Annotated in this window: 30 protein-coding genes and 1 riboswitch; of the genes, 4 read left to right on the top strand and 26 right to left on the bottom strand. The window is 72.8% G+C overall.

What is annotated here, in order from left to right; translation table 11 throughout:
• From AB0D32_RS28605 to gcvT, 15 genes are all read right to left on the bottom strand, one after another.
• The coding region (locus AB0D32_RS28605; RefSeq protein ID WP_357096873.1) for a condensation domain-containing protein at nucleotides 1-305 on the bottom strand (305 nt) is incomplete at its 3' end.
• A gap of 23 nt (nucleotides 306-328) precedes the next feature.
• Nucleotides 329-1,132, bottom strand: coding sequence for a ferritin-like domain-containing protein (locus AB0D32_RS28600; RefSeq protein WP_357096871.1), 804 nt, complete (start codon nucleotides 1,130-1,132; stop codon nucleotides 329-331).
• 8 nt (nucleotides 1,133-1,140) lie between these two features.
• The gene (locus AB0D32_RS28595) at nucleotides 1,141-1,362 is read right to left on the bottom strand and encodes an MbtH family protein (RefSeq protein WP_357096869.1); all 222 of its coding nucleotides are present in this window, start codon (nucleotides 1,360-1,362) and stop codon (nucleotides 1,141-1,143) included.
• Nucleotides 1,359-2,192 carry an alpha/beta fold hydrolase gene (locus tag AB0D32_RS28590; protein ID WP_357096867.1) on the bottom strand — a complete coding sequence of 278 codons (834 nt, stop codon included), beginning with the start codon at nucleotides 2,190-2,192 and terminating at the stop codon, nucleotides 1,359-1,361. Before AB0D32_RS28590 ends, AB0D32_RS28595 begins: the two co-directional genes overlap by 4 nt.
• Complete coding sequence (locus AB0D32_RS28585) at nucleotides 2,189-3,166, bottom strand: ornithine cyclodeaminase family protein (RefSeq protein ID WP_357096865.1); 978 nt, start codon at nucleotides 3,164-3,166, stop codon at nucleotides 2,189-2,191. The genes AB0D32_RS28590 and AB0D32_RS28585 overlap by 4 nt, the downstream gene beginning before the upstream one ends.
• The gene (locus AB0D32_RS28580) at nucleotides 3,153-8,261 is read right to left on the bottom strand and encodes an amino acid adenylation domain-containing protein (protein WP_357096863.1); all 5,109 of its coding nucleotides are present in this window, start codon (nucleotides 8,259-8,261) and stop codon (nucleotides 3,153-3,155) included. The genes AB0D32_RS28585 and AB0D32_RS28580 overlap by 14 nt, the downstream gene beginning before the upstream one ends.
• Nucleotides 8,258-9,418 (bottom strand): FAD-dependent oxidoreductase, encoded by a 1,161-nt coding sequence (locus AB0D32_RS28575; RefSeq protein ID WP_357096861.1) that lies wholly within the window; start codon nucleotides 9,416-9,418, stop codon nucleotides 8,258-8,260. The genes AB0D32_RS28580 and AB0D32_RS28575 overlap by 4 nt, the downstream gene beginning before the upstream one ends.
• Before the next feature lie 19 nt (nucleotides 9,419-9,437).
• Complete coding sequence (locus tag AB0D32_RS28570) at nucleotides 9,438-10,661, bottom strand: DegT/DnrJ/EryC1/StrS family aminotransferase (RefSeq protein ID WP_357096859.1); 1,224 nt, start codon at nucleotides 10,659-10,661, stop codon at nucleotides 9,438-9,440.
• A 587-nt stretch (nucleotides 10,662-11,248) separates the two neighbouring features.
• Complete coding sequence (locus tag AB0D32_RS28565; protein WP_357096857.1) at nucleotides 11,249-12,526, bottom strand: MFS transporter; 1,278 nt, start codon at nucleotides 12,524-12,526, stop codon at nucleotides 11,249-11,251.
• A gap of 121 nt (nucleotides 12,527-12,647) precedes the next feature.
• Entirely contained in the window at nucleotides 12,648-14,024 is a 1,377-nt protein-coding gene (locus tag AB0D32_RS28560; protein WP_357096855.1) for an FAD-dependent oxidoreductase, read from the bottom strand.
• A 163-nt stretch (nucleotides 14,025-14,187) separates the two neighbouring features.
• Nucleotides 14,188-15,558: an L-serine ammonia-lyase gene (locus tag AB0D32_RS28555; protein WP_357096853.1), complete on the bottom strand. Its 1,371-nt coding sequence runs from the start codon at nucleotides 15,556-15,558 to the stop codon at nucleotides 14,188-14,190.
• Nucleotides 15,559-15,590: 32 nt separating this feature from the next.
• Nucleotides 15,591-16,526, bottom strand: coding sequence for a proline dehydrogenase family protein (locus tag AB0D32_RS28550; protein WP_357096851.1), 936 nt, complete (start codon nucleotides 16,524-16,526; stop codon nucleotides 15,591-15,593).
• A gap of 70 nt (nucleotides 16,527-16,596) precedes the next feature.
• Nucleotides 16,597-17,865 (bottom strand): serine hydroxymethyltransferase, encoded by a 1,269-nt coding sequence (glyA, locus tag AB0D32_RS28545; RefSeq protein ID WP_357096849.1) that lies wholly within the window; start codon nucleotides 17,863-17,865, stop codon nucleotides 16,597-16,599.
• Nucleotides 17,862-18,254 (bottom strand): glycine cleavage system protein GcvH, encoded by a 393-nt coding sequence (gene gcvH / locus AB0D32_RS28540; RefSeq protein ID WP_357096847.1) that lies wholly within the window; start codon nucleotides 18,252-18,254, stop codon nucleotides 17,862-17,864. The genes glyA and gcvH overlap by 4 nt, the downstream gene beginning before the upstream one ends.
• 31 nt (nucleotides 18,255-18,285) lie before the next feature.
• Nucleotides 18,286-19,413 (bottom strand): glycine cleavage system aminomethyltransferase GcvT, encoded by a 1,128-nt coding sequence (gcvT, locus tag AB0D32_RS28535; protein WP_357096845.1) that lies wholly within the window; start codon nucleotides 19,411-19,413, stop codon nucleotides 18,286-18,288.
• Between the two features lie 138 nt (nucleotides 19,414-19,551).
• Nucleotides 19,552-19,641: riboswitch (glycine riboswitch) on the bottom strand.
• 391 nt (nucleotides 19,642-20,032) lie between these two features.
• Between gcvT and AB0D32_RS28530 the strand changes: the two genes are divergently transcribed.
• The gene (locus AB0D32_RS28530) at nucleotides 20,033-22,540 is read left to right on the top strand and encodes a collagenase (protein ID WP_357096843.1); all 2,508 of its coding nucleotides are present in this window, start codon (nucleotides 20,033-20,035) and stop codon (nucleotides 22,538-22,540) included.
• A gap of 80 nt (nucleotides 22,541-22,620) precedes the next feature.
• Here the strand turns inward: AB0D32_RS28530 and AB0D32_RS28525 are convergent, their stop codons facing one another.
• The 10 genes from AB0D32_RS28525 to AB0D32_RS28480 form a co-directional block, all read right to left on the bottom strand.
• On the bottom strand, nucleotides 22,621-24,012 hold the full coding sequence (locus AB0D32_RS28525; RefSeq protein WP_357096841.1) for an FAD/NAD(P)-binding oxidoreductase: 1,392 nt from the start codon (nucleotides 24,010-24,012) through the stop codon (nucleotides 22,621-22,623).
• Nucleotides 24,009-24,263, bottom strand: coding sequence for a (2Fe-2S)-binding protein (locus tag AB0D32_RS28520; protein ID WP_357096839.1), 255 nt, complete (start codon nucleotides 24,261-24,263; stop codon nucleotides 24,009-24,011). The genes AB0D32_RS28525 and AB0D32_RS28520 overlap by 4 nt, the downstream gene beginning before the upstream one ends.
• Complete coding sequence (locus AB0D32_RS28515; protein ID WP_357096836.1) at nucleotides 24,250-25,398, bottom strand: FAD-binding oxidoreductase; 1,149 nt, start codon at nucleotides 25,396-25,398, stop codon at nucleotides 24,250-24,252. Before AB0D32_RS28515 ends, AB0D32_RS28520 begins: the two co-directional genes overlap by 14 nt.
• Nucleotides 25,395-26,810 (bottom strand): aminopeptidase P family protein, encoded by a 1,416-nt coding sequence (locus tag AB0D32_RS28510; protein WP_357096833.1) that lies wholly within the window; start codon nucleotides 26,808-26,810, stop codon nucleotides 25,395-25,397. The genes AB0D32_RS28515 and AB0D32_RS28510 overlap by 4 nt, the downstream gene beginning before the upstream one ends.
• Nucleotides 26,807-28,249: an aldehyde dehydrogenase family protein gene (locus tag AB0D32_RS28505; RefSeq protein WP_357096830.1), complete on the bottom strand. Its 1,443-nt coding sequence runs from the start codon at nucleotides 28,247-28,249 to the stop codon at nucleotides 26,807-26,809. Before AB0D32_RS28505 ends, AB0D32_RS28510 begins: the two co-directional genes overlap by 4 nt.
• On the bottom strand, nucleotides 28,246-29,247 hold the full coding sequence (locus AB0D32_RS28500) for a proline racemase family protein (protein WP_357096827.1): 1,002 nt from the start codon (nucleotides 29,245-29,247) through the stop codon (nucleotides 28,246-28,248). The genes AB0D32_RS28505 and AB0D32_RS28500 overlap by 4 nt, the downstream gene beginning before the upstream one ends.
• On the bottom strand, nucleotides 29,247-30,140 hold the full coding sequence (locus tag AB0D32_RS28495) for a dihydrodipicolinate synthase family protein (RefSeq protein WP_357096824.1): 894 nt from the start codon (nucleotides 30,138-30,140) through the stop codon (nucleotides 29,247-29,249). The genes AB0D32_RS28500 and AB0D32_RS28495 overlap by 1 nt, the downstream gene beginning before the upstream one ends.
• 185 nt (nucleotides 30,141-30,325) lie before the next feature.
• Nucleotides 30,326-31,033, bottom strand: a complete 708-nt coding sequence (locus tag AB0D32_RS28490) for a GntR family transcriptional regulator (protein ID WP_357096821.1) — start codon at nucleotides 31,031-31,033, stop codon at nucleotides 30,326-30,328.
• 173 nt (nucleotides 31,034-31,206) lie between these two features.
• Nucleotides 31,207-32,535 (bottom strand): FAD-dependent oxidoreductase, encoded by a 1,329-nt coding sequence (locus AB0D32_RS28485; protein WP_357096818.1) that lies wholly within the window; start codon nucleotides 32,533-32,535, stop codon nucleotides 31,207-31,209.
• Between the two features lie 65 nt (nucleotides 32,536-32,600).
• Nucleotides 32,601-34,007 (bottom strand): PLP-dependent aminotransferase family protein, encoded by a 1,407-nt coding sequence (locus AB0D32_RS28480; protein ID WP_357096815.1) that lies wholly within the window; start codon nucleotides 34,005-34,007, stop codon nucleotides 32,601-32,603.
• Here AB0D32_RS28480 and AB0D32_RS28475 point away from each other — a divergent pair.
• Nucleotides 34,006-34,944: a DMT family transporter gene (locus AB0D32_RS28475; RefSeq protein ID WP_357096812.1), complete on the top strand. Its 939-nt coding sequence runs from the start codon at nucleotides 34,006-34,008 to the stop codon at nucleotides 34,942-34,944. The genes AB0D32_RS28480 and AB0D32_RS28475 overlap by 2 nt on opposite strands.
• Nucleotides 34,945-35,091: 147 nt before the next feature.
• Nucleotides 35,092-35,622, top strand: a complete 531-nt coding sequence (locus AB0D32_RS28470) for an SRPBCC family protein (protein ID WP_357096809.1) — start codon at nucleotides 35,092-35,094, stop codon at nucleotides 35,620-35,622.
• Nucleotides 35,623-35,774: 152 nt separating this feature from the next.
• On the opposite strand, the gene AB0D32_RS28465 is transcribed toward AB0D32_RS28470, so the two are convergent.
• Nucleotides 35,775-36,998 (bottom strand): multidrug effflux MFS transporter, encoded by a 1,224-nt coding sequence (locus AB0D32_RS28465; protein ID WP_357096875.1) that lies wholly within the window; start codon nucleotides 36,996-36,998, stop codon nucleotides 35,775-35,777.
• 472 nt (nucleotides 36,999-37,470) lie between these two features.
• On the opposite strand from AB0D32_RS28465, the gene AB0D32_RS28460 reads away from it, so the two are divergent.
• The gene (locus tag AB0D32_RS28460; RefSeq protein ID WP_357096806.1) at nucleotides 37,471-42,930 is read left to right on the top strand and encodes a carboxyl transferase domain-containing protein; all 5,460 of its coding nucleotides are present in this window, start codon (nucleotides 37,471-37,473) and stop codon (nucleotides 42,928-42,930) included.
• The last annotated feature ends 96 nt before the right edge of the window (nucleotides 42,931-43,026 follow it).

Here is a 43,026-nt window from a genome sequence, read left to right as displayed (position 1 = left end):
TCAAAACAACACCGCAACACCTCATGCCGCTGCACCACCACACCCAACGCCCGCCCCAACACCCCCACCGCCAACCGACCACGAATCCGGTAGGCGACGTCCGGCATGTTGTAGGCGAGGTTCCCGGGCTGCAACTGGTCCATGAACCACAACCTGCGCTGCCCGAACGACGGCACCCACCGATCCCCCCGCACCACCGGCTCCAGCCGGACGTCGTCGGCGTTTGCCGTGGTCGCCATCCCGCCGAGTCGGCGGCGCAGCAACTCGGCGCGGTCGGTGGACAGGTTTCCTGCATTGCGGATCATGGGATCTCCCGAGGTCTCCACCGTCACTGAACGGACCACACCGGGTGGTTGCGGCGGTACTCCTGCAGTTCCGGCCCGTCCGGGCGGACCGCGAAAATGATCGACATTCGCTTCTGGTGGCGGCGTCGCATCCAGTTGGCGACGCGCCCGGGGCGCACGCCCGCGTTGAGCTGACGGACCAGGGCCTCGATCGAGTTGAGGTCGCTGTAGCGCACGACGAACTCCTCGCTGCGCAACAGATCCTCGGCGGACGTCGCGCACAGTAGTCGCGCGCCCGCCCCCCGCGTCAGGTAGTTCATCCCGAGACCGACGTGGCGCGACTCGTCCCGGCGTACGAGCCGGTAGACGTCCGCGAGCCCGGTCGACCGCAGACCACGGACGAACCACAGGAACTCGTCGGCGGCGAAGCCCTCGAGGAGCATGTGTGCCAACGCGCGGTCGGCGGGATCCGCCATGGCCATCAGGCCACGCGACAGGTCGTCGATGGGTTCGGGCGGAGGTGCCACCGCTCCACCGATCTGCTCGGCGTAGTAGGCGAAGACGGCGCTGTGTCGTCCCTCGTCGGCCACGGCCGTGGCACCGATGAGCTTGGCGGTGGCGTCCGGGCTCTCCGTCACGATGACGCTCGCCGCCTCCAGGCCCAACTGCTCGGCGTAGACGCTCCCGCTGGCCAGGTTCCAGGTCAGCTCCAGCAGCGGGTCGGTGGGACGGATCTTCTCCAGGGCAGCCCGAGCGGTGGTCTTGGGGTCCCACGTCGAACGGCGGGCGTCCGCCAGGAACTTCTCGGTCACCTCGTCGATCTGCCGGTCGTACCTCACCAGTGCCATGTCCGTCCTCAGGTCGTCTCGTCGCTGCCCAGCGCGTTGCGTACGCTCAGCGGCGTGATGTCGGTCCAGACCTCGCGGATGTGGGCCAGGCAGTCCTCCTTGGCGCCGGCGAACCCCGCGTCGTCCCAGCCGAGCGGGTTCTCCCGCTCCTCCGGCCAGATGGAGTACTGCTCCTCGTGGTTGACCACGACCCGGTACCGGATCGTCGACGTCTGGTCGGTCTGGCTCACTGGGTACCTCCCAAGATGGCCCCGTCGGGGGTGGACAGGTGGCGTAGCAGGCGCCGGGTGAGATCGACGGCGATCGCCTCCGGGTGCTGCTGGAAGTAGAAGTGGTCCCCGGGGAACATCCGGGACTCGAACGCGCCTTCGGTGAGGTCGGCCCAGCCCGCGATCGCGGGCGCGGTCGCGTCCGGGTCGTCGACCGAGCCGTACGCGACAAGGGGGCACCGGACGGTCGCCCCCGGCGTGAACCGGTGGTTCTCGACCATGCGGAGGTCCGCGCGCAGGATCGGCAGCATCAGCTCCAGCAGTTCGGCAGAGTCGAACACCTCGGGCGGCGTGCCGCCCATCGCCTTCATCGCCACGGTCAGCCGTGCGTCGTCGAGCAGATGCAGGCGGTTGTCACGCGGCCACCCGGGGGCGGGTTGACCCGACACGACCAGGCACGACAACGGCGCCCCCCGGGCCTGCAGGCGCAGCGCCAGTTCCAGCGCGAGGGTGGCGCCCATGCTGTGGCCGAACAGCACGACCTGGTCGGCCAGCATGGGCTCGATCTCGTCGAGGAGTTGGCCGGTGAGCTCGCCGACGTCACCGGCCGGGGGCAGGTGGAACCGGGTGCCCCGGCCGGGAAGTTCGGCGGCCCAGACGTCCAGCGTGCGGGAGAGCAGCGGCAGCCACCCGTCGTAGCCGTTCGCCGACCCGCCGGCGTACGGGAGGCAGAACAGCTGCGGCCGGTCGCCGGTGACCCGACCGACCGGCCGGAACGCCCGCTCCTCCCGCGGGTGCCGGTCACCGGGCTGACCGTCCGGCGGCGGGTCGGGTCGGATCGCGGCGGTCAACTCGCACCCACCACGACACCGGCGTCGCGTTCGGCCGCCCGTTCGTAGACCAGGCGGGCGGCCACGAGATCCTCGACGGCCAGACCAAGCGACTTGAACAGGGTGGTGGCGCCGGCGTCGGTGCGGCCCGGATGCCGGCCTGCGATCACCTCGCCGAGCTCGGCCCTGATGTGGCTGGCGTCGAGGGCGCCCTCGGTGATCGGCACCAGCAGATCACCGGCTTCGCGGAGGGCGGCCTCGCGGCTGTCCACGAAGAGCTCGGCGCGGCGCACCAGGGCGGTCGGCAGTTCCCGGCAGGTCGCCCCGAACGCCCCCACGCCGTTGATGTGCACACCCTCGGGGGCGATGCTGCCGTCGGCGACGACCGGGCTGGCCGAGGAGGTCGTCGTGCAGATCACGTCGGCGTCCTTGACGGACGCGTCCGGATCGGCGCTCAGCTCCGCCGGCAGGTCCTGTTCCCGCGCCCAACCGACGAGTTGTTCGGCGCGTTCGGCCGTCCGGCTGAACACGGTGATCCGCGACCAGTCGCGCAGGCCGGCGAGGGCGACCAGATGCGCCCGGCCCTGCACACCGGCGCCGATGACGGCCAGCCGCGTCGCGTCGGGCCGAGCCAGCAGCGCCGTGGCCCGGGCGGTCACCGCGGCTGTCCGGATCTCGGTGAGTGCGACGCCGTCGATGACGGCCAGCGGCTCCCCGTACGTCGGGTCGAGGAGGATCAGCACGCCCTGCACGTGCGGGAGACCGCGTTCGGCGCTGCGGTCGAACATGGACAGCACCTTCAGGCCCAGTCCCGCGTCGGCACTGGCCGACGGCATGATGAGCACCCGTCCCGGACTGGTCGTCGACTCCACGGTGACCCGTGGGTGTTGCTGGACGCGACCGGTGCTGAAGTCGGCCAGCGCCTGGCCCATCGCCTGCACCAGGTCCTGAGGCGACAGCAAGGATCGCACCGTCGCACCGTCAATTACCCGCATCTCCCGGCTCCCTCCTATGTTCCACCGGCACGTTCCCCGCACCATCGGGCGGGGCGTCGCGAACGGCGGCGACGACGTCGTCGTCTGTCATGGCTTCGATCTGTGCCGTCACGGCCGCCGCCACCGTCGCGGCCAACTCCCGGACGGTCCGGTTCTCGAAGATCGCCCGTAGCGGCAGCGCGATGTCGAAGGCGGTCCGGATCTCGTGGACGAGGCTGGTGGCCATGAGCGAGTGACCGCCGAGATCGAAGAAGTCCGCGTCGATGCCGACCCGTCCCGGCAGGTGCCTCGCCCAGATGTCCGCGATGATCCGTTCGTGTGGTTGCAGGATCGCCGAATCCGGCGCGGCGTCTCCTCGCTGGTCGTCGAGGGCGGCCAGTCCGGCCCGGTCGAGCTTGCCGGCGGCGGTCAGCGGCAGCGCCGGCACGGTGACGAACGCCGAGGGGATCATGTAGCTCGGCAGCCGGGCGAGCAGGAACCCGCGTAGGGACTCCAGGTCGGGCGCGCTGTCTCGGCGGGGCACCAGGTACGCCACCAGCCTCCGGTCCGCCCCGTGGCCCACCGCCAGCACCGCGGCCTCCGCGACATCCGGATGGCCGATCAGGCTCATCTCGATCTCACCCGGCTCGATGCGGTATCCGCGTACCTTGACCTGGTGGTCGGCCCGGCCGAGGAACTCGATCCGGCCGTCGAGGGTCCACCGGGCGAGGTCGCCGGTGCGGTAGAGGCGCGCCCCTGGTTCGGTGCCGAACGGGTCCGGCAGGAAGCCGTGGGCGGTGAGGTCCGGACGGCCGATGTAGCCACGGGCGAGGCAGGTGCCGCCGACGTACACCTCCCCCGCGGCCCGTGGCGGCACCGGCCGCATCCGCTCGTCCAGCAGGTAGACGCGGGTGTTCGCGATCGCGCTGCCCACCGGCGGAAACCCCGGCCAGCCCTCGGGGTCGCCCGAGAGCATCTCGGCGGTGACGACGTGCGCCTCCGTCGGCCCGTACTGGTTGTCGAGGACGACGCCGGGCAGACGGCGCAGCAGGTCGCGCACCTCGGCGGTCAGGTGCAGCTGCTCACCGGCGGTGGCGATCTGCGCCAGCGGCGGCAGGTCGGTGCCGTCCGCGGCCGCCCGCGCGATCTGTTCCAGCACCAGCGGGGTGCAGAACAGCCGCCGTACGCCGTTCGCCGTCATCACCGCGAGAAGCTGCTCCGGATCGCGCCGCTGGTCCCGGTCGAGCAGGACGACCTGGTTGCCGCAGAGCCAGCTCGAGAACATCTCCTGGAACGAGATGTCGAAGTGCAGGGCGGAGAACTGGAGCGTCGGTCCGGCCGGCTCGGCCCGGCGCAGCTGCCAGTCGAGCAGGTTGAGCAGGGGCCGGTGGGTCATCACCACCCCCTTGGGCCGCCCGGTGGAACCGGAGGTGTAGATGACGTACAGCAGGTCGTCCGGCCCGGCCGTCCGGGTCGGGTCGGTGGCGGCGCAACCGGCGATCGCCGCCGAGTCGGCGTCCACGCACACCACGTCGAGGTCGGGTAGCGGCAGGTCGGCCGCCAGGGCGGTGAGGGAGAGCACGACGCTCGCGCCCGCATCGGTGAGCATGAAGGCGGCCCGCTCGCCCGGGCTGTCCACGTCGACGGGCAGGTACCCGGCGCCCGCCTTGACGACCGCCAGCAGGCTGACGACGGCGTCCAGCCCCGGCGGCAGGAACAACCCGACGACCTGACCGCGCCGGACGCCGCGCCGGCCCAGGTGGTGGGCCAGGCGGTTGGCGCGGCGGTTCAACTCGGCGAACGACAACCGGACGCCGTCGAAGACCACCGCCACCTCGTCGGGCGTACGGGCGACCTGCTCCTCGAAGAGCGCCGGGATCGTACGGTCGGCCCGGTAAGGTGCCGCCGTGTCGGTCCAGCGGCGCACGATCAGGTCCCGCTCCTCGTCGCGCAGCAGGTCGACCGTGGACAGCGGGGCGTCCGGCCGCGCCGCGACCCGGCCGGCGAGGCTTTCGAAGTGTCGCGCGTACTGCTCGACGGTCGCTCGCTCGAACAGGTCGGTGGCGTAGACCAGTTCTCCGGTCAGCTCCCCCGACGGGCTCTCGGACAGGTGCAACTCCAGGTCGAACCTGGTCGCGCCGGTCGCCGGTGGCTGCCACCAGGTCGTCGCCCCGGGCAGGTCCAACGAGTCCGGCGCGGTGAACAGGTCGAACCAGATCTGCACCACCGGGTTCCGGTTCAGGTCGCGGGCCGGTGCGAGATGCTCGGCCAGGCGCTCGAACGGCAGGTCCTGGTGGGCGTAGGCGCTCGTCGCGGTCTCCCGCACCCGCTCCACGAGGTCGGCGAACGAGGGGTCGCCGGACAGGTCGGCCCGCAACGGCAACGTGTTGACGAAGAAGCCGACCACGTCCTCGAAGTCGGACCCGACCCGGCCGACCGACGGGCAGCCGACGACGAACCCGTCGCGCCCGGTGTAGCGCCCGATGAGCATCTGGTAGACGGCGAAGGTCACCATGAACAGCGTCGCCCGCCGTCGGTCCGCCAGGCGGCGCAGGTCCGCCGCGACGGACGCCGGGAGTCGCACCGGGACGGCTGCGGCGCGGTACGAGGGCACGGCCGGGTGGGGGCGGTCTCCCGGCATCTCCAGAACGAGGTCGAGCCCCGACAGCCCGCGGGACCAGTAGCCGACGACGTCGCTGATGCGTTCCTCCGACAGGTGCCGCCGCTGCCACGCCACGAAGTGCCGGTACTGCCGGTCCCCGGCGGGCGGGTGGGGCCGCCCGACCAGGGCGTCACGGTAGGCGGCGGACAGGTGCCGCTCGAACGGGCCCAGCGACCAGCCGTCGAAGACCAGGTGGTGCACGACCACCAGCAGCACGTGTTCGGTCGGGCCGATCCGCAGCACACTGGCCCGCATCAGCGGTCCGACCGCGAGGTCGAACGGTTCGGCCGCCGCTGCCCGGGCGACCGCCTCGGCCTCCGCCGGCGACCCGACGGGCCGGACCGCGAGCTGGTCGGTGACCTGTTCCGGCGACAGCAGCCGGACCCGCGGCTGGCCGTCCTGCGCCACGATCGTGCTTCGCAGGCACTCGTGCCGGACGGTGACCGCGCGCAGCGCCGCGGTGAGGGCGGTGACGTCCAGTTCCCCGTGGACGTGGTAGCCCACGCAGACGTTGTACGCGATGTTGCCGGGGTTCAGCTGGTCGAGGAACCACAGCCGCCGCTGGGCCAGGGAGAGCTCGTCCGGGGCGCCGTCCGCCTCGTCGGCCGGCAGTTCCCGGGCCGGTGGCGCACTCGCCGCGGCCACCGCCAGGGCGGCCACGGTGCGGTGGGTGAACACGTCGTGCACGTCCAGGTGCACACCGAGCGCAGCGCCGGCCTGCATGGCGATCCGGAAGGCAGCCAGCGAGTCGGCCCCGAGGGTGAACAGGTCGTCGTCGGCGCCCACGGCGGACAGGTCCAGCACGGCCCAGGCCACCTCGGCGATCATCCGCTCGGTGTCGGTGCGGGGCCGTCGCGTGCCCCCCGGCCGGGCCGGGGCGGGCAGCCGCGCACGGTCGAGCTTGCCGGTGGCGGTCACGGGGAGTCGGTCCACCACCGACACGTGGCGGGGCATCATGAACGACGGCAACCGCTCGGCCAGCCAGCGGCGCAGCGTGTTCTCGTCCACCTCGTCCCCGGTCGCCACCGCGTACGCGGCCAGGCACGGCGCGCCCGGCCCGTCGTGGACGGGCACCACGGCGACGTCGGTGACCGCCGGGAAGCGGCGCAGCGTCGCGGCCACCTCACCGGGCTCGATCCGATGGCCACCGACGGACACCTGATCATCCAGCCGGCCGAGGAAGACCAGGTTGCCGTCGTCGCGGACCCGGACCAGGTCGCCGGTGCGGTACATCCGTGCCCCGGCCCCGCCGTGGAACGGGTCGGGCAGGAAGCGCTCCGCGGTCCGGTCGGCGGCACCGAGGTAGCCGCGGGCCACGCCCCGACCGCCGAGGACCAGTTCGCCCGGCATCCCCGGGGAGGCGGGTCGCAGCTCCTCGTCCAGCACGTACGCCCGTACCCCGGCGATCGGAGCGCCGATCGGTGTCCTCCCGTCGTCGTCCTGGTCGGTGCACGACCAGGACGTGGCCGCCACGGTGGCCTCGCTCGGGCCGTACTGGTTGTACAGCCGGATCCACGGGGCCACCGAGCGCAGGCGTCGTGCCGTGGACGCCGGCAACTCCTCACCGCCGCAGGTCAGCAGTCGTACCGGGGCCAGCCGGGTGCCCGCCTGCGGCTCGTCGAGCAGCCGATGCAGCAGGGTCGGCACGATGTCGAGCAGGGTGACGCCCTCGGCCGAGACGACGTCCAGCAGCCGTCCCGGCTCGAATCGCTCGTCGCCGTCGCCGAGCACCAGGCTGGCTCCGGTCATCAGCGGTAGCAGCAGTTCCCGCACGGACGCGTCGAATCCGGGCGCGTGGGTGGGCAGCATCCGGTCGTCCGGACGCATCTCGTACTCCGCCGCCGTCCACCGGATGAGGTTCAGCAGGGCGTCCTGACTGATCCCGACCGGTTTCGGCGCGCCTGTCGATCCGGAGGTGAAGACGACGTACCCGAGGTTGTCCGGCCGGATCGGCTGCGCCGGCCCTGCCGGCAGGTCGGGTGCCGGCGGAAGGTGGGCGGGGACGACCGGCACCGAGTCACCGATGGGCGTGTCGGCCAGCTCTTGCGGTACGAACACGCAGCGCGCGCCGGCCGCCCGCACCAGGTGGGCCAGGCGCATCCGGGGGTGGGCCGGGTCCATCAGCAGGAAGGCGGCGCCGCGCCTGGCCACGGCGAGGATGGCCGCGACCAGGTCCACGCCGGGGCGCAGGCACACGCCCACCACCGATTCCACTCCGACGTGCGCGGGCAGCCCGGCGGCCAGCACGTCGGCCCGGCGGTCCAGCTCGCGGTAGGAGAACCTCCTGCCGGCGCTGACCACCGCCGTCGTGTCCGGACCGGACACGACCACTCGGGCGAACGCCTGGGCGATGCCGTCGGCGGCCAGGTGCGCCGTGGTCGCGGCCCGGAAGGTCTCCGGGGCGACGAGCGACGGTACGGGCTCCGGCTCGCGGTCCCGCGTGGAGAGCGTCATGAGCCCGGCAGGAGGTCGGCTACGTCACGGGCCACCGCGCCACGGAGAGCGAGATCGACGCAGACCTGGCCCAGCAACGGGACGAACTTGAAGATCCATCCCGAGGTGCAGTAGACGACTCGTTCGGCACCCGGCACCCGGCCCACGCGAAACGCCTGATGGTGCTCCTCGGGCAGGGTGACCAGGCAGGTCGACGCCTGAAGGGGCGTCGGGTCGAGGTTCGGCAGGTGCCGGGCCACCCACGCGGAGAGCCTGCGCAGTTCGTCGTCCCTGGGCACGCCGGTCGCCTGCGCGGCGTCGGGCAGCGGGTGGGCCTCCGAGTCGGGCGCGACCCGGACCACGTCCCGGCGCCCCCACGGGTTACGGCCGAACCCGTAGTAGAGCGCGCCATCGGTCTCGGTCTCCGGTTCGAAGGCGAACCACGTCGGAGAGTCGAGCGACGCGTCCCGCAGCCGGAAGTAGGCCGACGGCATCTCGAAGGTCCGCATCCCGAGCCGGAGGCCCAGCGCTTCCAGCAGGGGTGTGGTGCCCGCGCCGGCGGCGACGACCGCGGCACGGGCGCGGACGCTGCCGCCACCGGTGGCCACCTTCACGCCGTCGGCAGTGGGTTCGACACCCAGGACGGCCACCTGCGGTCGGATCTCGGCCCCGTGGAAGACCGCCAGCGTGTACAGCGCCCAGAGTGTGCCCCGCACATCGATGACGCCGCCGTCGGGCTGGTAGAAGCCCTGGTAGTGCTCCGGCAGGTCGGCGAACCCGTACCGCTTCTCGATGTCGCGGGCACCGAGCCACTCGTAGCCGAGCGACAGTCGTTCCAGTACGGCCGCCGCCGCCCGGATCTGTCCCTCGTTGCTGTCCTGGTCGATGTCGCCGAACCACAGGCTGCCGGTGCGATGGACCAGCGGACGGTCGATGGCGTGTTCCAGTCGATCCCACGCGGGGATCGACGCGAGCACCAGGCGGGCCGACTGTTCCTCGCTGTACTGGACGCGCCACTGCCGTTCGGCGCCGCCGGAGCTTCCGTTGTCGTGGAAGAGCGGCCCCCGTTCGAGGAGCACCACCGAGAATCCCGCGGCGCTCGCCTGCCACGCCGCCGCAAGCCCCACGGCACCACCGCCGATCACGGCGATGTCGAACGTCCTGTCCGCGTTGGCCATCAGATGCTCCCCTCAGCCGTCACTCGGAACGGGTTCCGTAGTCCAGCGCGTCGCCGAGCGCGGCGACCATCGTCTTCACGTCGACATCGCCGAAGGCCGGGTGGCACGGCAGGTTGATCTGCTCCTCGAACCAGCACCGCTCGGCGACCGGGCAGTCCCCGAGCCCGTTGCCTCGGCTGCGCCACTCCGGCAGCAGATGCACCGGGAAGTACCGCAGCCACACGTCCACGCCGAGCTGCACCAGGCGCTCGACGACCCGGTCCCGCACGATCCCCTGTTCCGGCCGGACGAAGAGCGTGTACAGGTGGTACGAGTGTCGGACGCCGTCGGGAACCACCTGGAGTCGCACGCCCGGGTGGGCCGCGAACGCGTCGTCGAGCTGGGCCGCGACGCGCCGTCTCGCCTTGGTGAGCGCGGCCAGCTTTCGCAGTTGCACCAACCCGACGGCGGCGGCCGGCTCGCTCAGCGTCGCGTTGGTCCCGGCGGCGCGTACTCCGACGCACTCGCTGCTGTGGGCCAGCCCGTCGAACATGGCGCGCGGCACCTTCGGCAGGTCCGGTGCGGCCGGGCGGTACACCGCGTCGCATTCGTTGTTGCGCAGCCGCGTGACGCGCTCGGCCCAGTCGTCGCGGTTCAGCGTCAGCATGCCGCCCTCGCCGAGGGTGGTGATGTTCTTCGTCGAGTGGAAGCTGAAGCAACCGATGTCTCCGAGCACCCCCGGCCGTTCACCGAAGTACTCGGCGCCGAGCGCGTGGGCGCAGTCCTCGATGATGACGAAACCGTGGCGCCGCGACAGTTCCCGAATGGCGGCCATGTCGGCCGGCAGGCCGCCGTAGTGGACGAGGATCACCGCCTTCGTGCGGTGGTTGACCAGTTCCGCGAGCCTGTTCACGTCCACGTTCAGCGAGTTCGGATCGATGTCGCAGAAGCGCACCGTCGCCTGGTGGTCGAGAAGCGGCTGCGCCGTCGCCTGGTAGGTCTGCGGCGTCACCACGACCTCGTCGCCCGGTTGCAGCTCCAGAAGTTGGATCGCCAGTCGGAGAGCGACAGTTCCACTGGTCACCGTGATCGCGTGCGCGGCACCCGTGTGGTCCTTGAACGCTTCCTCGAACTTTCGCCTCCATGAGCCCTGCGACAACCGCTCGCGTGACAGCAGCACGTCGGTGACGGCCCTTACTTCCTCGTCACCGAGAATGCTGCCCAGCGTGGGATACGGAACTCCGGGCCGCGTCGGACTTGTCAAGATCAGGCCCTCTCGAATCGGGCCGTACGTGAGACCTGCGATCAGTTCCGGCGCGGTCTCGACATCGGCTGCCGTACGGCGTGCCCATGATTCTGTTCGGCGGTCCTGTCAGCTCACTTTCGTCGGCCCGTTGCCGGATCGCCCGGACCGGTTTCGGGCCATCGGGAAACGCCGCCGTGTCCCGCCAGCGGGACACGGTCCGAGCCGCCCACCTGCCTGGGTCGCGTCGGTCCTGGCGGCGTGGGGGCGCCACCGGGCGTGGGAGCGGGAACGAGCCAGTTGTGCGGAGGTCCGGTAAGGACGAGCTGGCGTCGCCCACGTCGGCCACCGAGACCGTGCGACGCGGTTGGTCGGACGCGGGCAAGCGGACGTGGGCGAGCGGACGTGGGCGAGCGGACGTGGGCGAGCGGACGTGGGCGAGCGGACGTGGGCAAGCGGACACGGGCAAGCGGGCGTGGCCGAGCGATGCAGGGGGCGCGGGCGGGCGATGGGGGCGAGCGGCGCGAGGGAGCGACGCGGGCGGGCGGCGCGAAGAGTAGGTGTCCGGTCGGGGCCGAGGTCAGCGAGGCGGTGTCACCCCGGGCCGATCAGCCGATCTCGCGGGCCTCCACCGGGCTGGGGACCTCGGTCTCCGCCCCGTCCGGCGTCGCGCTCCCGGCCGGCACCGCGCCTTCGCTGTCGGCCCTGGTGAAGGACGCACGGCCGGTCAGCAGCAGGCCGCCGATCACGGTCACGATCGCCACCGCGACGAGGGTCAGGCGGTAGTCCGCGACGGCGATGAGCCAGGCACCCAGCGGAATGCCGATCGCCATCGGTCCGAACACGAGGGTGTTGGCGGTGCCGGCGACGCGGCCGAGGAGGTCCTGCGGCGTCTGTCGTTGCACCGCCGTCATCGCCGCGACCACCGCCCAGGGCAGACCCACGCCGACGACGACGCTGCTGGCCACCACGCCGGGCGTCCAGGGCAGCAGGCGCGCCGCCGTGCCGACGGCGAACAGGAGGGCGCCCAGCGTACCGACCAGTGCCTCCCCCCGGTTGGCCATGAGTCGTCCGGTGAGGAGGCCCCCGGCCAGGGCACCGGCGCCCTGCGCGGAGGACAGCACGCCCATGAACGCCACCGACAGGCCCAGGCCCTCGTCGACCACGGCGAACGTGGCGGCCGTCGTGAGCCCGGACATGGTCACGACGAGTGCGCCGACGAGCACGATCGCCCGCAGGCGGGCGTCCCACAGCAGGAACCGGATGCCCTCCCAGGTGTCGTCCACGATCCGCCGTCGCTGCCTCGGTGGCCGGAACTCCGGTGCCCGGACGAGCCGGTAGAGCACGGCGGCGATGATCAGCATGACGGCCGCGAGAGCTGCGACCCCCGCCCCGCCCACAATGGCGAAGAGACCGGCGCCGATCAGCGGCGCCAGGAGCTTGGCCCCCTCCTGTGCGCTCATGCGGAGGCCGTTGACCCGACCGAGCGCGTCGTTGGAAAGCGCCGCCGGCAGCAACGCGGCTTCACCGGCGTCGAGCAGAACATAGCTGATCCCGTACGCGAGCATAACGACGTACAACAGCCAGACCTGATCCGCGGATCGCACGGCCAGCAGCAGCAGGAGTGAGGCGGCGACCAGCAGATTCGTCCAGATCAGCAGCGGCCGGCGGGGTAACCGGTCCACGAGTGCGCCCAGCAGCGGTCCGAAAACGGTCGGAAAGAAGACGCAGAATCCCGCCATGGCGGCCAGGCTGGCGGAATTGGTCAGGTCCATCACCCAGATCCCGGCGACCAGGGACATTGCCGTGCCGCCGAATCCGGAAACCAGGGAGACCATCACGAACAAGGCGACGTTGCGCCTCTGCCCGGCAACCAACGGCTCCATTCTCCGCCCTCCCCCGTGTCGAGTCGAACTGGATCGACGTTAACGGCGACAGGGCGGCTGTCAACCCGCACCTGCGAGGTATTCGAGGAAGCGGGGCGAGGGTCGTCCCGTGGCCGCCCGATCAGCGCGCGCGTCGGTTGGCGCGCAGCGCGCCCAGGACCACGCCGGGTGTGGCCAGTGTGCTCGGGTGTTCACGCATGGAGACGACGTCGTTGAAGCGTCGTGCGGTCGGCACGTGGGTGACGGTCGCCGCGACGATCTGCCTGCTGACCCAGCTGGAGAACCGGTAGCCGCGCGGATAGGGCCCGTCGACGTGCGGCAGCGCCAGATCGGCGGAGGTCGACATCGACCAGGCGACGTCGACCACGACCTTCTGCAGGGCGAAGAACCGGCGGGCGGGCACGCCCGGATCCGGGCTCGACCGCAGGTACATCGACAGGCAGGCCGCGTGCAGGGCCGCGGACGTCATCCCCTGCCCGTACACCGGGTTGAACGACGCGACCGCGTCCCCGACGCTCACGAGCCCGGCCGGAAACCGCTTCAGCCGGTGGAAGTCCCGCCGCCGGCTGTCGGCGTGGCGGTACGTCTGGACGTCACCGAGCATCTCGTTCCCGGCGACCTCGCCGAACTCCGGTGGGAACTGCTCCCGCAGCCGGCGTACGAAGTCGTCCGCGGTGCGCCCCGGGCGGTTGTCACCGTAGCCGGCCATCATGGCCATCCACCGGCCGTCCTCCACGGCGAAGAACGCGGCACCGGCCACGTCCGACGACATCCCCGGCGTGTGCAGGGCCAGGACGATCGTGGCGTCCGGGGCCGCCTCACGGCGGCGGAACAGGGCCGTCGCGTAGTTGAGGTCCACGGTCATCCGCCGCATGGCCGGCCGGTCCCAGCCGGCCTGCGCCAGCCACTCGGAGAGCCGGCTCGACCGGCCCATGGCGTCCACCACGAGATCGCCGGACTCGACGCCGGGTGTCCCACCGGCGTCGCAGCGGACCCCGGTGGTCACGGCGCCGTCGAACACGAGGCCCGTGGCGCGCGCGGTGACCGTCTTGACGTTGGGCAGCCGCAGCACCTGCCGGCGAATCAGCCCTTCCAGGAGGGGGCGGGTGCCCGCCAGGCTGTCGGCGTCGTCGGGTACGACGACCTTCAGCCGGCCGTCGAGGTAGTTCCGCCTCGCCGCGGGCGGAGCCTCGATCGCGCCTCGGGCCAGGGCCTGTTCGCGGAAGCCCGGAAACAAGCGCTCGAGCTGGCGCAGGCCGCCGGGCAGCAGGGCGTGCAGTTGTGTCCCCTGGGGCACGCCCGGCCGCTCGCCGGTCACCTGTGGATCGTCCCGGTCGACGATGACGACGCTCTCCGCGTAGTCCGACGCCACCCGGGCCGCCAGCAACCCGGCGACGCTGCCGCCGACCACGACGACCTTGCCGATGACCGGGGACGCCTGGTCGGGTGGCCGCACCGCGTTCAGCGCGGCGAAGACCCGGGCCGGGGACGAGGACATCATGCTCTCCCAAGGGGTACGAGGTGGGGCGGCTTCCCACGTGCCTGTCAGAGACCGGTGCGCGGGCTGACCGTCGGGACGGATCGATCGGCACGACGCCCGACGATCGTCGCACGGCGCCGGGCGCATCGCGCCCACCCCGATCCCGCCCTCGCGGGGGTGATCAGCACTCGATCACGTTGACCGCGAGGCCCCCGCGCGCCGTCTCCTTGTACTTGACCTTCATGTCGGCGCCGGTCTCCCGCATCGTCTTGATCACCTTGTCGAGGGAGACGGCGTGCACCCCGTCCCCCCGCAGCGCGAGCCGGGCCGCCGTGACCGCCTTGATGCTGGCCACCGCGTTGCGCTCGATGCAGGGGATCTGCACCAGTCCCCCGACCGGGTCGCAGGTCAGCCCGAGGTTGTGTTCCATCCCGATCTCCGCCGCGTTCTCCACCTGGGCCGGCGTACCACCGAGCGCCTCGGCGAGCCCGGCGGCAGCCATCGAACAGGCCGAGCCCACCTCGCCCTGGCAGCCGACCTCCGCACCCGAGATGGAGGCGTTCTCCTTGAACAGCACCCCGATCGCCCCGGCCGTCAGCAGGAACCGCACCACACCGTCCGGTGAGGCCGACGGCACGAACCGGGTGTAGTAGTGCAGCACCGCCGGAATGATCCCGGCCGCCCCGTTGGTGGGTGCGGTGACGACCCGGCCCCCCGCCGCGTTCTCCTCGTTGACGGCGAGGGCGAAGAGCGTCACCCAGTCCATCACCCGCAACGGATCGGCGTTGCCGGTGTCGGCCTCCAGGCTCCGCCGCAGCTCCGCCGCGCGCCGCCGCACCCTCAGCCCGCCGGGAAGCACCCCGCCCCGCTCGCAGCCCCGCCGGACGCACTCCCGCATCACCCGCCAGATCTCCAGCAGGCCGGCCCGGATCTCCGCCTCGGTACGCCAGGACCGCTCGTTGGCCAGCATCACCTCGCTGATCGACAGCCCGGTCGCGGCGGTGACGTCCAGCAACTCGACCCCGGTGCGGAACGGGTACCGGACCCGCGTGGTGTCCACGGTGATCCGGTCCGCCCCCGCCGCCGCCTCGTCGACCACGAACCCGCCGCCCACCGAGTAGTACATGCGGCTGCGCAGTTCTGCGCCGCTGCCGTCGTACGCGACGAAGGTCATCCCGTTCGGGTGGTAGGGCAGCGACCGACGCCGGTGCAGCAGCAGGTCCCGGTCCGGATCGAAGTCGATCTCCTGCACCCCCAGCAGAGCCAACCGGCGGCCGGCGCGCACCCGGGCCACCCGCGGCTCGACGGTGTCCGTGTCGACAGTCTCCGGAGCCTCCCCGGCCAGCCCGAGCAGCACCGCCCGGTCGCTGCCGTGCCCGTGCCCGGTCGCCCCCAACGAACCGAAGAGCTCCGCCCGGACCCGGGCGGTACCGGCCAGGACACCGTCGGCCTTGAGCCCCGTCACGAACGTCCGGGCTGCCCGCATCGGCCCGACGGTGTGCGAACTGGACGGCCCGATACCCACGCTGAAGAGATCGAAAACGCTGATCATGACCGTACTCCCTGTCGCGTCGGCCGCCGTCGTCAGTTGGCCGAACCGGGCTTGAACGAGCGGGCCAGGAGGAGCAGGTTCGCCGGCTTCTCGGCGAGCCGACGCATGAAGTAGGCGTACCAGTCGCGGCCGTACGGGAGGTAGACACGGGTCCGGTTCCCGTTCGACGCCAGCCGCAACTGCTCGTTCTCGCGGATTCCGTACAACATCTGGAACTCGAAGTCCTCCGCGCTTCGGCCACCGTCGCGCGCCAGGTGCAGGGTGTACTCGATCAGCCTCGGGTCGTGGGTCGCGATCATCGGATACCCGTCCCCCGCCATCAGGATGCGAAGGCACCGGCGGAACTCGTCGTCGACCTCGCGCTTCCGCACGAAGGCCACCGACGCGGGCTCCGCGTAGGCCCCCTTCACCAGACGGACCCGGCTGCCCGCGTGGGCGAGTCGCCGGCAGTCGGCCGCCGTGCGCCGCAGGCACGCCTGTAGGGCGACCCCGACCGACGGGAACTCCGTACGCAGCTCGTCGAGGATGGAGAGGGTCGCGTCGACGGTGGTGTGGTCCTCCATGTCGATCGTCACGGTCGAGCCCACGGCCGCCGCGGCGGCGCAGACGTCGCGCGTGAGCCGGGCGGCGTGGTCGTACCCGTCGCCCGGCAACGACCCGCCGAGCGCCGAGACCTTGAGCGAGACCTCGGCGGCGGCGGCCAGGTCCGCGGCCTCCAGTGACGACAGCAGCGCGCGGTACGTGTCGCGGATGGCCTCGGCCTGTCCGAGTGTCGTCGTACCCTCGCCCAGGTGGTCGATCGTGACCCGCAGCCCCGACCCGGCGAGCCGGCGAGCCACCGCGACCACCTCCCGGTCCTCCTCGCCCGCGACGAATCGGTGGACGACTCCCCGGGTCAGGGCGGACTGCGAGACGAGGCCGCGCATACGTTCGTTCTCGGCCGCCGCGAGCAGGAGCTTGTTCGGCATGGTGGGCCTTTCCTGAGAGCCGGTCGGGGCTGCTGCACCCCGGTCTACGTCGGAGCGTGTCGGGGGTCCGTCAGGCGGACAGGCCGGCGTGCAGGGGGTGCCGGGCGGCGAGGCGGTCGACCCGCGAGCGCAGCCCGTCACCGGCTTGCGCGGTGGTCAACGCGGTGGCGATGATGTCGGCGACCTCGACGAAGTCGGCTTCGTCGAAGCCCCGGGTGGCCAGTCCCGGGGTGCCGATCCGCAACCCCGAGGTGACCATCGGGGGACGGGGGTCGAACGGTACGGCGTTGCGGTTGACGGTGACGCCGATCCCCTGGAGCAGCCGTTCCGCCTGGAGTCCGTCCAGCTCGGCCTCGCGCAGGTCGACCAGCACGAGATGCACGTCGGTGCCCCCGCTGACCACCCGGATGCCGGCGTCGCGCGCGTCGGCGGCGCCCAGTCGCCCGGCGACGATCCTCGCGCCGAGCAGGGCCCGCCGCTGCTGGTCCCGGAACTCGTCCCCGGCGGCGATGCGGAACGCCACCGCCTTGGCCGCCATCGCGTGTCCGAGGGGCCCGCCCTGCTGGCCGGGGAAGACCGCCGAGTCCAGTCGCCGGGCCAGTTCGGTGCCCGCGCTGAGGATGGCGCCACCGCGCGGTCCGCCGAGCGTCTTGTGCGTGGTCAGGGTGACCACGTGGGCGTACGGCACCGGGTTGGGGTGCACTCCGGCGGCGACCAGCCCGGCGAAGTGGGCCATGTCGACGAGCAGGTACGCGCCGACGGCATCGGCGATCCGGCGGAACCGCGCGAAGTCCAGCACCCTCGGGTACGCCGACCAGCCCGCCACGAGCATCTTCGGCCGGTGTTCGTGAGCCAGGCGCTCGACCTCGTCCATGTCGACCAGGAAGCTCTCGGCGTCCACCCGGTAGCCCACCGCCCGGTACAGCCGGCCCGAGTAGTTGATCCGCATCCCGTGGGTCAGGTGACCGCCGTGTGCGAGGTCGAGGCCCAGGATGGTGTCGCCGGGTTCGAGCAGGGCCGCCATCACCGCGGCGTTGGCCTGGGAGCCGGAGTGCGGCTGCACGTTGGCGTACGCGGCGCCGAACAGTTGCCTCGCCCGCTCGATCGCCAGCCGCTCGATGGTGTCGACGTGCTCGCAGCCGCCGTAGTACCGCCGGCCCGGGTAGCCCTCCGCGTACTTGTTGGTGAGGACCGAGCCCTGTGCCTCGAGGACCGCCCGGGGCGCGAAGTTCTCCGAGGCGATCATGCCGAGGGTCTGCCGCTGCCGGTGCAGCTCGGCGGCGATCGCCTCGGCGATCTCCGGGTCGGCGTCGATCAACCCCTGGTCGTGGACGGTCATGCCGCGCCTCCGTTGTCGGTTTCGGTGAGGTGGGCGCGGTAGTCGTCGGCCGTCATCAGCGGCGGCACGTCGGTCAGGCGTACCCGCAACAGCCAGCCCGCTCCGTACGGGTCCGCGCCGATCAGGGCCGGGTCGGCGACGACCGCCTCGTTGGTGGCGACGATCTCGCCGCCCACCGGCAGGTACAGCTCGGCCACCGACTTGGTGGACTCCACCTCGCCGCAGACCTCACCCGCGGCCAGGTGGGTACCCGGCTCGGACAGCTCGGCGTAGATGACGTCGCCGAGCGCCGCGGCGGCGAACGCGGTGATGCCCACCGTCGCCGGCTCGGTCGTGGTGTCGATCCACTCGTGGTTCGTGCTGTAGCGCAGGCGCGCAGGGACATCCATGCCCATTACTCCTCGTGGTTGGGGACGCGCGTCAGCGCGGACGGCGGTAGAACGGCAGCCGGGCGATCTCCACCGGCTCGGTGTCTCCTCGGATGACGACGCCCAGTCGGGACCGCGCCCCGACCGCGTCGGGGTGGACCCGGGCCATCGCGACGGGCCGGCCCAGCACCGGTGACAGCGCGCCGCTGGTGACCACACCGACGGGTTCCGCCGCGGTGCCGCCGGCGAGCGTGACCACCGGATGGCCGGTGCGTGGGACGCGCCGCCCGGATCCGACGAGTCCGACGAGGACGGTGGCGGCACCCGCGTCCCGGCGTTCGGCCAGCGCGGCCCGGCCGACGAAGTCACCCGGCTTGGCGAAGGCCACCACCCGCCCCAGGCCCGCCTCGAAGGGGGTGACGCCGCGGTGCAGTTCGAAGCCGTACAGCGGCATCCCGGCCTCGATGCGGAGCGTGTCCCGGCAGGCCAGCCCGGCCGGTGTCAGCCCGTACGTGGCGCCGGCGGCGAGCAGCGCCCGCCAGGTGTCGACCGCGTCCCCGGCCCGGACGAAGAACTCGAAGCCGTCCTCGCCCGTGTATCCGGTGCGGGCGACGAGCGCCGGCCGCCCGCCGACGTCCAGCTCGGCGGCGGTGTAGTACCCGAGGCGGGTCGACTCCGCGCCGACGAGGGCCTCCACCGTGTCGGCGGCGCGGGGACCCTGCACGGCGATGATGGCGCGCTCGGCGGTGTGGTCGGTGACGGTCGTTCCGGGTCCGGCGCAGCGGGTGCGCAGTTCGGCCAGCGCGGTACCGGTGTTGACGGCGTTCGTCACCAGCAGGTACCTGTCGGCGGCGAGCCGGTAGGCGACCAGGTCGTCGAGCACGCCGCCGGTCTCGTCGCAGAGCATGGTGTAGCGGGCGCGGCCCACCGGTACCGCCGACAGGTGCCCGACCAGCGCGTGGTCCAGCGCCGCCGGGGCCTGCGGCCCGGACACCTCGAGCTGTCCCATGTGGCTGAGGTCGAACAGGCCGGCGCGTTCGCGTACCGCGCGGTGCTCGGCGGTCTCGCTGCCGTAGCGCAGCGGCATCGACCAGCCGGCGAAGCCGGTGAACCGGGCGCCGAGTTCGGCGTGCGCGGCGTGCAGGGGTGGGTGGAGCAGGGTCGTCTGACTCTGGTGCATGGAGGCCTCCCTCGTCCCGACGCGGTCGCGTCGTACGGTCGGTTGCCTCCCGCTCTGTCATGGACCTGAGAGCTTCACCGCCGGCTGGCGGTTTGCACCGTGGGTGAGACGACGGATCGTCTGCTTTCCAGAGTTCGCCTCATCCGAGCGGTAACGGGGCCTGAGAGTTTCTTGGGAGTTTGCTCCTTCGGCGCCCCGACGGGTCGGGGTCTCTCCCGCGCGGATTCGAACGGCGTCTATGTACTTGTCGGTTGCCCGCAGACCCTAGGCGACCGGCCGAGCGGGTGTCAACGACAACGGAGCGTAACCATAACGTCACGTATATAGATAGTGAACAATCCTTTACACGATGTGTGATGTGTGCCATTGTACTGGCCACCTACGGGACAATGCCCGACCTCGATCGAAGGAGACCTCTCCCGTAGGGCCCTCCGAAGAGGAGGGGAGCGTCCGTCAATCCGTGCCTCACCCTGCGGAGATCCGTCTCGGTCACCCCCGGCCACCGACCGGTGGACGACCACCCCCACCCCCACTCTCCGGCGACCCGAGCCGGAGCACGAACGCCAGGAGGCGAACCGTGAAAACCAGGAAGTCACGAAATCGAGGCCTCTGGGCCGCCATGCCACTCGCACTCGTGCTGGCGCTGGGGCTGAGCCCGCTGGCCCCCTCCGCCACCGCCAACGCGGCGCCGTCGGCGAGACCGACCGGTACCGCGCCGACCGACGCCGGCGTCGGCTCCGGCGCCGTCGACGGGCACGTCCGGCGGGCCCCGCTGCCGCTGAGTGAGCGCTCCCCGCTCCCCGCGTCCCGCGAGGAGCTGCGCCGCGACTACGACCAGCCCGACGCCGCGAAGCCGCGCAGTGCCCCGTCGGCGCACGGGCTGGCCGCCGCCGCCCCGTGCGCCGTGAGTGACTTCACCAGCCGGACCGGCAGCGCCCTGGTACAGCAGATCAAGGCGTCCACCACCGACTGCGTGAACACCCTGTTCAGCCTGTCCGGAAGCGACGCCTACCAGGCGTTCCGCGAGGCGCAGATGGCCAGCGTGGCGTACGGGCTGCGGGACGACGCCGGCTCCTACGACGGCACCAACCGCACGGGTACGGCCCAGCTCGTGCTGTACCTGCGGGCCGGCTACTACGTGCAATGGAACTACCCGTCCACGGTGGGCTCGTACGGCCCCACCCTGCGCACCGCCATCCGCGCCGGCCTGGACACGTTCTTCGCCAACAGCCGCTCAGGCGACGTGAACGACGCCAACGGCGAGGTGCTGGCCGAGGCGGTCACGCTGATCGACAGCGCCGAGGAGAACGCCCGTTACCTGTACGTGGTGAAGCGGCTGCTGACCGGCTACAACAGCTCGTACGACTCGTCGTGGTGGATGCTGAACGCGGTCAACAACGTCTACATCGTGCTGTTCCGGGGCCACCAGGTGCCCGAGTTCGTCAGCACCGTCACCGCCGACCCGAGCGTGCTGGACACGCTGTACAGCTTCGCCAGCGGCAAACGGGCGATGCTCGGCACCGAGCGGGGCTACCTGGTCTCCAACGCCGGCCGGGAACTGGGCCGGTTCCTCCAGCACACCGCGTTGCGGCCGAAGGCACGGCCGCTGGCCCGGGGCCTGCTCGACCTGAGCGCGATCACCGGCCCCACCGCCGCCCTCTGGGTCGGCGTCGCGGAGATGACCGACTACTACGACAAGGCAAACTGCGCCTACTACGACACCTGCGACCTCCAGGCGCGGCTGGCCGCCGTGGTCCTGCCGATCACCTACACCTGCGGCAGCACCATCCGCATCCGCGCCCAGCAGATGACCTCGGCCGAGCTGGACCGGTCCTGCACCAGCATGCGCAACCAGGACGCGTACTTCCACTCCGTGGTGGCGGACAACGGCCCGGTCGCCGACGACCGCAACACCACGCTCGAAGTCGTGGTCTTCGACTCCAGCACCGACTACCAGACGTACGGCGGGCCGATGTTCGGCATCGACACCAACAACGGCGGCATGTACCTCGAAGGCGACCCGGCCGTCGTCGGCAACCAGCCGCGGTTCATCGCGTACGAGGCGGAGTGGCTGCGCCCCACCTTCGAGATCTGGAACCTCAACCACGAGTACACCCACTACCTCGACGGTCGCTTCAACATGTACGGCGACTTCACCGACAACATCGCCACCCCCACCATCTGGTGGATCGAGGGCTTCGCCGAGTACGTGTCGTACTCGTACCGCCAGTTGACCTACAGCGCCGCGATCGCCGAGGCCGGGAAGAAGACCTACCCCCTGCGTACGCTCTTCGACACCACGTACAGCCACGACACCACCCGCGTCTACCGGTGGGGTTACCTGGCGGTGCGGTACATGCTCCAGTCGCACCGCGGTGACGTCACCACGCTGCTCGGGCACTACCGCACCGGCAACTGGAACGCCGCCCGTACGCTGCTGACCAGCACCATCGGCAGCCGCTACGACACCACCTGGTACGCCTGGCTGGACGCCTGCGCGGCCGGCAACTGCGGCGGCACCACCAACCCGCCCGCCAACCAGGCCCCGGTCGCCGCGTTCGCCCACACCACCAGCGGGCTGACCGCCAGCTTCACCGACCGGTCGACGGACGCCGACGGCAGCATCGCCTCCCGGTCCTGGAACTTCGGCGACGGCACCACCTCGACGGCGACCAACCCCACGAAGACCTACCAGGTCGCCGGCACGTACCCGGTCACGCTGACGGTCACCGACGACAAGGGCGCCACCGCCAGGACCTCCCAGAACGTCACCGTCACCGGCGGCACCGCCCCGCTGCCCGAGTGCACCGGCGGCGACATCCGGACGCTGGGCCGCAACTGCCAGCGCGGCAACCTCCAGGCCACCGCCGGTAACTACTACTACCTCTACCTTCACGTTCCGGCCGGCACCACCAGCCTGAAGATCACCTCCTCCGGTGGCACCGGCGACGCCGACCTGTACTACAGCCCCAGCAACTGGGCCACCACGAGCTCGTACACCCGGCGGTCGGTCAACACCGGCAACGGTGAGACGATCACGATCAGCAACCCGGCCGCCGGCTACCACTACGTCAGCCTGCACGCCAAGCAGGCGTTCAGCGGAGTCACGGTCAAGTCGGAGTACTGACCCGGCCTGGCGCGTACCGACGGTGTTGCCGGTCACCAGGAGGTGACCGGCAACACCGTCGGCGGTCCGGTCCGCGGCGGTCACTCGTCGGCGGCGAGCTCGCCGAGCGTGACCGGCTGCGCCAGCGGCCGGGACGCGTACCCGGACAGGTCCGCCACGCCCGGGTCCCGGTTCGCTTCCCGTGCTGCCAGGCAGGCGGTGGCGTAGCCGCAGACCCGCCCCTGGCACCAGCCCATCCCGGCCCGGGTCAACAGCTTCGCGCCCCGGGCGTCGCCGGCGGACAGCTCCCGCACCGCCCGTCGCACCGCCCCGGCGGGCACCTCCTCGCACCGGCAGACGAGCGTGTCGTCGTCGCACCACTCCGGCCAGCCGGCCGGCACGGGATGCACCGCGTGCAGCGCCGCCGCGAACCGGCGCAGCCGGCGCCGGTCCCGCAGCAGGCGATCGTGCCGGCGGGCCGACCAGGACGGTGGACGGCCCAGGGAGAGCGCGGCGGCGCCCCCGGCCAGTTCTCCCTCCACCAGCGACAGGTCGGCGCCGCCCACGCCGGTGACCTCACCGGCGGCGTACACCCCCGGCACCGACGTCGCCTGGGCCGCGTCGACGGCCAGCACCAGGCTGCCGTCGGAGTCCAGCCGGGTCGCGCAGCCCAGGGTCACGGCCAGCTCCAGCTGCGGGGTGAACCCGAAGCCCACCGCGAGGCCGTCGCACTCCACCTCCGTCCCGGTGCCGACCACGGTGCCGTCGGGGCCGACCGGGGCGACGGTCACCCCGGTCAGGTGGTCGGTGCCGTGCGCGGCCACCACCGCCGTCCGGCGACGGTAGGGCACCGTGTGCCGAAGCATCCGCCATCCGTACCGGCCGGCCTCGGCGAGCTTGCCGGCCGCGCCGAGCACCGGGCGGAGCCGGCGGGCGTACCCGAGCGGGTCGTTCGCCTCGTAGACGCCGACGACGGTGCCGCCCGCCTCGGCGAGGCCGGTCGCGACCGGCAGCAGGAACGGTCCCGTCCCCGCCACCGCGATCCGCCGCGCGAAGGTCAGCCCCTGGCCCTTGAGCAGGGCCTGGGCGCCGCCGGCGGTGACGACCCCGGGCAGGTCCCAGCCCGGGAACGGCACGACCCGGTCGTGGGCTCCGGTGGCGATGACCAGCCGGCGCCCACGCAGCACCTCCGACCGGGTGTGCACGGCGAACTCCGCCCCGGCGGGTCCGGCCACGGTGCGGCCGGCCTCGACGAACCAGACGGCGGCGTCGGCCCGGTGGTCGACCGTGTCGAGCTGCTCCCGCAGCCGGGCGAACGTCGACCAGCCGTGGTGGCCGCGCCCGTCCGCGTCGGGCCGGTGCCGCCAGAACTGCCCACCCGGTCGTGGCCCGGCGTCCAGCACCGCCACCCGGCAACCGGCCCGCGCCGCCGCGGCAGCCGCGGCCAGCCCGGCCGGTCCGGCGCCGACCACCACCACGTCGTACCCGGTCATGCCCGTTCCCCGCCGTCGCCGTGGGTCTCGACCACGTCCCCGGGGTGGGCGACCACCAGGCAGGCCCGCTGGGACGACACGCCGTTGACCCGGACGAGGCAGTCGAAGCAGATCCCGATCCCGCAGAACACCCCCCGGGGCCGGTCGCCGATCCGGGTGCGTCGCCACGACCGGACACCGGCGGCGAGCAACGCGGCGGCGATCGTCCGTCGCCCGTCGGTGGGAATCGGACGGCCGTCAAAGGTGAACATCGTGACGCTCCGGGGCGAATGGTCGTAGGTCCACGTCGGGGAGACCGCCGGTCAGCAGTGCCGCGACGGCATGGCCGGTCGCCGGGGCGAGACCGATTCCGGCGCCCTCGTGGCCGGTGGCGTGGTGCAGGCCCGGCACCCGGGGATCGGCGCCGATCATCGGCAGGTGGTCGGGGCTGTACGGCCGGAACCCGCGGTAGGCGCGGATCACCGAGACCCCGCCGAGCGCCGGGAAGAGCCGGACCGCTCCCGCCGCCAGCCGGCGCAGGGCCGGCAGCGGAAAGCTCCGGTCGAATCCCACCCGTTCCCGGGTGGAGCCGATCAGGATGGTGCCCGCCCCGGTGCCCTCGACCACCGGGGACACCTCCAGGTCCCCGGAGCTGCGTCCCACGTTGGCGACGTAGCCGGCCGCGTACACCTTGTGCCGGACCAGCGGCGGCAGCGCCTCGGTGACCAGGACGAAGCCGCGCCGGGGCAGGACCGGCAACCCGACGCCGGCCAGGGCGGCGACCTCACCGGCCCACACCCCGGCGGCGTTGACCACCATCGTGGTGTGCAGCAGGCCCCGATCGGTCAGCACGCCCCGGACCGCTCCGGCGGCGTCGCGGCGCACCCCGACGACAGTGGTCCCGGTCAGCACCCGGACCCGGGCCGCGCGCAGCAGGTGGGCGGCGGCCAGCATCGGCTGCACCTGCATGTCCTGCGGATAGCGCACTCCGCCGGCGAGGTCCCGGGCCAGGTGCGGCTCGTGGTCGGGCAACTCGCCGGCGGGGACCTCGTACGCCTCGACCCCGGCGGCGCGCTGGCTCGCGGCGAACGCCCGCAACGTCGCGTGTTCCGCCGGCGAGGCGGCCACCACCAGCCCGCCCTTGCGTTCCAGCTCGATGCGTTCCTCGCCCAGCGTGGCGCCGATCTCCCGCCACAGCGCGACGGAGTGCCGGGCCAGCGCCAGCTCCGGCCCGGGCGGCTTGTCGGAGACGAGGATGTTGCCCTCGCCGGCGCCGGTGGTGCCGGTGGCCACGCCGCCCCGGTCGACCACCGTCACCGTCAGGCCGGCGCGGGCGGCGTAGTAGGCACAGGCCGCGCCGACCATGCCCGCCCCGATGACGACGACGTCCGCGCCGTCGGTGGTCATGAACTGATGCGGTGCATCCACGCCTCGACGTCGTCCGCGCGGCGGGGCAGGTCGTCGGAGAGCATCCGGTAGCCGTCGTCGGTGATCAGGACGTCCTCCTCGATGCGCATGCCCATCCCTCGCAGTTCGACGGGGAGCAGTTCGTCGTCGGGCTGGAAGTAGAGTCCCGGTTCCACGGTCAGCACGTGGCCGGCCGCGAGCGTGCCGTCCAGATAGGTGTCAAACCGGGCGGCGGCGCAGTCGTGCACGTCCAGGCCGAGCATGTGGCCCGAGCCGCACAGGGTCCACCGGCGGTGCAGGCCGGAGTCCTCGGCCAGCGCCTGCTCCGGCGGGCACGGCAGCACCCCGAGGTCCGCCAGCCCGTGCACCAGGACGGTCATCGCCGCGTGGTGGAACGCCCGGAACTCCACGCCCGGTCGCAGGCACTCCAGCGCGGCGTCGTTGGCCTGCCGGCACAGCTCGTACAGGTCGCGCTGCAACGGGCTGAACCGGCCGGAGACCGGCAGCACCCGGGTGATGTCGGCGGTGTACAGCGACCGGGTCTCCGCCCCGGCGTCGAGCAGCAGCAGGTCACCGTCGCGTACCGGTCCGTCGTTCTCGATCCAGTGCAGGGTCGCCGCGTGCGCGCCGGCCGCCACGATCGAGTGGTAGCCGACGTCGTTGCCCTCCAGCCGGGCACGCTGCCAGAACACCCCCTCCAGATACCGCTCGGAGGTACGCATCGCCATCGGCAACGCCCGGACCATGTCCTCGAAGCCCCGGGTCGTGATCGCCACCGCCTGTTCCAGCTGGGCGATCTCCCAGTCGTCCTTGACCAGGCGGAGCTCGGCCAGCACCGCGCCGAACTCGGCGTCGCCGGTCCCGGCCGCGCCGGGAAGGAGCGCGTCGACGCCCCGGTCGACGCCGCGCAGCACCCGGGTCGGCGCGTCCGCCCCGGCCAGCGTCGACGCCAGCTCGGCGACGTGCCGGGTCGGCAGGGCCAGCCGCCGGCTGCTCTCCCCCAGCGTGGGGCGCCGGCCGGCCCACAGCTCGCCGTAGACCCGGTCCCGGAAGAACTCGCCGTCCTTGCGGTCGGAGCGGGGGCGCAGGAACAGCGTGGCGTCGCCGTCGGGCTCGATCACCAGCACGCCGTCGGAGGACTGGTCGCCGGTCAGCCACGTGTACGCCGAGTGGGGCCGGAAGCGGAAGTTCTGGTCGTTGGACCGCTGCCGGTAGCCGCCGGCGGGAACCACCAGCCGCTCCCCGTCGAACAGGTCGTGCAGTCGCGCGCGCCGCGCCGCGGCCCAGCCGGCGACCTCGTCGACCGGCAGGTCGTACTGCTCGGTGTCCGCCCAGCCGGACAGCATGAACTCCTCGAGCGCGGGGCTGACCGGCAGGTCGTGGCTGCCGGTACGCAGGTCGGCGCGGGTCACGGGGCCTCCTTGAGGGGGTGGGACGGTGGGGTGGGCAGGGTGGGTCGCGCAGGCGCCGCGAAGGTGACGGTACGGACCGAGGTGTAGAAGTCCAGGGCGGCGGTTCCCTGTTCACGCGGGCCGTAGCTGGAGGCCTTCTCGCCGCCGAACGGCGCGTGGAAGTCCACCCCGGTGGTCGGCGCGTTGACCCGGATCAGACCGGTGTCGACCCCGCGTACGGCGTCGAGCAGCGCACCGACGTCATGGCCGTGCACCGAGGTGACCAGCCCGTACCGCACGTCGTTGACCAGTTCGACGGCGCTGGCCAGGTCCGGCGCGGTCAGGATGGTGGCCAGCGGGCCGAAGGTCTCCTCCCGGGCCACCTGGTGTGCCGGGTCGACGCGGTCGATCAGCACCGGTGCGACGAAGAAGCCGTCGTCTGCGGTCGGGCCGACGGTGCCGCCGGTGAGTACCCGCGCCCCGCTCGCCCGCGCCGCCTCGGCGGCACCCAGGACGCGGCTCCGCGCGGCCTCGTCGATCACCGGACCGGCGACCACGGTCGGCTCGGCCGGATCACCGAAGCGCAGTGCCGCCACCGCGGCCACCAGCGCCTCGGTGAACTCCCGGGCGTCGCCCACCACGACGATCCGCCGGGTCGCGGTGCACTTCTGCCCGGCGTACCCCATGGCGGCGTTGGCCAGCAGCGCGGCGGTCTGCCCGAGGTCCGCGTCGGGCAGCACCAGGGCCGCGTTCTGGCCGCCCATCTCCGCCTGCACGGGCAGCCCGGCGCGGGCGGCGGCGACCGCGACCTCCGCGCCGACCGCCGCGGACCCGGTGAACGAGACGACGTCGCCCGCCTCGACGACCGCCCGTCCTGTCCGCGCCCCGCCCGGCACGACGTGCAGCAGCCCGCTCGGCAGCAGCCCCTCGAACAGCCCCTCGACGGCCTCGCCGCAGGCGAGCGCGTCCGGGGAGGGCTTGAGCAGCACCGCGTTGCCGGTGGCGAGGGCCGGCGCGGCCTTCCACAGTGGGATCGCCAGCGGGAAGTTCCACGGCGTGACCAGCCCGGCGACACCACGCGGCCGGCGTTCGGTGAAGAGCAGGCCGGGCTGGTGCGCCGGCAGCGACGGTTGCAGCACGTCACCGGTCGCGGCGAAGCAGGCCTGTGCGTAGTAGTCCAGGATGGCCGCGCCCCGCTGCACCTCGGCGCGGGCCTCGCTCGCCGGCTTGCCCACCTCGCGGACGATGAGGTCGGTGACCGCGTCGGCCCGGTCGCGCAACCGGTCGGCCGCCGCGCGCAGGGCCGCGGCGCGGCCGGCCGGCCCTTCCCGGCACCACCCGACCTGCGCGCCACGCGCCCGCGCGGCCAGCGCCCGGACCTCGTCCGGGGACACCGCGGCCTGCTCCGTGACCACGTCGCTCGGACACTGCGGGGAACGACTCCGGATCAGCTCACTCACGTCAGGAATCCCGCCGGGAAGGGGTCGTCAGGGTCGAGGAAGTACTGTGCGGTGCCGGTCAGCCAGGCCCGCCCGGTGACGGTCGGCACCACCGCCGGCCGGCCCGCGACGGTGGTGGTGTCGACCAGCCGGCCGATGAACCGGGTGCCGAGCAGGGACTCGTTGACGAAGTCCCGGTCCAGCGGCAGCTGGCCCCGGGCGTGCAGTTGCGCCATCCGCGCGGACGTGCCGGTGCCGCAGGGCGAACGGTCGAACCAGCCCGGGTGGATCACCATGGCGTGCCGGGAGTGGTGGGCGTCCGACCCCTCCCCGGCCAGGTACACGTGACGGCAGCCGGAGATCTCCGGCTGCTCGGGATGCACCGGCCGGTCGGTGGCGTTGACCGCCGCCATGATGGCCAGGCCGGCCTCCAGCACCCGCTGCTTGTCGGCCCGGTCGAGGCTCAGCTGCAGGTCGGCGAGTTCCGCCACGACGTAGAAGTTGCCGCCGTAGGCCAGGTCGTAGCGGACCCGGCCCAGCCCGGGAACGTCGACCACGGCGTCCATCGCGACCGCGAAGGACGGGACGTTGCGGATCGTGACGGCGGTGGCGCGGCCGTCGGTCACCGCGACCGACGCCACCACCAGGCCGGCCGGCGTGTCCAGGCGTACGGTGGTCACCGGCTCGGTGACCTCGACCATCCCGGTCTCGACCAGCACGGTCGCCACACCGATGGTGCCGTGGCCGCACATCGGCAAACAGCCGGACACCTCGATGTAGATCACGCCGAAGTCGGCGTCCGGCCGGGTCGGGGGTTGCAGGATCGCCCCGGACATGGCCGAGTGGCCCCGGGGCTCGTACATCAGGAAGGTTCTCAGGTGGTCGAGGTGGGCCATCAGGTGTTCCCGGCGCTGCGCCATGGTGGCGCCGGGGATCACCGGGACCCCGCCGGTCACCACCCGGGTGGGCATCCCTTCCGTGTGCGAGTCGACCACGTGGATGACGCGGTTGCTGCGCATCAGCGGTGGCCCGCCGCGATCAGCCGCTCGGTGGTCTCCCGGATCTCGGTGGCGACCGCCGGCGGCAGCGGCTGGCGCGGCTGACGGGTGGGTCCACCGGGCCGGCCGGCCACATCCATGGAGAGCTTGATCGCCTGGACGAACTCCGGCCGGGAGTCCCAGCGCAGCAGCGGGTGCAGCGTCCGGTACAGCGGCAGGGCGGTTTCCAGGTCGCCGGTGACGGCGGCGTCGTAGAGGCGCAGGCAACTGGCCGGGATGGCGTTCTGGTAGCCGCCGATCCAGCCGACCGCGCCGGCCATCAGCAGTTCGAGGGCCACGTCGTCGGCGCCGGCCAGCAGGTCGAGGCCGGGGGCGAGTTCGCCGATCTCGTACGCGCGGCGGACGTCGCCGCTGAACTCCTTGACCGCGACCACGAGGCCCTCGTCGAAGAGCCGGCGCAACAGGGTCGGGGTGAGGTCGACCCGGGTGTCGAGCGGGTTGTTGTAGGCCACGATGGGCAGGCCGGCCTTGGCCACCTCACGGTAGTGGGCCAGCACGGCCGCGTCGTCCGCGCGGTAGGCGGTGGGTGGCAGCAGCATCACGGCCTGGCAGCCCGCCTCGGCCGCCTGGTCGGCCCAGCGCCGCGCCTCGTCCGCGCCGTACGCCGACACGCCGGGAATCACCGAGAAGCCGGCCGGGGCGGCCTCCACAGTGGCCCGTACGACGATCTCACGTTCCTCGGCGCTGAGGACCTGGTACTCCCCGAGCGAGCCGTTCGGGACCACGCCACGGCAGCCGTTCTCGGCGAGCCACTGGATATGCGCCGCGTAGGCGTCCAGGTCGACCCTCAGGTCAGGGGAGCCGAACGGCAGGGCGGTCGCCGTGAGGACGCCCCGCCATGGAATCTGTTCCACGCCACCTCCAGTAAAATGTTACATGGCACCGTAGCATGGTTGTCGGGGCGTCACCAGGAGTGGATCACTCACCTTTCGGGGCCGACGACCGACGTCCGCGCCCGCCCGCCGGGCACCGCCCGCAGGCACCCGGCACCCGGCACCCGGCACCCGGCCGAGGCTGCCCGCCGCGTCGTGGTGCCGGGTTACCGCTCGGGCCGGTCGGCCCAGATCCCGCGTACGTGCCGCAGATGGCTGCGCATCAGATCGACGACCGCCTCCCGGTCCCCCGCCGCGAACAGGTCCATGAGCTGGACGTGCTCGTCCGCCGAGTCGACCAGCCGGCCGTTCCTGACCAGCGCGTCGAGTCCGTACAGGCGGGTGCGGTTACGCAGGTCGGCCACCGTGTCCACCAGCCGCAGGTTGCCACCCGCGCGCAGCAGGGTCAGATGGAACTCGTTGTCCGCCTCGATGTACGCCACGACGTCCCCGCGGCTCGCCGACCGGACGATGGCCTCCGCCAGCACCCGGAGCTCGCGCAACTGCTCGGCCGAGAGCCGACCCACCTGGTCGGCCACCACCGGGATCTCCAGCAGTTCCCGGATCTGGGTGATCTCGTCGAGTTCCCGTTCGGAGAGGGACCTGATCCGGAAGCCCTTGTTCTTGACGATCGTGATCAGGCCCTCCTTGGCCAGATCGAGAATCGCCTCCCGAACGGGCGTCGGGGAGACGCCGAACTGGGTCGCCAGGGTCGGCGCCGAATAGATGGTCCCGGGCCTGATCTGGCCCGCCACGATCGCGGCGCGAAGCGCGTGCGCCACCTCCTCGCGGAGGCTCTGCCGACCCTGGATGGCCGCCAGCGCCGGTACCGATCCGGCCGCGCCGGGACCGTCGGCCTGCCAGTCGGCTGCCACAACCACTCCACCCTGTTCAGCTCACCGGGACGGTGAGGTGACACCCTCGTCCCGACAAGTACCGGTCGACGCACGTACGCCGAGGTTGGATCTTACCGGTCGACGCGGTGCCGGCCGGGTACCTCCCGACCGGCGGCCTGGTGCGGACGGCGACGAGCGGCTGAGCCGCTGCGTCAGCCACCCGGTCGTGCCAGGATCTCCGCCGCCGCCCGCTCGCCGGCCTCGATCGCCCCGTCCAGGTAGCCCGCCCACCGGGTGGCGGTCTCCGTGCCAGCCCAGTGCACCCGCCCCACCGGCTGGCGCAACTCCGGCCCGTAGTCGCACCAGGAGCCGAGGGTCGGCGCCGCGCAGAAGCATCCCCGGGTCCACTCGTCCGCCGACCAGTCGTACTCGACGAACTCCTCGGGCCGCCGGGCCGCCGGGCCGGCAACGGTGGCGAGGGCGTCGAGCAGGCTCGACTGCCGGGCCTGCGGCGACATCCGTCGCAACGCGTTCGCCTCCGGCCCGTAGCTGAACGCGGTCAACACCCCGCGCGGAGATCCCGGCATGCTGTTGTCCACCGTCTCGGTGACCGGCCCGGCCAGGCAGAAGGCGACACCGGAACGGCCGTCCGCGCGCCAGAACGGCTCCGGGTAGACCGCGTGGACCTTGATAGCCGATCCCATCGGCATCCGCTGGGTGAGCGCGTCGCGCAGGGCCGGCAGTGGCGGGTCGTACCGGATGCGCCCGGCCAGTGGCGGCGGCAGCGCGACCACCACCGCGTCCGCCTCGACGCGGTCGGTGTCGGTGTGTACGACCACGCCGCCGCGGTCGTGCCCGATCGCCCGCACCGGCGCGGACAGCCGTACCGCGTCCGGGCCGAGCGCGGCGGCCAGCGCCTCGGCCAGCACCGGCGGTCCGCCGACGATCCGGTCCTGCTGGGCGCCACCGGCCATCGCGAGCAACGCCCGGCTGCCGCCGCCCGAGCGCAGGTAGAAGGCCATCTGGAGCAGCGAGATCTCGTCCGGGCCGGCCGCCAGCAGCCCGCCCGCGAGCAGCCGCCCGAGGTACCGGGCGGTTGCCGGATCCGGCGCGGCCGTACGCAGCCAGGCGGCCAGCGTCGTACGGTCCCACTCGGCCGCCTCGGCTCCCGTCCACGGCGCGGCGGGGTCGACCCGTTCGGCGTACGTGTCGAGCAGGTCGAGGACCCGTCCGGCGTCCTCTGGTGCCCCGGCGTGCCGGCCGCCGTCGGGGAAGATCACGGCCGACGTGCCGTACGCGGCGGACGGGAAGGTGGCGATCCCGTACCGGGCGAGGAGCCCGTTGACCCTGTCCTGGGTCGGGCCCACCCACTGGGCGCCCAGATCGAGCTGGGTGCCGTCGGCCAGCCACCGGGTGAGCACCCGCCCGCCCACCCTGTCGCGTGCCTCCAGCACCCGCGCCCGTACGCCGGCCCGGGCGAGCGCGAGCGCGGCGGCCAGCCCGGAGAAGCCGGCCCCGACCACGACGACCTCGGTTCCCATGTGGCGGCATACCCGTTTCCGCCGCCGTCATGGCCCTGACGCCGGGCCGGGGGTGACGGCGAGGTTCACGAGGAGGCCAGGTGGCCGTTCAGGGCGCGGGAGAGCCTGCGGACGGCCTCGTCCATGAGCTCCGGCGGCGCGGCGGCGTAGGTGAGGCGCAGGTGCGGTGCCGGGGATTCGGCGGCGTACCACGGCCGCCCGGGAAAGACCACGACGCCTTCGTTGGCCGCGGCGGCGGCCAGGGCGACGTCGTCGACGCCGTCGGGTAGGCGGGCCCAGAGGTTCAGGCCGCCACGCGGAACCGCCTGCGGGACGAGCGCGGGCAGGTGCCGCCGCAGCGCGGCCAGCAGTGCCCCGCGCCGCTCCCGCAGCGCGGCGCGCACGGCGCGGTGGTGACGCGCCCAGGCCGGCGAGGTGACGAACTCGAGCGTGGCCTGTTGCAGGGAGCCGGCCACGAAGAGGTCGTCCAGCAGCCGGGTTGCCCGCAGGCGGGCGCCGGCCGGGCCACGGGCACCGATCGCGGCGACGCGGAGCCCGGGTGCGGCGGACTTGGTGAGGGAGCGCAGGTGGATGACGTGGCCGTCGGGGTCGTCGGCGGCCAGTGGGGGCGGCGCCTCGCCGTCGATGGTGAGGTCCCGGGCGTAGTCGTCCTCGATCAGGAACGCCCCGGCGGCGCGTACGGCGGCGGCGACCTCGGCACGGCGGTGGGCCGCCAGGGTCGCGCCGGTGGGGTTGGCGTGCAGCGGCTGGCAGTAGAACAGCCGCGCGCCCGTACGGGTGAACGCGGCGGCGAGTTGGTCGGGTCGCACGCCGTCGGCGTCGGCGGGCACGGGCACCACCCGCAGCCCGGCCGCGCGGGCCGTGGCCAGCGCGCCCAGGTAGGTGGGCGACTCGACGAGCAGGGTGTCCCCGGGAGCGGTCAGCCCACGGAACGCCGAGGAGAGCGCGGCCTGACCGCCCGGACAGATCACCATGTCGCGGGCGCTCAGCCCGCCACCGGCCTGGCGGGCGAACCAGGCGCGCAGGTCCTCGCGACCCTCGACGGGGCCGCGTTGCCACGAGGCGGGTTGCCGGGCGGCGCGGGCGAGCGCGGCACCGAGCGCGGCGGCCGGTTGGAGGTCCGGGTCCAGGTAACCCCCGGACAGTGGAATCGCATCCCCAGGCGGTAGTGCCAGTAACGCCTGCATGTCCTCCTCGCCCGGCGGGCGGGGGCCGAGGGCCACGGTCTGCCAGGACAGGTCCGGCACGCGCTCCCGCGCGGGCGCGGCGGCCACGAACGTGCCTCTCCCGGACCGCGCCTCCACGAGGCCCTCGGCCACGAGCTGGCGGATCGCCTCGGTGACCGTCACCGGGGAGGCCTGGTGCCGCGCGGTCAGCTCACGCACCGACGGCAGCCTGTCCCCCGGCTCCGCCCCGGCCACGAGCCGACGCAGATCTTGGCTGACACGCGCGGCTGCGTTACCGTTTCCCATGAGGGATGAGAGTAGCGCTACTCGCACGAAGACGATAACAGCGGACCACACCGTCGGGCTCGCCCTCGGCGCGCTGGGCGTACTGGCCTTCAGCATGTCGCTGCCCCTGACCCGCGTCGCCGTGCAGGAACTCGATCCCTGGTTCGTCGCCTTCGGGCGGGCCGTCGGCGCGGCGCTGCTGGCGTGGGCGTACCTGAGGTCCACCGGCGCGCCGCGGCCCACGCGGGGCCAGTGGCGACGCCTGTCGATCGTCGCGCTCGGTGTCGTCGTCGGCTTTCCGTTGTTCACCTCGTTGGCCCTGACGACGCAGACCTCCGCGCACGGCGCGGTCGTCATCGCCGTGCTGCCCGCCATGACCGCGGCGTTCGCGGTGCTGCGCGCCGGAGAGCGTCCGCCGCCGCCGTTCTGGGTCGCGAGCATCGGCGGGCTGCTGGCGGTGCTGGCCTTCCTCGTCGTCAACGGCACGGTGAGCGGCGCCGTGTCCATCGACGACCTGTACCTGCTCGCGGCGGTCGTGCTGTGTGGACTGGGATACGCCGAGGGCGGCGCGCTCGCCCGCGAACTGGGCGGCGCCCGTACGATCTGCTGGGCCCTGCTGCTCTCCCTGCCCGTCACCCTGCCCGTCACGGCCGTGGCCGCCGCCGCTCATCCACCGCGTGCCGACGCCGGCGTCTGGGCGGCGTTCGGCTACCTCGCCGCGGTCTCCATGTTCCTGGGCTTCTTCGCCTGGTACGCGGGCCTCGCCCGCGGCGGCGTCGCCCGGGTCGGACAGATCCAGCTCGCCCAGCCCGTGCTCACCCTGACCTGGTCGGCGCTACTGCTCGGCGAGGCCGTCACCCCGGCCTCGGTCGCGGCGGCGTTCGTGGTGCTCGCCTGCGTCGTGCTGACCCAGCGGTACCGCAACGGCGCGCCGACACCCACCGTGCGGGAGGCGTGACCACACGTGTCCCGCCGCGACCCGGGCCCCTACTGTCCACAGGGGACGGATGCGCCGCGCATCGTGACGCATGGTCGCGTCGGCGTTCCGCACGGTGGCGGCGCGGTGAGATGATCCGGGGACCGCGAGGACACAAAGGAGGGTGCCGTGCGCTACGTCGACGGCCCGGTGGTCGAGTGCGACCTCCACCTGGCAGCCGATCCCGCCCGGGTGTGGGAGCTGGTCACGAACATCGAACTGCCCGCACGGTTCAGTCCGGAGCTCCGTCGGGTGCGCTGGCTGGACGGCACCCGGGGGCCGACGCTCGGCGCCCGGTTCGAGGGGCACAACCAGCATCCCGCGCTGGGCCGGTGGCGCACCATCTCGCACATCGTGCGGTTCGACGAGCCGCGGGTCTTCGGCTGGGTGGTGCTGGACCCGGACAACCGCTTCGGCGGCGGCCCCACCGACCCGGGGCACCCGGGTGCCGCCTGGCAGTACCGGCTCACCGCCGAGAACGACGGCTGCCGGCTGAGCCACTCCGTGCGGATCGGCCCCGGCCGCACCGGGCTCAGCCTGGTCATCGACCGGGCCCCGGAGAACGAGGAGCAGATCATCGCCCGCCGGCTGGCCGCCCTGCGGGATGCCATGACGGTCACCCTGCGGGGCATCCGGGACCTCGCCGAGCAGCCGCGTTGACCCACGGCGGCGGCGCTGCCCGATTCCTGGGCCCCGAGCCGGGCAGCGCCTGACCCCCGGTCGCCGGCCTCGCCGGGCCTGTCAGGGGAGTCGTGAAACGGTCCACCAACGCGCGGTCCCCCGCCCGTCCGGTCGCGGGAGGCGGGGCAGCCTCAGTGCGCCGCCACGACCGTCGCGTCCGGTTCCAGGCCGGCGAGGCGGGCCGGCCGCACGACGACGAGCAGCACCGCCGTCGCCGCCACCATGCCGCCCGCGACGACGAGGGCCATGGCGACCGCGCCGGTGCCCAGCACGCCCACCAGGGGCGCGGCCAGCGCGCCCACGCCGAACTGCACGGCGCCGAGCAGGGCGGAAGCCGTACCGGCCGCCTCGCCACGCAGGGAGAGCGCCAGGGCCGGCGCGTTCGGCATCGCGAGACCCGCCGCCGCGAGCACCACCCACAACGACACCAGCAGGCTCGGCAGCCCGCCGACCCCGGTCACCGCGAAGCCGACCAGCGCCAGCCCGGCCACGCTCCCCGCGCCCAGGGCGACGACGAGGATCCGCTGCGACGAGTGGCGGCGCAGCAGACGTACGTTGAACTGGGTCGCCGCGATCAGCCCGACGGCGCCCGCTCCGAAGGCCAGGCCGAACTGCTGCTCGTCCAGGCCGTACTGCTCCTGTAGGACGAACGACGATCCGGCCACGTACGCGAACAACGCCGCGATGGCCAGCCCGGCGACCAGGACCAGGCCCACGAACGTACGGTCGCGCAGCAGCGAGCCGTACACGGTCATCGTCTCGACCACCCCGCCGCGCTGGCGCCGCTCGGCGGGCAGGGTCTCGCGCAGGCCGAGCGCGGCGACCACGACGAGCAGCAGGCCGAAGGCGGCCAGCGCCACGAACACGCCACGCCAGTCCGTCCAGCGCAGCAGCCCGCCGCCGAGGGTCGGGGCGAGGATCGGCGCCGCCCCCATGACCAGCAGCAGCCGGGACAGCAGCTTGGCGAAGGCGGCCCCCTCGAACAGGTCACGGACCACGGCCATCGCGACCACCGAGGCCGCGGCGACGCCGAGGCCCTGCACCACGCGCAGGACACCGAGAACCGTGATGCTCGGTGCGAAGACGCAGAGCAGCGACGCCACGACGTGCAGCGCGACGCCGGCGATCAGTGGCGCGCGTCGGCCGACGGCGTCGGACAACGGGCCGATCAGCAACTGGCCGAGGGCGAGGCCCGCCAGCATGCCGGTGAGGGTCAGTTGGACCGCCGCCGACGTGGTCTCGAAGTCGGCGACGATCGCGGGCAGCGCGGGCAGGTACATGTCGATGGTCAACGGACCCACCGCGGTCAGCGACCCGAGTACGAGGACGAGCCGCAGGCGCTGCCGGGGGCTCATCAGCTCACCCGGCGTCGGCGGGTTCGCCGGCCTTCCGGGGGCGTCGACGGTGGCCGTCATCGGGTCGGCTCCGGCCGCTCGTCGCGCGGCCGGGCTGGGAACGGTGCGAGAGTCACACCTGGCTCCAAATCCGGATCCGGTGATCTCATTCCCGGTCGAGGGTGAGGTAACGGAGCTCACAGGCCGAGCGACGGGCGGCCGGGCAGCCGGCCACCCCCTAGCCGCGGCGACACCAGGGGTTTGGTCGGGATCCGGGCACCCGGCGTCCCACCAGGTGGAAGGTTGCGCCACGCCTCAGGAAGAGGCCGGGGCCGTGACCGACATTTCCGCAGGTCAAGGCGCTGATATCGCGGTTTACCCGATGGGACTAGGACCCCCTAACCTTCTGCTGCGTAGACGGAAGGGTAGACACTGCCGAAGGTGCCGCCGCGTCGCGGCGCGCGCATCATTGGTCTACAGGAGGGCTCGGTCGGTGTTCAGTCGTGTCGCCATCGTCAACCGTGGTGAGGCCGCCATGCGGCTCATCCACGCCGTACGGGACATTGCCGCGGAGACCGGAACACGGATCGAGACCGTCGCCCTGCACACCGACGTCGACCGCACGGCCACCTTCGTGCGCGAGGCGGACCTCTCCTACGACCTCGGCCCCGCCTCCGCGCGCCCGTACCTGGACCTGAAGGTGCTGGAGCGCGCGCTGGTGGAGACCGGGGCCGACGCCGCCTGGGTCGGCTGGGGCTTCGTCGCGGAGGACCCGGCGTTCGCCGAGTTGTGCGAGAAGGTCGGCGTCACCTTCGTCGGACCGAACCCGGAGGCCATGCGCAAGCTCGGCGACAAGATCGGCGCGAAGCTGATCGCCGAGGAGGTCGGCGTGCCGGTCGCGCCGTGGAGCCGCGGCGCGGTCGAGACCCTGGACACCGCCCTGACGGCGGCGGCCGGAATCGGCTACCCGCTGATGCTGAAGGCGACCGCGGGCGGCGGCGGGCGCGGCATCCGGGTGGTCACGAACGAGGCCGAGCTCGCCGACGCCTACGAGCGCACCAGCCAGGAGGCGGCGCGGGCGTTCGGCAGCGGCATCGTGTTCCTGGAGCGCCTGGTCACCGGGGCCCGGCACGTCGAGGTCCAGGTGATCGCCGACGGCCAGGGCACCGCGTGGGCGCTCGGTGTCCGCGACTGCTCGGTGCAGCGGCGCAACCAGAAGGTCATCGAGGAGTCGGCGTCGCCGGTGCTCGGCCCCGAGCAGGCGGCCGAGCTCAAGGCGTCCGCCGAACGACTGGCCGTCGCGGTCGGCTACCGGGGCGCGGCGACCGTCGAGTTCCTCTACCACCCCGGCGACAGGATCTTCGCGTTCCTCGAGGTCAACACCCGGTTGCAGGTCGAGCACCCGATCACCGAGGCCACCACCGGGTTCGACCTGGTCAAGGCGCAGCTGCACGTGGCCTCGGGCGGGCGCCTCGAAGGACAGCCGCCGGCGGAACGCGGGCACGCCATCGAGGCCCGGCTGAACGCCGAGGACCCCGACCGCGACTTCGCGCCCTCCCCCGGCCGCATCGCGCGGCTGGACCTGCCCGCCGGGCCCGGCATCCGCGTGGACACCGGCGTCAGCGAGGGCGACACCATCCCCGCCGACTTCGACTCGATGATCGCGAAGATCATCGCGTACGGCCGCGACCGCGACGAGGCGCTCGGCAGGCTGCGCCGGGCGATGGCGCAGACCACGGTGATCATCGAGGGCGGCGCGACGAACAAGAGCTTCGTGCTCGACCTGCTCGACCAGCCCGAGGTGATCGACGCCAGCGCGGACACCGGCTGGATCGACCGCGTCCGGGGCGAGGGCAGGCTCGTCTCCCACCGGCACTCCGCCGTCGCGCTGGCCGCCGCCGCCATCGAGGCGTACGAGGAGGAGGAGCGCGTCGAGCGGCAGCGGCTGCTGTCGACGGCGTTCGGCGGACGCCCGCAGGTGCAGCACGAGAGTGGCCGGCCGCTGGACCTCAAGCTGCGGGGCGTCGGCTACCGCGTACGCGTCGCACGGGTCGGCGCGCACCGGTTCCGCGTCGGCGTCGAAGCGGGTGGCACAGTCCGCACCGCCGACGTCGAGCTCGACCGCTTCGACCGGCACACCGGGCTGATCGTCGTCAACGGTGTCCGGTACCGCCTGCTCATCGGCACGCACGGGCCGATCCACCTCGTCGAGGTGGACGGCGTGGCGCACCGGGTCACCCGCGACGAGGGCGGCGTCCTCCGTTCGCCCATGCCCGCGCTGGTCGTCGCCACGCCGTTGAAGGTCGGCGCCGAGGTCGAGGCGGGCGCACCCGTGCTGGTGCTGGAGAGCATGAAGATGGAGACGGTGCTGCGGGCGCCGTTCAAGGCACGGCTGAAGGAATGCGTCGTGTCGGTGGGCAGCCAGGTGGAGACCGGCGCGCCGCTGCTGCGGCTGGAGCCGCTCGCCGACGACGCCGAGGCGGAGGACACCTCGGCCACCGAGCCCGTCGAGCTGGACCTGCCCGTCGCGCCCGGGAGCGTCCCGGCGCGGGAACGCGCCGCGCGCGGCCAGGAGGACCTGCGCAGCCTGCTGCTGGGCTTCGACGTCGACCCGCACGACGGGCGCCGGTTGCTCGACGACTACCTCACCGCGCGCCGGGCGGCCACCGACGACGGCCACCGGACGCTGGCCGAGGAACTCGAACTCGTCGACGTGTTCACCGACCTCACCGAGCTGAGCCGTAACCGGCCGACGGGTGAGGACGGCGGCGAGGGTCACGTGCCCAGCGCCCGCGAGTACTTCCACACCTACCTGCAGTGCCTCGACGTCGAGCGGGCCGGGCTGTCGGGGACGTTCCAGGCCAAGCTCGCCAAGGCGCTGGGGCACTACGGGGTCACCGAACTGGAGCGCTGCCCCGAACTCGAAGCCGCCGTGTTCCGGATCTTCCTAGCCCAGCAGCGCGCGTCCGCCGACGCCACGGTGGTCGCGACGTTGCTGCGCGCGTGGCTGCGGGAGCCGCCGCCGGACGAGACGCTGCGCGAGCCCGCCGGTCTCGTCCTGGAGCGGCTGGTGGCCGCGACGCAGGTCCGCTTCCCCGTGGTCTGCGACCTCGCGCGCGGCGTGGTGTTCGCCTGGTTCGCCCAGCCGCTGCTACGCCGCAACCGCGCCCTCGTCTACGCCGACGTACGCAGGCACCTGCGCCACCTGGACGCGCACCCGGACTCGCCGGACCGCGCCGAGCGCATCGCCGAGATGGTGCGCTGCACCGAGCCGCTGGTGCGGCTGCTCGGCCAACGGCTCGTCCGCGACGACCTGGACAACGCGGTCATGCTGGAGGTGCTGACCCGGCGGTACTACGGCAACAAGGGCCTCACTGGCGTCCGCACCAGCGAGGTCGCGGGCTGCACCTTCGTGGTCGCCGAGCGTGCGGACTCGTGGGTGGTCTCCTCCGCCGTGAGCTTCGACGCGCTGGGCGGCGCGCTGCGCGGGCTCGCGGAGCTGGCGAGCGGCGACGACGCCATCGACGCCGACATCTACCTGGCCTGGGAGAATCAGCCGGCGGACTTCGACGCGTTGGCGGCGGCGCTGCACGAGGTCGTCAGCGCGCACCCGCTGCCGAGCCAGGTACGCAGACTCACCACCACCGTCGCGGGCCGCGGCGGCGCGGTGATGCACCACCACTTCACCTTCCGTCCGTCGACCGTCGGGATGATCGAGGAACGGCTGATCCGTGGCCTGCACCCGTACATCGCGCAGCGGATGCAGCTGGAGCGGCTGAGCAAGTTCGACCTCACCCGGCTGCCGTCGTCGGACGAGGAGGTCTACCTCTTCCAGTGCGTGGCGCGGGAGAACCCGTCGGACGACCGGCTCGTCGCGTTCACGCAGGTGCGTGACCTGACCGAGCTGCGCGAGCACGACGGCAGGCTGGTGTCGCTGCCCACGGCCGAGGACGTCATCGCCACCTGCCTCGACTCGATCCGCCGCGCGCAGTCGCGACGGCCGTCGAAGAACCGCTTCAGCACCAACCGGATCGTGGTCTACGTCTGGCCGCCGAGCGACATCACCCCCGCCGAACTGAAGATGCTCGCCGGGCGTGTGCTGCCGACGACCGCGGGCGCCGGGCTGGAGGAGATCCTGTTCATCGCGCGGCAGCGCGACCGCAGGACCGGTGCGCTGAACAAGATCGCGGTACGCATCTCCTTCGACGCCACCGGCGGCACCACGCTCACCGTCGGCGAGCCGTCGGACGAGCCGGTCGAGCCGCTCGACGACTACCGGCAGAAGGTGCTGCGGGCGAGCAGCCGCAACGCGGTGTACCCGTACGAGCTGACCGGCCTGCTCGGCAGGTTCGTCGAGCACGACCTCGACGCCGAGCACGCGCTGGTGCCGGTCGACCGGCCGAAGGGGCGCAACACGGCGGCGATCGTCGCGGGCGTGGTCACCACGCCCACCCGGCGGCACCCGCAGGGCGTCACCAGGGTCGTGCTGCTCGGCGACCCGACGAAGTCCCTCGGCGCGCTGTCGGAGCCGGAGTGCCGCCGCGTGATCGCCGCGCTCGACCTGGCCGAGCAGATGCGGGTGCCGCTGGAGTGGTACGCGCTGTCCGCGGGCGCCCGGATCTCCATGCAGTCGGGCACGGAGAACATGGACTGGGTGGCGGCGGCGCTCAAGCGGATCGTCGAGTTCACCCAGGACGGCGGCGAGATCAACATCGTGGTCGCGGGCATCACCGTCGGCGCGCAGCCGTACTGGAACGCCGAGGCGACGATGCTCATGCACACGAGGGGCATCCTGGTCATGACGCCGGACTCGGCGATGGTGCTCACCGGCAAGCAGTCGCTCGACTTCTCCGGCGGCGTGTCGGCCGAGGACAACTTCGGCATCGGCGGCTACGACCGGGTGATGGGCCCGAACGGGCAGGCGCAGTACTGGGCGCCGAACCTGGCCGCCGCGCGGGACGTGCTGATGGCGCACTACGAGCACACGTACGTCGCACCCGGCGAGGACGGGCCGCGGCGGACGAGGACGACCGACCCCGTGGACCGCGACATCTCCGGCTTCCCGCACGTCGTGGTGGGCAGCGACTTCACCACCGTCGGCGAGATCTTCTCCGCCGAGGCCAACCCGGACCGCAAGAAGCCGTTCGACATCCGGACCGTGATGCGGGCGCTCTCCGACCAGGACCGCCCGGTGCTGGAACGGTGGGCGGGCATGGCCGACGCGGAGACCGTGGCCGTGCAGGACGTACACCTCGGCGGCCTGCCGGTGTGCCTGCTCGGCATCGAGTCACGGGCGGTGCCGCGCCGCGGCTTCCCGCCCACCGACGGCCCGGACACCTACACCGCGGGCACGCTGTTCCCGCAGTCGTCACGGAAGGCCGCGCGGGCGATCAACGCGGCCAGCGGCAACCGGCCGCTGGTGGTGCTGGCGAACCTGTCGGGCTTCGACGGCTCACCGGAGTCGATGCGCAAGCTGCAACTGGAGTACGGCGCCGAGATCGGCCGCGCGATCGTGAACTTCCGCGGGCCCATCGTGTTCTGCGTGATCTCGCGCTACCACGGCGGCGCGTTCGTGGTCTTCTCGAAGGCGCTGAACCCGAACATGACCGTGCTCGCGCTGGAAGGCTCGTTCGCGTCGGTGCTCGGCGGCGCCCCCGCCGCCGCGGTCGTGTTCTCCGGCGACGTCAACGCCCGCACCGCGACCGACCCGCGCGTACGGGACCTGGAGGCCCGTGTCGCGGCCTCCTCCGGCACCGACCGCGCCGCGTTGACCGCGGAACTCGACGAGCTGCGCGCGTCGGTCCGCGCGGAGAAGCTCAGCGAGGTGGCCACGGAGTTCGACCGCGTGCACAACATCCACCGCGCGGTCGAGGTCGGCTCCGTCGACGCCGTGATCCGCGCCGCGGAGCTGCGTCCGCGCATCATCGAGGCCATCGAGTCCCGCCTGGGCTGACGGTGGGGCCCCCCCGGCAATGCACGGCCCGGGGGCCCCCCCCCCCACAGTGAACGAACACGCCCCACACAAAACCAAAAAAAAGTAATAATACAA

The organism is Micromonospora sp. NPDC048170 (assembly GCF_040652795.1).
Taxonomy (GTDB): Bacteria; Actinomycetota; Actinomycetes; order Mycobacteriales; family Micromonosporaceae; genus Micromonospora.
This window is presented reverse-complemented; position numbering and strand designations above follow the sequence as displayed.

Excerpts from the sequence above, each read along its gene's own strand:
- AB0D32_RS28465 (WP_357096875.1), bottom strand. The coding sequence starts at position 36,998 with ATGAGCCCCCGGCAGCGCCTGCGGCTCGTCCTCGTACTCGGGTCGCTG.
- gcvT (WP_357096845.1), bottom strand. The coding sequence starts at position 19,413 with ATGCACCAGAGTCAGACGACCCTGCTCCACCCACCCCTGCACGCCGCG.
- AB0D32_RS28585 (WP_357096865.1), bottom strand. The coding sequence starts at position 3,166 with ATGCGGGTAATTGACGGTGCGACGGTGCGATCCTTGCTGTCGCCTCAG.
- AB0D32_RS28600 (WP_357096871.1), bottom strand. The coding sequence starts at position 1,132 with ATGGCACTGGTGAGGTACGACCGGCAGATCGACGAGGTGACCGAGAAG.
- AB0D32_RS28555 (WP_357096853.1), bottom strand. The coding sequence starts at position 15,558 with ATGATCAGCGTTTTCGATCTCTTCAGCGTGGGTATCGGGCCGTCCAGT.
- AB0D32_RS28520 (WP_357096839.1), bottom strand. The coding sequence starts at position 24,263 with ATGTTCACCTTTGACGGCCGTCCGATTCCCACCGACGGGCGACGGACG.
- AB0D32_RS28515 (WP_357096836.1), bottom strand. The coding sequence starts at position 25,398 with ATGACCACCGACGGCGCGGACGTCGTCGTCATCGGGGCGGGCATGGTC.
- AB0D32_RS28475 (WP_357096812.1), top strand. The coding sequence starts at position 34,006 with ATGAGGGATGAGAGTAGCGCTACTCGCACGAAGACGATAACAGCGGAC.
- AB0D32_RS28485 (WP_357096818.1), bottom strand. The coding sequence starts at position 32,535 with ATGGGAACCGAGGTCGTCGTGGTCGGGGCCGGCTTCTCCGGGCTGGCC.
- AB0D32_RS28500 (WP_357096827.1), bottom strand. The coding sequence starts at position 29,247 with ATGCGCAGCAACCGCGTCATCCACGTGGTCGACTCGCACACGGAAGGG.
- glyA (WP_357096849.1), bottom strand. The coding sequence starts at position 17,865 with ATGACCGTCCACGACCAGGGGTTGATCGACGCCGACCCGGAGATCGCC.
- AB0D32_RS28530 (WP_357096843.1), top strand. The coding sequence starts at position 20,033 with ATGCCACTCGCACTCGTGCTGGCGCTGGGGCTGAGCCCGCTGGCCCCC.
- AB0D32_RS28575 (WP_357096861.1), bottom strand. The coding sequence starts at position 9,418 with ATGGCCAACGCGGACAGGACGTTCGACATCGCCGTGATCGGCGGTGGT.
- AB0D32_RS28565 (WP_357096857.1), bottom strand. The coding sequence starts at position 12,526 with ATGGAGCCGTTGGTTGCCGGGCAGAGGCGCAACGTCGCCTTGTTCGTG.
- AB0D32_RS28560 (WP_357096855.1), bottom strand. The coding sequence starts at position 14,024 with ATGTCCTCGTCCCCGGCCCGGGTCTTCGCCGCGCTGAACGCGGTGCGG.
- AB0D32_RS28580 (WP_357096863.1), bottom strand. The coding sequence starts at position 8,261 with ATGACGCTCTCCACGCGGGACCGCGAGCCGGAGCCCGTACCGTCGCTC.
- AB0D32_RS28480 (WP_357096815.1), bottom strand. The coding sequence starts at position 34,007 with ATGGGAAACGGTAACGCAGCCGCGCGTGTCAGCCAAGATCTGCGTCGG.
- AB0D32_RS28550 (WP_357096851.1), bottom strand. The coding sequence starts at position 16,526 with ATGCCGAACAAGCTCCTGCTCGCGGCGGCCGAGAACGAACGTATGCGC.
- gcvH (WP_357096847.1), bottom strand. The coding sequence starts at position 18,254 with ATGGATGTCCCTGCGCGCCTGCGCTACAGCACGAACCACGAGTGGATC.
- AB0D32_RS28525 (WP_357096841.1), bottom strand. The coding sequence starts at position 24,012 with ATGACCGGGTACGACGTGGTGGTGGTCGGCGCCGGACCGGCCGGGCTG.